General features: G+C 34.9%; 52 protein-coding genes and 14 tRNA genes (1 of these 66 running past the window's edge). 42 read left to right on the top strand and 24 right to left on the bottom strand.

Annotated elements, in window-relative coordinates; genetic code table 11:
* A protein-coding gene (locus tag JNL75_07395; protein ID MBL7789630.1) for a PorT family protein crosses the window boundary here: on the bottom strand, positions 1-391 show its 5' portion. It extends 215 nt beyond the left edge of the window; 391 of the gene's 606 nt are visible here — the first part of the coding sequence; its start codon is at positions 389-391; its stop codon lies beyond the left edge, outside the window.
* 373 nt (positions 392-764) lie between these two features.
* On the opposite strand from JNL75_07395, the gene JNL75_07390 reads away from it, so the two are divergent.
* The 4 genes from JNL75_07390 to JNL75_07375 all read left to right on the top strand — a co-directional run bounded on the left by JNL75_07390 (position 765) and on the right by JNL75_07375 (position 2,698).
* A tRNA-Ile gene (locus JNL75_07390) sits at positions 765-838 on the top strand.
* An 89-nt stretch (positions 839-927) separates the two neighbouring features.
* Complete coding sequence (locus tag JNL75_07385) at positions 928-1,173, top strand: GIY-YIG nuclease family protein (protein MBL7789629.1); 246 nt, start codon at positions 928-930, stop codon at positions 1,171-1,173.
* Between the two features lie 158 nt (positions 1,174-1,331).
* Complete coding sequence (locus tag JNL75_07380) at positions 1,332-2,153, top strand: TylF/MycF family methyltransferase (GenBank protein ID MBL7789628.1); 822 nt, start codon at positions 1,332-1,334, stop codon at positions 2,151-2,153.
* Positions 2,153-2,698, top strand: coding sequence for a DNA-3-methyladenine glycosylase I (locus tag JNL75_07375; GenBank protein MBL7789627.1), 546 nt, complete (start codon positions 2,153-2,155; stop codon positions 2,696-2,698). Before JNL75_07380 ends, JNL75_07375 begins: the two co-directional genes overlap by 1 nt.
* 45 nt (positions 2,699-2,743) lie before the next feature.
* On the opposite strand, the gene JNL75_07370 is transcribed toward JNL75_07375, so the two are convergent.
* Positions 2,744-5,128: a TonB-dependent receptor gene (locus tag JNL75_07370; protein MBL7789626.1), complete on the bottom strand. Its 2,385-nt coding sequence runs from the start codon at positions 5,126-5,128 to the stop codon at positions 2,744-2,746.
* 323 nt (positions 5,129-5,451) lie between these two features.
* Between JNL75_07370 and rplM the strand changes: the two genes are divergently transcribed.
* The 8 genes from rplM (at position 5,452) to JNL75_07330 (ending at position 11,258) form a co-directional block, all read left to right on the top strand.
* Positions 5,452-5,892 carry a 50S ribosomal protein L13 gene (rplM, locus tag JNL75_07365; protein ID MBL7789625.1) on the top strand — a complete coding sequence of 147 codons (441 nt, stop codon included), beginning with the start codon at positions 5,452-5,454 and terminating at the stop codon, positions 5,890-5,892.
* Between the two features lie 42 nt (positions 5,893-5,934).
* The gene (gene rpsI / locus JNL75_07360; protein MBL7789624.1) at positions 5,935-6,330 is read left to right on the top strand and encodes a 30S ribosomal protein S9; all 396 of its coding nucleotides are present in this window, start codon (positions 5,935-5,937) and stop codon (positions 6,328-6,330) included.
* 53 nt (positions 6,331-6,383) lie between these two features.
* A complete protein-coding gene (gene rpsB / locus JNL75_07355) occupies positions 6,384-7,166 on the top strand; it encodes a 30S ribosomal protein S2 (GenBank protein ID MBL7789623.1) in 783 nt (260 codons plus the stop codon).
* Between the two features lie 104 nt (positions 7,167-7,270).
* Positions 7,271-8,104, top strand: a complete 834-nt coding sequence (locus JNL75_07350) for an elongation factor Ts (protein ID MBL7789622.1) — start codon at positions 7,271-7,273, stop codon at positions 8,102-8,104.
* A gap of 125 nt (positions 8,105-8,229) precedes the next feature.
* Entirely contained in the window at positions 8,230-8,775 is a 546-nt protein-coding gene (locus JNL75_07345; GenBank protein MBL7789621.1) for a hypothetical protein, read from the top strand.
* 213 nt (positions 8,776-8,988) lie between these two features.
* Positions 8,989-10,554, top strand: a complete 1,566-nt coding sequence (locus tag JNL75_07340; protein ID MBL7789620.1) for a PglZ domain-containing protein — start codon at positions 8,989-8,991, stop codon at positions 10,552-10,554.
* Between the two features lie 6 nt (positions 10,555-10,560).
* Positions 10,561-10,926, top strand: coding sequence for a hypothetical protein (locus JNL75_07335; GenBank protein MBL7789619.1), 366 nt, complete (start codon positions 10,561-10,563; stop codon positions 10,924-10,926).
* Positions 10,923-11,258 carry a hypothetical protein gene (locus tag JNL75_07330; protein MBL7789618.1) on the top strand — a complete coding sequence of 112 codons (336 nt, stop codon included), beginning with the start codon at positions 10,923-10,925 and terminating at the stop codon, positions 11,256-11,258. The genes JNL75_07335 and JNL75_07330 overlap by 4 nt, the downstream gene beginning before the upstream one ends.
* Here JNL75_07330 and JNL75_07325 read toward each other — a convergent pair.
* Positions 11,255-12,022: an MBL fold metallo-hydrolase gene (locus JNL75_07325; GenBank protein ID MBL7789617.1), complete on the bottom strand. Its 768-nt coding sequence runs from the start codon at positions 12,020-12,022 to the stop codon at positions 11,255-11,257. The two genes, JNL75_07330 and JNL75_07325, sit on opposite strands and share 4 nt — an antisense overlap.
* Positions 12,012-12,311, bottom strand: a complete 300-nt coding sequence (locus JNL75_07320; protein MBL7789616.1) for a hypothetical protein — start codon at positions 12,309-12,311, stop codon at positions 12,012-12,014. The genes JNL75_07325 and JNL75_07320 overlap by 11 nt, the downstream gene beginning before the upstream one ends.
* 153 nt (positions 12,312-12,464) lie before the next feature.
* Between JNL75_07320 and JNL75_07315 the strand changes: the two genes are divergently transcribed.
* From JNL75_07315 to holA, 5 genes are all read left to right on the top strand, one after another.
* Positions 12,465-13,214, top strand: coding sequence for a succinate dehydrogenase/fumarate reductase iron-sulfur subunit (locus tag JNL75_07315; GenBank protein MBL7789615.1), 750 nt, complete (start codon positions 12,465-12,467; stop codon positions 13,212-13,214).
* A gap of 39 nt (positions 13,215-13,253) precedes the next feature.
* On the top strand, positions 13,254-14,018 hold the full coding sequence (locus tag JNL75_07310; protein MBL7789614.1) for a DUF475 domain-containing protein: 765 nt from the start codon (positions 13,254-13,256) through the stop codon (positions 14,016-14,018).
* Positions 14,015-14,998 (top strand): acyl-CoA reductase, encoded by a 984-nt coding sequence (locus tag JNL75_07305; protein ID MBL7789613.1) that lies wholly within the window; start codon positions 14,015-14,017, stop codon positions 14,996-14,998. The genes JNL75_07310 and JNL75_07305 overlap by 4 nt, the downstream gene beginning before the upstream one ends.
* The gene (locus tag JNL75_07300; protein ID MBL7789612.1) at positions 14,991-15,455 is read left to right on the top strand and encodes a shikimate kinase; all 465 of its coding nucleotides are present in this window, start codon (positions 14,991-14,993) and stop codon (positions 15,453-15,455) included. Before JNL75_07305 ends, JNL75_07300 begins: the two co-directional genes overlap by 8 nt.
* 67 nt (positions 15,456-15,522) lie before the next feature.
* A complete protein-coding gene (gene holA / locus JNL75_07295) occupies positions 15,523-16,539 on the top strand; it encodes a DNA polymerase III subunit delta (GenBank protein MBL7789611.1) in 1,017 nt (338 codons plus the stop codon).
* Positions 16,540-16,699: 160 nt separating this feature from the next.
* On the opposite strand, the gene JNL75_07290 is transcribed toward holA, so the two are convergent.
* Entirely contained in the window at positions 16,700-17,515 is an 816-nt protein-coding gene (locus JNL75_07290; GenBank protein ID MBL7789610.1) for a TonB family protein, read from the bottom strand.
* 108 nt (positions 17,516-17,623) lie between these two features.
* Between JNL75_07290 and JNL75_07285 the strand changes: the two genes are divergently transcribed.
* Both JNL75_07285 and maf read left to right on the top strand, forming a co-directional pair.
* A complete protein-coding gene (locus JNL75_07285; GenBank protein MBL7789609.1) occupies positions 17,624-18,943 on the top strand; it encodes a dihydroorotase in 1,320 nt (439 codons plus the stop codon).
* 12 nt (positions 18,944-18,955) lie between these two features.
* Positions 18,956-19,534, top strand: coding sequence for a septum formation protein Maf (maf, locus tag JNL75_07280; GenBank protein ID MBL7789608.1), 579 nt, complete (start codon positions 18,956-18,958; stop codon positions 19,532-19,534).
* Between the two features lie 49 nt (positions 19,535-19,583).
* Here the strand turns inward: maf and JNL75_07275 are convergent, their stop codons facing one another.
* The 7 genes from JNL75_07275 to JNL75_07245 all read right to left on the bottom strand — a co-directional run bounded on the left by JNL75_07275 (position 19,584) and on the right by JNL75_07245 (position 26,071).
* A complete protein-coding gene (locus JNL75_07275) occupies positions 19,584-20,270 on the bottom strand; it encodes a hypothetical protein (GenBank protein MBL7789607.1) in 687 nt (228 codons plus the stop codon).
* Positions 20,267-21,682, bottom strand: a complete 1,416-nt coding sequence (locus JNL75_07270; protein MBL7789606.1) for a B12-binding domain-containing radical SAM protein — start codon at positions 21,680-21,682, stop codon at positions 20,267-20,269. Before JNL75_07270 ends, JNL75_07275 begins: the two co-directional genes overlap by 4 nt.
* Before the next feature lie 14 nt (positions 21,683-21,696).
* Positions 21,697-22,323, bottom strand: a complete 627-nt coding sequence (locus tag JNL75_07265; protein MBL7789605.1) for a DUF1361 domain-containing protein — start codon at positions 22,321-22,323, stop codon at positions 21,697-21,699.
* A 371-nt stretch (positions 22,324-22,694) separates the two neighbouring features.
* Positions 22,695-24,233 (bottom strand): DUF4173 domain-containing protein, encoded by a 1,539-nt coding sequence (locus JNL75_07260; GenBank protein MBL7789604.1) that lies wholly within the window; start codon positions 24,231-24,233, stop codon positions 22,695-22,697.
* A gap of 19 nt (positions 24,234-24,252) precedes the next feature.
* The gene (locus tag JNL75_07255; GenBank protein ID MBL7789603.1) at positions 24,253-24,765 is read right to left on the bottom strand and encodes a hypothetical protein; all 513 of its coding nucleotides are present in this window, start codon (positions 24,763-24,765) and stop codon (positions 24,253-24,255) included.
* A gap of 279 nt (positions 24,766-25,044) precedes the next feature.
* Positions 25,045-25,338 carry a transcriptional regulator gene (locus JNL75_07250; protein MBL7789602.1) on the bottom strand — a complete coding sequence of 98 codons (294 nt, stop codon included), beginning with the start codon at positions 25,336-25,338 and terminating at the stop codon, positions 25,045-25,047.
* Between the two features lie 103 nt (positions 25,339-25,441).
* Positions 25,442-26,071, bottom strand: coding sequence for a hypothetical protein (locus tag JNL75_07245; GenBank protein ID MBL7789601.1), 630 nt, complete (start codon positions 26,069-26,071; stop codon positions 25,442-25,444).
* Positions 26,072-26,163: 92 nt separating this feature from the next.
* Here JNL75_07245 and JNL75_07240 point away from each other — a divergent pair, with 92 nt between their 5' ends.
* The 14 genes from JNL75_07240 (at position 26,164) to JNL75_07175 (ending at position 31,860) form a co-directional block, all read left to right on the top strand.
* The gene (locus tag JNL75_07240; protein ID MBL7789600.1) at positions 26,164-26,766 is read left to right on the top strand and encodes a hypothetical protein; all 603 of its coding nucleotides are present in this window, start codon (positions 26,164-26,166) and stop codon (positions 26,764-26,766) included.
* Between the two features lie 529 nt (positions 26,767-27,295).
* A complete protein-coding gene (locus tag JNL75_07235; GenBank protein MBL7789599.1) occupies positions 27,296-27,574 on the top strand; it encodes a hypothetical protein in 279 nt (92 codons plus the stop codon).
* Positions 27,560-27,632 (top strand) — tRNA-Lys (locus JNL75_07230). The genes JNL75_07235 and JNL75_07230 overlap by 15 nt, the downstream gene beginning before the upstream one ends.
* Positions 27,633-27,641: 9 nt before the next feature.
* A tRNA-Ser gene (locus JNL75_07225) sits at positions 27,642-27,727 on the top strand.
* 8 nt (positions 27,728-27,735) lie between these two features.
* A tRNA-Pro gene (locus JNL75_07220) sits at positions 27,736-27,807 on the top strand.
* An 81-nt stretch (positions 27,808-27,888) separates the two neighbouring features.
* Positions 27,889-27,963, top strand: a tRNA-Asn gene (locus JNL75_07215).
* A 49-nt stretch (positions 27,964-28,012) separates the two neighbouring features.
* A tRNA-Gln gene (locus JNL75_07210) sits at positions 28,013-28,085 on the top strand.
* 5 nt (positions 28,086-28,090) lie between these two features.
* Positions 28,091-28,165 (top strand) — tRNA-Asp (locus tag JNL75_07205).
* A 77-nt stretch (positions 28,166-28,242) separates the two neighbouring features.
* Positions 28,243-28,316: transfer RNA gene (locus JNL75_07200), tRNA-Arg, on the top strand.
* Between the two features lie 2 nt (positions 28,317-28,318).
* A tRNA-His gene (locus JNL75_07195) sits at positions 28,319-28,389 on the top strand.
* Between the two features lie 8 nt (positions 28,390-28,397).
* Positions 28,398-28,469, top strand: a tRNA-Phe gene (locus JNL75_07190).
* A 209-nt stretch (positions 28,470-28,678) separates the two neighbouring features.
* Positions 28,679-28,739, top strand: a tRNA-OTHER gene (locus tag JNL75_07185).
* Positions 28,740-29,127: 388 nt separating this feature from the next.
* Entirely contained in the window at positions 29,128-30,231 is a 1,104-nt protein-coding gene (locus tag JNL75_07180; protein MBL7789598.1) for a slipin family protein, read from the top strand.
* 213 nt (positions 30,232-30,444) lie between these two features.
* The gene (locus JNL75_07175; protein ID MBL7789597.1) at positions 30,445-31,860 is read left to right on the top strand and encodes an RtcB family protein; all 1,416 of its coding nucleotides are present in this window, start codon (positions 30,445-30,447) and stop codon (positions 31,858-31,860) included.
* 14 nt (positions 31,861-31,874) lie between these two features.
* Here the strand turns inward: JNL75_07175 and JNL75_07170 are convergent, their stop codons facing one another.
* The 6 genes from JNL75_07170 to JNL75_07145 are packed head-to-tail and all read right to left on the bottom strand — an operon-like array spanning position 31,875 to position 42,473.
* Entirely contained in the window at positions 31,875-32,228 is a 354-nt protein-coding gene (locus JNL75_07170; protein ID MBL7789596.1) for a hypothetical protein, read from the bottom strand.
* A gap of 54 nt (positions 32,229-32,282) precedes the next feature.
* Entirely contained in the window at positions 32,283-32,747 is a 465-nt protein-coding gene (locus JNL75_07165; GenBank protein ID MBL7789595.1) for a YdeI/OmpD-associated family protein, read from the bottom strand.
* Positions 32,748-32,803: 56 nt separating this feature from the next.
* Positions 32,804-40,273 (bottom strand): cell surface protein SprA, encoded by a 7,470-nt coding sequence (gene sprA / locus JNL75_07160; protein ID MBL7789594.1) that lies wholly within the window; start codon positions 40,271-40,273, stop codon positions 32,804-32,806.
* Positions 40,274-40,292: 19 nt separating this feature from the next.
* Positions 40,293-40,892: a Holliday junction branch migration protein RuvA gene (gene ruvA, locus JNL75_07155; protein ID MBL7789593.1), complete on the bottom strand. Its 600-nt coding sequence runs from the start codon at positions 40,890-40,892 to the stop codon at positions 40,293-40,295.
* Positions 40,893-40,926: 34 nt separating this feature from the next.
* Entirely contained in the window at positions 40,927-41,658 is a 732-nt protein-coding gene (locus JNL75_07150) for a phenylalanine 4-monooxygenase (GenBank protein MBL7789592.1), read from the bottom strand.
* Positions 41,659-41,708: 50 nt separating this feature from the next.
* Positions 41,709-42,473, bottom strand: coding sequence for a queuosine precursor transporter (locus JNL75_07145; GenBank protein MBL7789591.1), 765 nt, complete (start codon positions 42,471-42,473; stop codon positions 41,709-41,711).
* Positions 42,474-42,772: 299 nt separating this feature from the next.
* On the opposite strand from JNL75_07145, the gene JNL75_07140 reads away from it, so the two are divergent.
* The 6 genes from JNL75_07140 to JNL75_07115 all read left to right on the top strand — a co-directional run bounded on the left by JNL75_07140 (position 42,773) and on the right by JNL75_07115 (position 50,693).
* A complete protein-coding gene (locus JNL75_07140) occupies positions 42,773-43,561 on the top strand; it encodes a hypothetical protein (protein MBL7789590.1) in 789 nt (262 codons plus the stop codon).
* A gap of 35 nt (positions 43,562-43,596) precedes the next feature.
* The gene (locus tag JNL75_07135) at positions 43,597-44,523 is read left to right on the top strand and encodes an amidinotransferase (protein ID MBL7789589.1); all 927 of its coding nucleotides are present in this window, start codon (positions 43,597-43,599) and stop codon (positions 44,521-44,523) included.
* 5 nt (positions 44,524-44,528) lie between these two features.
* Entirely contained in the window at positions 44,529-45,764 is a 1,236-nt protein-coding gene (locus JNL75_07130) for a hypothetical protein (protein ID MBL7789588.1), read from the top strand.
* 20 nt (positions 45,765-45,784) lie between these two features.
* Positions 45,785-47,104, top strand: a complete 1,320-nt coding sequence (locus JNL75_07125) for a hypothetical protein (GenBank protein MBL7789587.1) — start codon at positions 45,785-45,787, stop codon at positions 47,102-47,104.
* A gap of 3 nt (positions 47,105-47,107) precedes the next feature.
* Complete coding sequence (gene mnmA / locus JNL75_07120; GenBank protein ID MBL7789586.1) at positions 47,108-48,280, top strand: tRNA 2-thiouridine(34) synthase MnmA; 1,173 nt, start codon at positions 47,108-47,110, stop codon at positions 48,278-48,280.
* A gap of 169 nt (positions 48,281-48,449) precedes the next feature.
* Positions 48,450-50,693 (top strand): bifunctional (p)ppGpp synthetase/guanosine-3',5'-bis(diphosphate) 3'-pyrophosphohydrolase, encoded by a 2,244-nt coding sequence (locus JNL75_07115; GenBank protein ID MBL7789585.1) that lies wholly within the window; start codon positions 48,450-48,452, stop codon positions 50,691-50,693.
* A 38-nt stretch (positions 50,694-50,731) separates the two neighbouring features.
* On the opposite strand, the gene JNL75_07110 is transcribed toward JNL75_07115, so the two are convergent.
* From JNL75_07110 to JNL75_07100, 3 genes are all read right to left on the bottom strand, one after another.
* Positions 50,732-50,817: transfer RNA gene (locus JNL75_07110), tRNA-Leu, on the bottom strand.
* 21 nt (positions 50,818-50,838) lie between these two features.
* Positions 50,839-50,911: transfer RNA gene (locus JNL75_07105), tRNA-Gly, on the bottom strand.
* A gap of 73 nt (positions 50,912-50,984) precedes the next feature.
* Positions 50,985-51,055, bottom strand: a tRNA-Cys gene (locus JNL75_07100).
* A gap of 126 nt (positions 51,056-51,181) precedes the next feature.
* Here JNL75_07100 and mrdA point away from each other — a divergent pair.
* From mrdA to JNL75_07085, 3 genes are all read left to right on the top strand, one after another.
* The gene (gene mrdA / locus JNL75_07095; GenBank protein MBL7789584.1) at positions 51,182-53,032 is read left to right on the top strand and encodes a penicillin-binding protein 2; all 1,851 of its coding nucleotides are present in this window, start codon (positions 51,182-51,184) and stop codon (positions 53,030-53,032) included.
* 2 nt (positions 53,033-53,034) lie between these two features.
* Positions 53,035-54,291 (top strand): rod shape-determining protein RodA, encoded by a 1,257-nt coding sequence (locus JNL75_07090; GenBank protein MBL7789583.1) that lies wholly within the window; start codon positions 53,035-53,037, stop codon positions 54,289-54,291.
* 98 nt (positions 54,292-54,389) lie between these two features.
* A complete protein-coding gene (locus tag JNL75_07085; GenBank protein MBL7789582.1) occupies positions 54,390-54,770 on the top strand; it encodes an SET domain-containing protein-lysine N-methyltransferase in 381 nt (126 codons plus the stop codon).
* A 99-nt stretch (positions 54,771-54,869) separates the two neighbouring features.
* Here JNL75_07085 and JNL75_07080 read toward each other — a convergent pair whose 3' ends face one another.
* From JNL75_07080 to JNL75_07070, 3 genes are all read right to left on the bottom strand, one after another.
* The gene (locus JNL75_07080; protein ID MBL7789581.1) at positions 54,870-56,219 is read right to left on the bottom strand and encodes a peptidoglycan synthetase; all 1,350 of its coding nucleotides are present in this window, start codon (positions 56,217-56,219) and stop codon (positions 54,870-54,872) included.
* A gap of 222 nt (positions 56,220-56,441) precedes the next feature.
* Positions 56,442-56,933: an SUKH-3 domain-containing protein gene (locus JNL75_07075; GenBank protein ID MBL7789580.1), complete on the bottom strand. Its 492-nt coding sequence runs from the start codon at positions 56,931-56,933 to the stop codon at positions 56,442-56,444.
* A 2-nt stretch (positions 56,934-56,935) separates the two neighbouring features.
* Positions 56,936-57,671: hypothetical protein (locus tag JNL75_07070; protein MBL7789579.1), on the bottom strand; the 736-nt coding region annotated here is incomplete at its 5' end.

Raw genomic sequence — 57,671 nt, 5'->3', positions numbered from 1 at the left:
ATTGTGTGGTGCTTATTAAATTTGATACAACCAATCCAGCTCCAAATCTCGCAATTTTATGATCATGATAGTTTATCATAATTGGTACTTCGATATAATTTGTATGAATCGTTCTGTGAACTACAAATTGATTAAACTCATTAAACTGTTCTCCAGAACCCCCTCGCATGGAGTAGTTGATTTCCATATTTGCAGAAATCTTATTGGAAATCATAAAATAAGTTCCCAATCCACCAGTATAGCCCCAATAATTAAAGCCCCCAACACTATCCCCTGAAATTTGGTTAATAGTAAAACCAGTACTTATATAACCTCGAAATGTTCCTTTTTCTTGTGAGAAAGCAGAAACCACATTGAATAAAATAACTATTAATATTGAAAATTTTCGCATTGCACAAAGTTAAAATAAAAATAAAGATTTTGAAAATAATATTATATTTGCACTCCGATTTTAGAAAATCAAGGTCTCTTAGTCCCGATAGTCAACGGGATTGGTTGGAGCGCCTGACTCTCCCGATAGCTATCGAGATAGGTGGTCGGAAGGGAAAAAATTTAAAACCAACGGTCTCTTAGTCCCGATAGACAACGGGATTGGTTGGAGTGCCTGAATCTCCCGATAGCTATCGGGACAGGTGGTCGGATGAGAAAAAAATTAAAACCAACGGTCTCTTAGTCCCGATTGCCATCGGGATTGGTTAGAGCACCTGACTCTCCCGATAGCTATCGGGACAGGTGGCTGGAAGAGAAAAAAAATTAAAACCAACGGTCTCTTAGCTCAGTTGGTTAGAGCACCTGACTCATAATCAGGTGGTCGCTGGTTCGAGCCCAGCAGGGACCACTAAAAGGACTTCATTTTGAAGTCCTTTTTTTATACAACTTATGATAGCTTGTAAAATATTTTATAGTCAAGTAATTGATAAATATTAAATTGGAGTTACTCAAGATGATTTAAATTCTAGAATAGCTAAACATAATGCAAGTGATTATGGCAACAAATACACGTCCCAAGCTAGCGACTGGACATTATTCCATTACATAGAATGGAGCTCATATGCTCAAGCTATTAATATTGAAAGACATATTAAAAGAATGAAATCTAGAAAATATATTGAAGATTTGATTAAATACCCGAATATCTCGATTAATTTAGTATTAAAATATATTAGCACCTGACTCTCCCGATCGTTATCGGGACAGGTGGTCGATGGTTTGAGCCGCATTTATCCCGATTACTATCGGGAGGACCACTAAAAGGACTTCATTTTGAAGTCCTTTTTTTATATAATTAAAATTTCTAAAGATTTAAAGTTAAAGTATTATATTGCGACTATATGCAATATCAATATCTTGAGCTATTAAAGAACACTCTTTTAGATATTCACCGTGCTGATACTGGAGAATTAAAAAGAATACAAGATAATCCTAAATCATGGAAGCTTAAGATACTGTCTTTTATTGATAAATTTTTGCTAAAGTTCGGCTATACAATCGTTAAGATAGTGCCATTCTGCGAAGATAATAGAATATTAGGTAAGGATTGGCCTGCGAATGCAGAGACGATGATTGGTTTAAAACGAATGGAAAATATTCAATATTGCATAGAAGATATTTTAAAAAATAATATTGATGGTGATTTAATTGAAACTGGCGTTTGGAGAGGAGGAGCGGCTATATGGATGAAAGGACTCTTAAAAGCTTATGGAGATAAAAATAAAGTCATTTGGGTAGCTGATTCCTTTTGTGGACTTCCTAAACCGAACTCAAATAAATATAAATATGATAAAGGTGATAAACACCACCAATATAATGAACTTTCTGTGTCAGTAGAAGTTGTTAAAAAGAATTTTGAAAAGTATGGACTATTAGATAAAAATGTTAAGTTTCTTGTAGGCTGGTTCAAAGATACTCTGCCCTGTGCACCAATTAAAAAATTATGCTTATTAAGACTCGATGGTGATATGTATGAATCTACAATAGATGCACTAAACAATCTATACTCCAAATTATCAATTGGTGGATATGTTATAATTGATGATTGGGGAGCTGTGAATGCATGTAAGCAAGCAGTATTAGATTTTAGAGAAGAGAACGGAATACTTGAGGAAATTATACCTATTGATTGGTCAGGAGTTTATTGGAAAAAACTAAAATAATGACTTACTCTTATTGTAAATATTGTCGAAATTTAAAATTAGATAATATACATCGCATTCATCATGACACCATATATGGACTGGCATTTTCAGATGACAATGAGTTATTCGGTCGATTAATCTTGGAAATAAATCAAGCGGGATTAAGCTGGGATACCATACTCAAGAAAGAATCTAATTTCAGAATAGGGTATTCCAATTTTAATATTCAGATGATTGCCAATTATACAGAAAAAGATCGGGAACGTCTGATACAGGATAGTGGAATCATTCGCAATAAACTAAAAATAAACGCAGCTATAGTCAATGCTCAGCGTATTCTAGAAATGCAAAAGGAATATGGGTCATTTTTCCAATGGATAAAAATACAAAAAGCTGCTGATTTAGCTACATGGGTAAAGCTTTTTAGAAAAGAGTTTAAATTTGTAGGTGGTGAAATAGTAAACGAATTTTTGATGTCTATAGGTCGCATCGAAGGGTCACATAGTCCTGATTGCTTTCGTTATAAAGACTTTTTAAAACATAGAAAATTATGGCTGGACTAATACTAAAAAAACTGACTTCAGACTACTGATAACTTAGCTCTATTATCACATTCCCATTTCTCCTCCACCCTCTCTAGGTTCAGGTTTTTCTATTTTAGATTTTTTACTAGAATTGTCGGATCCAAAATTATAACGGAAACTCAAGGTAAAATATCGTGTCTCTCGTTTACGTTCAAATTCGTTTAAAAAGTCAAAATCTGAATTATTCAATCTAAATTTAGTATCATTAAAAATATCAAAGACAGTTAGAATTATATTCGCCTTTTGATTGAATAATTTTTTTCTCAATGATATATCAACATTACTCATAAAATGAATAGTACCTTGTGGTGATTCGAATGGAGATTTGTAAAAACCTATAACCTGCCCTTCCATATTCCATGGTAGCTTAATGTTCAATATCCCTCTAGCCTGCCAATTTAAATAATCCCTTTCATAAACTTGATTTTGGTTTGTATAATTCAAAGTATTATAGGATAAATTAGAGTTGAAATTAAGGCTTAAAGTCTTGCTTAATTTATATGTACCGATCAATTCCCAGCCTGAAAAAGTAGCTTTACCTATATTATCTATTGTCACGAAGATAGTGCCGTCAGGATTTGTAGTAAGATATCGTGTAATGGCATTATTTGAAACTTTGAAATACAAGCTAGAAGAAAACGATAAATTTTTCAATCTGTCATTTCCGTATCCTAATTCATAAGAGTTAATAATTTCTGGTTTAAGTTGAGGGTTCCCAAGTCTTTTACTGATAGGATCTGAAACATCCTGCAATGGATTGAGCATTCCAGGTCCAGGTCTATTGATTCGCATACTATAGGTTGCACTCAAAAATTGCTTATTCGGCAAATTATAGCGAATCATACCAGATGGAAAGGCATTGAAATAATTGTACGCGTAAAGTGAAGTATCATAATTAAAACTCTCTGTATTTGTCTGTTCTAATCGCACTCCTAATTTGGTTTGAATAGCTTCTGACCATTGCGAACTCCATAGTCCATATGCACTGAATACATTTTCATTAAAATTAAAATCATTAGACCAGCGAGCAACCTCTATTCCTGATTCTTTATAACTATTAGTAAACCTAAAATCTCTATTCGCGGCGCGCAATCCTGTTTCAAATTGTTGATTGGAACTTAAATTCATTGTATAATCTGTCTGGATAGCGGTGATAGGTCGGCGCTGAATATTGTCTACAGAATAATTCGTCTGATAGTTTTTGGGTATACCTATATCGTATGCAAAATTTCTATTAAAACTATTCGATTGATCATTCATATTATCCGATCGTGAAACTTCTATTGTCCATTTATCTTTCATATTTGGCATAAAATGCTGAAATGATAAATTAATATCATAAAGTGTATTCAAGTTTCTGTTTCTATTTTCGAGTTTCCATATTGAATATAAAGCTTGAGTCTTGGTTCTAAATGTGTCATAGTCGTCGGAAAAACTAGAACCCCAGTCCCTACTAATATTTGTCATCAAGGAAATAGTGCTTCTTTTGCTAAATTCGTAGTCTAGCCCTAATCTGAACGCATGCAATCGCTTATAACTCTCCCCATCGCTTATATGACGATAACTATGTAATTCAGGGTTTAATAAATATTCTCTGCGAGACCAGCCACAATTTAGAAACTCATTATAAGTGTAATTATATGAACTAGCAATGGCCAATTTGCCAAGTGAGAAATTATATCCAATCTGTCCATTGTATTTATTATTATTACCAATGCTTCCAATCACATAACCTCCGTTATAACTTGCATTTGCATTTTTTAAAACTATATTAATTATACCAGCCGAGCCTTCGCTATTATATTTTGAATTAGGAACGGAAATAATCTCTATTTTTTCTATGGAAGTAGCAGGTATTTGACTAAGGTTCTCCCCAGTTAGAGAAGACATTTTTCCATTAATCATTACTGCTACATTTTCATCTCCTCTAAATGAAACATTTCCTCCATCATTCCCCATATTGACAGATGGCAAAGCGTTTACAAGCTCCGCTGCAGAAGCATTTTGCGAATTTAACAGTTGAGACGGACTATACTCCTTTTTATCAATAGCGGATGATTTGCTTGTCTTGTTGCCTGTTACTAAGATTTCTGAAAGTACGGTTGAGTTTTCTAATAGCACGATCGAACCAAGTTGTATATCACTATTAGATACCTTTATTTCTCTTGATAAAACTTTATAACCAATAAATCCAAACTCTAACTTATAACTACCCGAAGGAAGTTTGATTGAAAATTGACCATTTTTATCCGTTTTAGCACCCGTAATTAGTTTTTCATTTTGATATGCTTTTATGCTAGACATAAATATAGGACTAGATCTAGAGTCCGTTACCTTGCCTGTGATGGTATGCAAATCCTGTGCCTTAATAGCTGAAGTAGTAAATAAAAAGAAAATAAAAAATCTCATGTAGCGTGCGAAATTAAGACTATATAAGTTTTCTTGAGCTTTAAAAAGACACAAAAAAGGAGCTTGGTAAACCAAGCTCCAAAATACTATGAAAACAAAACTAATCCCGACTTTCATCGGGAAAACCTTACAGCAAATATACAACATTTTTTTAATTATGAAGTTTTTCTTTATTACATTTTTAACCACAACAAAAAATAATGCCATTTATACATTGAAAATCAATACATAAATGAACCCATTAAAAAAAATATGCAATTATTTAAAAAAAATAATTCTATATTTGCACTCCCAAAAAAATAACACTAAAAAATTATAGTAAAGTGGATCATTTAAGTTATAAGACAAGATTTGTAAGCAAAAAAGAGCACCAAAAGAGCTGGTATGTTATTGATGCCCAAGGTCAGACATTAGGAAGACTTTGTACAAAAATAGCTAGTATATTAAGAGGTAAACATAAGCCTTCTTTCACTCCAAATGATGATGCAGGCGATAATGTTATCGTATTGAACTGTGGTAAAATTCATTTGACAGGTAGTAAGTGGAGTCAAAAAGAATATTTAAGATATTCTGGATATCCAGGTGGCCAAAAGTCTATCATTGCGAAGGATCTAAACGTAAAAAATCCTAAGTCAATGATTGAGACAGCTGTAAAAGGTATGCTTCCAAAAAGCCCACTAGGAAAACAAATGTTTGGCAAACTACATTTATTTGAAGGAACAGACCATCCGCATGCTGCTCAGAAACCAATAGAGTTAAAATAGTCTCAACCTTATTTCATAAAATTATTATATATAATATAAAGAATGGCAACAAAGAAAAATACAATAACGGTAGGTAGAAGAAAGTCTTCTATTGCTCGCGTTTTTATCACGAAAGGTACAGGAAAAATCACCATCAATGGTAAAGATTTGAAAGAGTATTTTCCACTTCAGTTTATGCAAGATGCTCTTTTGAAACCTCTAAGAGTGCTAGAGATTTCAGAAGCATTTGATGTGAAGGTCAATGTAAGTGGTGGTGGTATCAAAGGTCAAACAGATGCTATTACCTTAGGTATAGCTAGAGCCCTCGTTCAGGATAATGCAGAAAACAAACCAGCATTGCGTGCGGAAAGATTAATGACCAGAGATGCAAGAGTAGTGGAGCGCAAGAAAACAGGTCTCAGAAAAGCTCGTAAGAGAGAGCAGTACAGCAAGCGTTAATCCCAAGCTAGAATAATTGAATAATATTTATCAAATAAAGTAAAAAGATATAGATGGCATCAATAGATCAAAAAGCAATGTTAGAAGCGGGCGTTCATTTCGGACACCTAAGAAAAAAGTGGAATCCAAAAATGCTTCCTTATATTTTCGCTGAAAAGAAAGGAATTCATGTAATAGACCTCAACAAAACGGCCTCAAAACTAGAAGAGGCAGGCAACGTTCTGAGAAATATGGCTAAGAATGATAAAATTGTTTTATTCGTAGCTACAAAAAAGCAAGCAAAAGACATAGTGAAAAAAGCGGCTATGAGCTGTGAAATGCCTTTTGTAACTGAAAGATGGTTAGGCGGTATGCTTACAAACTTTACAACCATACGTAAATCTGTAAGAAAAATGCAGAGCATCGATAAAATGTTCAAGGATGGTACCGTAAAAAATATCACTAAGAAAGAAAGATTGATGCTTTCTCGTCAAAAAGACAAATTGGAGAAAGTACTTGGAGGTATAGCTAATTTGAATAGAATTCCTCATGCAGTGTTTGTTGTAGATATTCTTCACGAAGATATTGCGATTACTGAGTGCAAAAAGCTAGGTATTACCACACTAGGTATGGTAGACACTAATTCAGATCCAAACAAAGTGAATTTTGCTATACCGTCGAATGATGATAGCTCAAAATCCATAGAGTATGTAGCTACTTATTTAGCTGCTTGTATCAATGAAGGCAAGAAAGAAAAAGCAACCTCCAAGGAAGATAATACCTCTGAGGATACTCCAGCGGAAGAGATTCAGGTCTCTACTGAAACTGCAACAGAAGATACTTCATCAGAAGATTAAAATGTAGAAATTATAATATAAGAGATATGGTTGTATAATAGCTGCCATGTCTCTTTTTTGTATTCAAATAAGATTAAATATTAAACAATAAAAAACAAATAAATATGAGTGCAATAAGCGCAGCTGATGTAAAAAAACTAAGAGACGTTACTGGAGCCGGAATGATGGACTGCAAAAAGGCTTTAGAAGAAGCAGGTGGCAATATGGATGCGGCTATCGATTATCTTCGAAAAAAAGGAGCTAAAGTAGCTGAACTCAGAGCAGGTAGAGATGCTAACGAGGGTTGTATTATTATAAAAACGACCGCAGACAATAGCTTCGGAGTTATGCTTCAAATGGGCTGTGAAACTGACTTCGTTTCAAAGAATGATGGATTCATAGAATTTACCAATTCAGTCGTAGATGTCGCTATCAGCGGAAAGATAACCACAACAGATGCACTATTAGCGGCAGACTTAGGTGGGGTGTCTGTACAAGAAAGAATAGCTGAAAAAGTAGGAGTTATAGGAGAAAATATATCTATACAGAATTTTGCTGCTATCGAAGGTCCACAAGTTTGCTTCTATAATCACAATAACCGCTCAGGAGCTATTATTGCCATGAGTAAAGCCAGTCCTGAAATTGCAGATTTAGGTAAATCTTTAGCTATGCAAATCACAGCTATGAAACCGGTAGCTGTAGACGAGTCTTCTGTTACAGAAGAACAAAAAGATAGAGAAAAAGCAATTGCTAGAGAAAAAGCAATTGAAGAAGGTAAACCAGAAAATATTTTAGATAAAATAGCAGAAGGTGCTCTTAATAAGTTTTATAAAGAATTTACGCTATTAAAACAGGAGTATATCAAAGATAGCAAGAAAACGATTGAGCAAGTAATCAAAGAAACAGACAAAGATGTAAAAGTTCTTGGCTTCTTCAGATCTGAGCTTGGAAGTAAGTAATTGATTTTCTTTTTAATATAAAAAAGTCTCTATATTTAGAGACTTTTTTTTGCTTGAGAATATTTTTTATCTTAATTAAGTTAAAAAATATTTATCTTAGCTACCTAAATCTTAAAAAAAATTGTATGAAAAAATCTATTTACATTCTTAGCTTATTAGCACTTATTATTAGTTGTGATAAATTGAAGGAGCTCGCTAAAGCAAATTTCAAATTTGATATAGATAACGTAATAATTACACTTCCATCAAGTGGGTCTACATTATCTTTTGCAACCCAAGATGCTTTTAAATTAAATCTCGATAGTTTAATTAATGCTCAAAGTGCTGATTTGAATAGCAGTAATATAAAAAAGTTTACATTAAATAGCATAGATCTTACCTTATTGAATCCAGATTCAACAAATAACTTTGCAAATTTTTCAACTCTCAATTTTAATTTGTTGACTGATAAAACTACAAGCCCTCAATTGATAGGAACTATTACGAATACTGACTCCTATGCTACAACATTAAATGTACCTGTAAATCAAACGGTAGATGTGAAAAAGATTTTAGCGGACGATAAACCTACTAATTTTTATTATGTTGTTAATGGAACACTAAGACGAGCTACTACAAAAGCGTTACAAATAAAGGTAAAAGCGAATTATACCGTAGAAGCGGGGCTATAATTTATTTTATACCGTTTGGAATTCTTTAATAGTCCAATTTTACGCTACGCTCCATTGGACTAAACACAATTCACTAAGGCATATACCACTCTAAACTTATAAAATTCATTGGACTTTTTTATAAGTAAGATTGGTATTACATACTAGAATCGTATATCCTGCGTTGATATTTCATTATCTTCGCAGGATATTTTTTATGTAAATCTCTAAATAATGGATAGAATCAAAATTTTATGGGCCGATGATGAAATAGATTTTCTAAAGTCTCATATTACCTATCTGGAGGATAGAGGGTATCAGGTGCATGCTGTGTCCAATGGTCAAGATGCCTTGGACCAAGTATTAGAAGAAAATTATGATGTAGTATTTTTAGATGAGTCTATGCCAGGCCTTTCCGGTCTTGAAACCTTACAAGAAATTAAGAAAATTAAAAATCATATTCCAATTGTACTAATTACTAAAAATGAAGAGGAAGACCTAATGGAAGAAGCGATAGGCTCGCAGATAGCGGATTACCTGATAAAACCCGTAAAACCTCAGCAAATAATCCTAACTCTAAAGAAACTCATTGACAATAAACGACTGGTAACTCAAAAAACCTCGCAAGCATATCAGCAGGAGTTTCAGAAGCTTTTTATGACCATACAATCTGTTTCTGATTATCATGAATGGGTAGAATTATATAAAAACCTCGTGTATTGGGAACTTGAGCTAGACAATGCCAAATCTGATGAAATGTTCCATATCATGGAAATGCAAAAGAAAGAAGCCAATGTAGAGTTCAATAAATTTGTAATAAAACACTATGCACAATGGATGAGTGCGCCAATGAGTGCTGATACCCCTACCCTATCTCATACCTTGTTTCGAAAAAAAGTCTATCCATTCATTCAGTCCGAAAAGCCCACTTTTTTTATTCTTATAGATAATCTGCGCTATGATCAGTGGAAAATGATTCAACCTTATTTTGATGAGTTGTTTGATAGAGTAGATGAAGATGCATTTTTTAGTATTCTACCTACAGCTACGCAATATAGCCGAAATGCTATTTTTTCAGGAATGACACCATTGGAAATATCCAAACAACTCCCACAATATTGGAAAAACGATGATGAAGAAGGGGGCAAAAATTTATTTGAAAAAGATTTGCTAGCGCATCAACTTTCTAAGAACTTTAAAAATCCTGTGAAGCATAGCTATTCCAAGGTGATACATATGGAAGATGGCAATCAATTGGTCAAAGATTTTAATAATCTCATGCACAATCAATTCAATGCAATTGTGTTTAATTTTGTAGATATGTTATCACATTCACGTACCGAAATGGATGTGATGAAAGAATTAGCCAAAGATGAAAAAGCTTTCCGTTCCTTGACTCTATCTTGGTTCGAACACTCCAGTTTACTATCCCTCATAAAAAAATTACAGACAAAAGATATCAATATTATTGTCACTACGGATCATGGCACGACTCAGGTTATGAAACCCTCTAAGTGCATTGGTGATCGATTGACTAGCTCGAATATTCGATATAAAGCAGGCAAGAATCTGCAATTTGTAGAGAAAGATGTCTATGCAGTGCGTAAACCAGAAGAAATTGGGCTACCTCAAGCCAATATGAGCACATCTTATATTTTTGCTAAGGAAGACGTATATCTTATATATCAAAACAATTACAATCAGTTTGTCAATTTCTTCAAAGACAGCTTTCAGCATGGCGGTATTTCACTTGAAGAAATGATAATACCAATAACAGCATATACAAACAAAAAACGTTAAGCTGCAGTGTTAAAAGATATCATAGCACAGAGTTTCCGCAATCTGAATAGCCCCGAAAGAATTGAATCGGAGGAGATAGATATAGTAATCAAAGAAATAAAAAATATCGCTAAGAAGCTATTTTTTGATGGTAAAATCAATGAGCTAAAGGACTATATATTTGATAATCCTAATCCCAATTCTAATAATATTCATGCCGTTTTTTGCCAGCATTTAACGATGATTCACGAACAGGATTTATTTTTACAAGATATTAAAAATCAAATTCGAATTAAGCTTGATAGTCAAGGACTAAATAAAGATTTAGATGGTCTATTAGCAGTCTTAGATTATAGTCATTTAAAGGGTTTTCTTTCTATGTTTAAACTATGATTCTAATCACCCCTCGTTTCTTAAAATTTTTCGCTGGTAAATATGTGAGTGCTATGGCACTTTGGCCTTTTATATTAGTGAAAAATATAGAAACAAAGGAAAGCAAAGTGACGATTCATCATGAAAAAATTCATATTCGACAACAAATTGAAATGTTGGTTCTGCCATTCTATATTGCTTATCTAGGTTTCTATTTCTATTATCGCCTCAAAGGATTCAATCATTTTACATCCTATATGAATATTCCTTTTGAAAAAGAAGCCTATTATGAAGAATCTAATTTCGAATACTTATTGAAAAGAAAATTTTGGGCATGGCGATTTTTTGTCTAAAATATTACCTGTAAACCATCATAGGCTAAAAATACATTCTCTGGTAATTCCAATTCAACTTCATCATGTTTACCCATATGGTGACTGAGGTGAATAAAATAGGTCTGCTTAGGTTTCAAAATTGAAACAATTTCTAAGGATTCTTCCAATGTAAAATGACTTGGATGATGATATTTTCTCAATGAATTGAGAACTAAAACATCTAAATTTTTTAGTTTATCCAGCTCCGTATCTTCTATAGCATTGGCATCAGTAATATAGGCTAAATTTCCTATGCGATAACCTAGGCAAGGCATGCTACCGTGCATTACCTTAATTGGTTGTATAAGGATATCTTGATATTGAAATAGAGCATTATCTATTTCAGTATAGTCAACTTTAGGGATTGAGGTATAATCGGTCTCCATAAAGGCATAGTAAAACTGCTTTTTCAAACTATCCCAGGTAAAAGAATTAGCATACAAGTCCACCTTCGTTTCATAAAGAAAATTCAGTGCTCTTATCTCATCAAAACCCGCAATATGGTCGCGATGAGGATGAGTCAGCAATATGGCATCAATCTTGGAAACATGATTCATGAGCATTTGGGTACGAAAGTCTGGACCAATATCGATGAGAAAATTGAAGTTTTGATAATGAATTAAAGCACTAGTTCGTAAACGTTTATCCTTGAAATTCTCACTATGACAAACCTCACATGGACATCCGACCATAGGAATTCCGACGGAGGTACCTGTTCCTAAAAAAAGAATTTTATTCTCCATCGAGAAAAGGAATCAGATTTTCTTCCATTTTTACAGGAAATAATTTCTCCCAAATCTTGTAAGAAGCCTCTGTTAAGCCTTGGCCTCCATGAAAGTCGATAGTTTGCATTATATCCAGTAGTTTTTGAAACTTGACATCTTCTGTAAAGTATTTATTGATAATAACTATCTTTTTATCCTTTAAGAGACAATAACCTGAATTGAAATTTCCCTTTTCATAACGGAGTGTATATCCAGCCTCTTTTATAAGTAATTCTAGCTTTTTTAAATTTCCTGTCGAAAAATTCATTATGTAAAAGTAGCAAAAAAATGCTAAGAAAACCTTCTACTTTTCCACATTTACTAAAGCAAAATTAGATAAAAATTAAGAGTATTTATGATTACAATGATAGGAAATTTCTTGTACATTTGTACAAAATTCAAATATCCACTCATGTCAGGAATGAACCTAAAATTGAAAATTTGGAGACAAGCAGATAAGAATGCTAAAGGCGAAATGAAAGATTACTCAATATCTGGAATAGAGCCCGATATGTCTTTTCTTGAAATGATGGATGTTCTCAATGAAAAATTAATCAATGAAGGACATGAGCCAGTGGCATTTGACCACGACTGTAGAGAGGGAATTTGTGGTATGTGCAGCTTGCATATCAATGGTCGCCCTCATGGTCCGGATGATAGAGTTACCACCTGTCAGCTTCATATGAGAAAGTTTAAAGACGGTGATACTATATACATCGAACCATGGAGAGCCAAAGCTTTTCCTGTAGTAAAAGACCTCGTGGTAGATAGAAGTGCATTTGATAGAATTATTCAAGCTGGTGGATACGTGAATGTCAATACTAGTGGTAGAACTATAGATGCGAATGCTATTCCTATCCCTAAGAAAGATGCTGATCTTTCTTTTGAAGCGGCTATGTGCATAGGTTGTGGAGCATGTGTAGCGGCATGTAAGAATGCCTCTGCTATGTTATTTACTTCTGCTAAAATATCGCAACTAGATTTATTGCCGCAGGGTAAGGTAGAATCAGGCGAGCGAGCGCTCAAAATGATAGCCCAAATGGATGCCGAAGGCTTTGGAAATTGTACCAATACAGGCGCATGTGAAGCAGAATGTCCCAAAGGCATATCACTTAGCAATATAGCTCGTATGAATCGTATTTATGCTGGTGCAGCTATTGCTGAAGCGTAATCTAATTAAATCATTTTATAGTCTCACAGAGAATCAACTATGTTCGTAGACGAGTTCAATCAAATATTAGCACAACCTATACCAGCATTGATGGTGGTATTAAATCTCATCGTTATAGAAAGCCTCTTATCTCTAGATAATGCTACCGTATTAGCAATCATGGTAAGACCTCTTCGCGAGGACCAACGAGATAAGGCTCTTAAATATGGAATTATTGGAGCTTATGTATTTAGAGGCTTGGCCTTAGTTTTTGCATCCTTTATCATTAAAATATGGTGGCTAAAGCCTCTAGGTGGTCTTTATCTTTTATATATGGTTTTCGATTGGTGGAAAGGGAAACAAGATAAATATGAAGATGAAGTGCACGAGGTTGAGAAAAGCGCATTTCATCATTTTTTGGAGAAATATCTAGGCGTTTTCTGGACGACCGTGCTTATGGTAGAACTCATGGACATCGCCTTTTCTATCGATAATGTATTTGCTGCGGTAGCATTTACACCCAATATTCTTTTGGTCATAGTTGGAGTATTCATAGGTATATTATCTATGCGTTTTGTCGCTCAGTATTTCAATAAAATGATAAACCATTTCCCATTTCTAGAGACCTCTGCTTTTATTGTTATTTTTATTTTAGGTCTTAAACTCACGTTTTCTATTTACGAACATTTTTATAAGGACAGCGCACTCACGAAAGCTATGACAAGTCATACTGCCGAGACCGTATTATCTTTACTTACGGTTTTAATCTTCGTGGTGCCTATTATTACTTCCAAATTGTTTAATTTTCCGATGCGAGGTAAATGAATACCAAAATTCAACATCTGGTGGCACTCGGCACCGAATTGAAGAAATTATCGATTGACCAAGATTTTCTATGGAGTGTAGAATCTCAAAACCCTTGGTTTATTCCGGACTTCACGAAATTGAGTTTAGAGAGTATCACCAATAATTTTCTACAAACAGATAAACTGGATGCTTGGCTAGGGCATTATGCGGTTAAAGAAAAAGGTTCGTTGGGTATTATTCTTGCGGGTAATATACCTATTGTAGGATTTCACGATATACTCTGTAGTTATTTTTGTTCGGAAAAAATAGAAATCAAATTATCATCTAAAGACTTAAAACTTACCCCTCACATTTTAAAGTTATGGACAGATATAGACCCTCTCTGGAAAGAACGATTATCTATAGTAGATCGGTTAGGTAGTTGCGAAAAAATAATAGCTACAGGCTCAAATTCTGCCTACAACTATTTCGAACAATATTTCGGTAAATATAAAAATATACTCCGTAGAAATCGTACTTCGGTAGCTATTGTGCCTAAGGATATATCAAATGAAGAACTCAATTTTTTAATTGATGATATTTTCATTTATTTCGGTCTTGGATGTAGAAATGTATCCAAGTTGTGGATTGAAAAAGGTTTTGAATTATCCAGAATTTTTGAGGCGAGCGAGCGCTATAATAGCTTTTTTAATCATGTAAAATACATGAATAACTATGATTATCAGCGTACCCTACTATTGCTCAACAAGGTGCCGCATTTAAGCAATAATTTTCTAATGCTCAAAGAGGATAAGAGCCTCTTCTCACCTATTTCGGTATTGAATTATGAAAGCTTCGAAGATATAAAAGAAGTAAAGTCTTTATTAGCAGCTAATCAGCAAGATATTCAGTGCATAGTCGGACGTGATTTTGTCCCATTCGGCCAGACTCAGCAACCTGCATTATCAGACTATGCTGATGGCGTCGATACTATGAATTTCCTCCTAAGCAATGAATAGACCAATTTTCATCATAGGGTTTATGGGTGCTGGCAAGACTACACTAGCTAAAGAATTGGCGAAAATATACAAGGTAGACCATAGGGATAGTGATGAGGAAATTGCAAGGAATGAAGGAATTTCAATTCAAGATATTTTTCATACCTATGGCGAAAGTTATTTTAGAAATCTAGAAAAAAACTGGCTAGAAACAATAGATAAAGTTCCCGCTGTAATTAGTTGCGGTGGTGGCATGCCATGTTTTCATGACAACATTTTGAAAATGAAGCGTATTGGGGAGGTAATTTACCTTAATGTATCGAATGAGGAGTTAATTAATAGGGTAAAAATGGATAATTCTAGACCATTATTAATTGATAAAAGTGTAGATGACATTATTGAGTTAAAAAAACGAAGAGAAAAACTATACTATAGCATGTCTGATAGAATTATTTATTCACTTGAAGATCTGATTTAGTGTTTTCAATAACTCATAAAATTGTTTTAACAACAAAACATTCTTTCATCCTAAATTTGCTTCATCAATGGCAGCACTCGAAGATTTAGTTAAAAGTTTTAAGAAAAAAGAAATTAAAGGCACCTATATATTTTATGGGGAAGAGCCTTTTTTTATCGATTACTTAGCTGAATTACTCATTGAAAATGCGCTTGAAGAAAGTGAGCGGAGCTTTTGCCAAAACATTTTCTATGGTCGCGATGTGCAGATGGGTTCATTGCGAGACCTCTGCATGACCACTCCCATGTCATTTACAGCCAATCCACGACAGCTCGTGGTGGTGCGCGAGGCACAAGATTGTGCTAAGAAAATGGATATATTATATAAATATCTAGAAAAACCCATCGAATCGACCATACTAGTTTTAGTATTTAAAAATACGAAAACGCTTGACAAAAAAATGCCTACCAAACAAGCCACGGTTTTCAAATCGGAGCTGTTGAAAGAAAAAGATATGCCTAAGTGGATACAGAGCGAATTTAAAGCTGCTGGTTATACTATTCAGGCAGATGCTGTGCAGACTATAATAGAATACTCTGGTACTAATCTCGAACGTATTCATAATGAAGTTCAGAAACTTATCATCTCCCATAATCCTGAAAAACCAATAACATCCCAGGATATTCAGCAGAGTTTTGGCATTATGAAAGACTATGCCATTTATGATTTCACCACCGCTGTTGGCGAAAAAAATGCTAAAAATGTTTTCAAGATATTAGACTATTATGTCAAGAATGAAAAGACATGGCCTTTTGAACTGCTCGTTGGAATTCTTTTTCCATTTTTCAAAACACTATATCAGATCAAACTTAGCCAGCGAGTAAAAATGAGTGTGCAGGATTTGGCAGCAGAAATTGGTATATCTTCGAATGCAATATGGCAATTAGATAAGCAACAAAAATTTGCAGGTAAATATACTATAGCTCAGCTTGAAAATGCATTGACTACCCTTGCGGAATATGATATGCGCAGAAAGGGTATGACTGGATCTACCTTGACTTACAGGGAAATTTTATTTGAAATGGTGCTGAAGATAATTAGTTAGTTGTTTTTATTCCCAATTGGTTTATAAAACACAATCACAGGTTAAAACTCGGTAAAAAGGTTATGACTATTACCAAGTAGGTCTATTTTTTTATAAGTAAAAAATGGGAAGAAGCCTTTCAACTCCTTCCCACAACCTAAAACATAAAACCTAGAAAAAATTAATCTGGGATGGTAAAATTCACAGGGAGTTCTACATTCACTTTTACTTTATGCCCATTATTGCTACCTGCTTTCCATCTAGGCATTGCATTGATAGCCTTCAAGACTTGTTGATTAAAAGATTCTCTATCCTTAACTTTCAAATGAATATTTGATATGCTCCCATCTTCGTTCACCACAAATCCTACTACAACCTTGCCAGAAGTGATACCTAAGTCTTTCTCAAATGCAGGGAATTCGCAGCGGCTACCCATATATTTACCTAAATCTCCTGGAAATTCTGGATCATCAGTTACAATATCATAAATCGTATTTGGATCAAAGTCACTTGTTCCAAGATTAGAACCTGCTACGACAGGGTCAGGGCTGGGTTGTCCTATAACACTTCCAGTATGATCAGTAACATCAGACTGTAAGTCGCTATCTATTATATCTTTCATTGTTTTATCATCCGTTGCTGGAGGATTATCGACTATGGTAGGAGCTACATTCATAATCGTAGAAATATCTTGCTGGGCTTGAGGTAGGTCTATTTTGGGTTTATCTATCACTACGTTTGTCATTTCGGTAGGATCATAAATTCTACCATCGATTGGCGGATCCGTATTTACTATAATATAATTGCCTATCCATCTTTCATAGGACTGTGCTATTATTATAATACTTAACACCGAACCAAAAAACAAAATCAATGCCCTCCTTAGTCTATGCTCATAAGCTTGACGAAGCTCATAAGCTCCATAATTTTTATTTTTACCTCTGAATAGGAGATCATCTAGACTCCCGTATTGCGCAATTTGCATGGTTGTGGTCATATTATATGGATTTAAATTCAAACTTATAACGGAAAACACTTTTTAAAAAGTATCCAATTTTGTTGCAAGAAATTTCTATATTTTTACAAAAAAGAAAATAATCACTTTATGAACTATATTCTCAGAAATGTAACTCTAGTAAATGAATACAAAAAAACACAAGGCGATATAGTTATCAAAAACGGACGTATTGAAAAAATTGATAGCCATATAACTATACCCTATACCGCAACAGAAGTCAATGCCGAAGGATTATTATTATTGCCCGGTGTTATAGATGATCAAGTGCATTTCCGTGAACCAGGATTGACGCATAAGGCTAATATAGAAACAGAATCGAGAGCAGCAGTGCTAGGTGGTGTAACCTCTTATATGGAAATGCCCAATACTAATCCTGCTACCTTGACTAAGGAAAAATTAGAAGAAAAATTCGCTATAGCTTCTAAAACCTCTTATGCGAATCATTCCTTCTTCTTCGGAGCAAGTAATGATAATATTGAAGATATAAAGCGATTGAATCCATTGGATGCCTGCGGAGTCAAGATTTTTATGGGTAGCTCTACAGGCAACATGCTCGTAGATGATGAAAAAGCACTCTCTGATATTTTTGAATTTTCGCCGACTATTATTGCCACACATTGTGAAGATGAAGCCATGGTGGTAGCTAATAAAGAAAAATATAAGAACGAGCATCATGCAGCTTTTCATCCCATAATTCGGGATAGAGAGGCATGTATAGCCTCTTCTAAAAAGGCGATAGAACTTGCGAAAAGGTATAATTCCAGATTACATATTCTGCATATTTCCACCAAGGAAGAGGTGGAGCTTTTTGAAAAAATACCAATGAAGGACAAAAGGATAACCGCTGAGGCTTGTGTACATCATTTATGGTTTTCGGATAGTGATTATGAAAAATATGGGAATCAAATCGTGTGCAATCCTGCTATCAAATCAGCCGAAGACCGAGAAGAAGTCTGGAATGGATTGATTAATGGCAATATCGATGTCATAGCAACTGATCATGCACCTCACACGTGGGAAGAGAAATCTGGAGTCTATCCCAACTGTCCATCGGGTGTTCCTCTCATTCAGCATACTCTCCTCATGATGCTAGAACAAGTAGGTCATGGTAAAATGAGTATCGAAATGATGGTAGATAAGATGAGTCATAAAGTAGCTGAACTCTTTGACATAAAGGATAGAGGTTATATTCGAGAAGGCTATTTTGCGGATTTAGTATTGGTGAACCCAAACAAGAACTATACCGTAACTAAGGATAATATTGCTTATAAATGTGGCTGGAGTCCCTTCGAAGGTTATAGTTTTTCAAATAGTATTGATTATACGTTTGTGAATGGCATCTTGATGCAAAAATTTGGAGAAATACAAAATGACATAAGAGGAAAGCGGTTGGAATTTAACAGATAATTAATTATTGAATTGAGACATAAGAAAATCATATTAGGTTCGGGGTCTCCTCGCAGAAAAGAACTATTGGCTGCTATATGGCATGGAGAAATAGAAGTAATCAAATCGGATATTGAAGAGATATATCCAAACGATATTGCTCTGGAGAAAATCCCTATTTATCTTGCGAAATTAAAAGGCGATGATTTAAAATCTAAAGTAAATCTCAAGGAACATATTCTCATCACAGCCGATACCATAGTTCTATGTGAAGGCAAGGTGCTAGGGAAACCGCATGATATAATGGAAGCTAAATTAATGCTACAATTTCTCTCAGGGAAAGTTCACCAAGTGCATACAGGTATCGCTATCTATGATAACAATGAATGTAGGGAAATAGAAGAAAAAACAGATGTCCATTTTGGAAAGTTGAATGAAGGAGATATTGATTTCTATCTCGAAAACTACCAACCTCTTGATAAGGCAGGCTCTTATGGCATACAAGAATTTATAGGCATGATAGGTATTGAAAAAATAGTTGGCTGCTATTATAATGTCATGGGGTTGCCAACTAGTAGAGTGTGGGGGGAGTTAGGAGTAATTTTGGATTAACTTTGCTATATTATACACGTTAAGGAAGAAATTTAACGAATCTTAAAGTCTAATCTTTGTAAAACCTCCTATTGCCTAACATAAACACCATTCCGCAAATTATCAAAACAACCCCTATAGCAAAGTCCATATAGGAATAATCCAAAGGGATAAAGTCTTGCGAATGCTCGATAACTAGAATGTCAAATGGTTTGTTACTACTTCGAGGAAGCATCCTCACAAAGTCTCCCATGAATGTCCATAAGACAACCACGCAGCCTAGTCCCATCAGAATACTAGAAACTAACTTACCTTGAATAATTTCATTGCTATCATCTCGATATAAAAGAAACCAACCAAGTATAATCATTAATATCGAAATAATACAAGGCGCTATGACTGGGCCATACCATGGTAATGGAATAAGAAAGAGAATATCCCATTCAAATAAACTGGCCGGCCATTGGATAAAGACATAAAGAAATATATAATAGAAGATATCCCAGATACCAAAGCCAATAAGAAACCATGCAAAGCGTGTAGAAAAATTACGCCCTGCGATATAACCTACCGTCCATAGCATAATAATAGTAGCGGCTTCTCTAGCTAGCTCTGTAGCAATGACAATAGGCTTCATACCTACTAATGGAAAATGAAAGCCATCAGGGTATAATAGCTCTCGAAGATAAATAACAACAGCTGATTCGAGCATAGCCATAGAGATAAAGAAAACGATGAGGTGAAGGGATTTTTTCATGATAATTGGATTGATGGGTTATTTAGTATTTCATTAGTGTCCGCGTTTTCTTGATACTTACTTTGCGTTTTCACTTTAGACAAGATAGATTCAAGTAATGGTAGCATATTATTTAAGCTTTGAGTCTTGATAATTATATTCCATAATGGCTCAAACTTTTTCCAACCTCCACTATAAAATAAATGTTTCAATTTATGCTTGACAGAATCATGATGCAAACTAGCCTTCAAAATATTCTCCCAAGAATAAAATTCGTTATATGCCCAATCATACCCATTTTTTAATTCCTCTGCTGTTAAGAAATTTGTCTTATATACTACATGACGCGTATCATATAAATCCCAATTCCTAGTTAGAATGCGACTTTCCACTTCCATTTTCTTAAATAGTCTAGTGCCAGGATATGGAGTTTGTATATGGTAGGTAGATGTGGTAATAGCATTTTTTACACCCCAGTCCACCGTGCGCTTAAATACATCCTTATCATCATCATCCATACCAAAAACAAAGCTGCCGTTAATCATCACTCCGAGAGAATGTAGCCTATTAACAGCTTTTACATAGTCTTTTTCCATATTTTGTTTTTTATTACTTTGCTTTAAATTCTGCGGAGAAAAAGTTTCAAAACCGACAAACAAACTTCGCAACCCAGAATTGGCAGCCTTTTCTATTAAATTGCCATGTAAAATAGAATCAATAGTAGCCGCAGCTTGAAATACCCTATTCATTCCTTTCATGCCTTCAAAAAGCTCTGTTGCAAATTTTCCATTTCCCAGCAAATGATCATCCAAAAAGTAAAGATGCTTACCAGGCAATCTGTCAATTTCGGCAAGTGCCTTATCTACCTGTAGTGTATAGAAAGATTTTCCTCCTTCAAAAAAAGCATCTTTATAGCAAAAATCGCAATGATGCGGGCACCCCCGTGTCACTACAATAGAATTAGGGACTAAATATAAATTTCTTTTTATTAAATCACGACGAATAGGTGGTGCATGTTCTAAAGTTCTTTTTTTAGATTGATATAATTTTTTAGGACATCCGTTTTTAAAATCTCGAAGAAACTCCGGAAAGGTTTCTTCCCCTGGTCCTATGAAAATAGAATCTGCATGCGGCGATGCTTCATCAGGAAGGGATGTTACATGAAGCCCGCCTAGTATTACATAAGACCCTTTAGCTCTATAATCATCCGCTATTTTATAAGCACGATAAGCATTGGTAATATAGACTTGTATGACGACCAGATCTGGTTGATCATTTAGATTTAATACTTCAACATGCTGATCTTGAATTTCAACCTCATCATCAGGACTTAGATAAGCAGCTAAAGTAGCTAAACCAAGAGGAGGAAAAAGTGAGTACTTAATTGGTCTCCAAAAGGGACTTTCTGCTTCCGCTAAAGCGGGTAATATCATTTTTACCTTCATTTTTAGCTATTTTTTTGTAGTGAAATATTTCTAAACACATACCAAAACAAAAACTGTATAGCCCCATAGATTAAGGTAAAACCGTAAGCTGCGGGATAATTCATAGGATGGATAAGTTTATGTCCACAATCTAGAATGACAGCCATAGGATGGATAATGGCATCCCAGCTATTCCAGCGCAATTCCCGTCCCATATATACTCCAAACCCAGAAACGAAGGCAAGGAATATGAAGCTTGGAAGTATCCAGCGACTGGAAACTAGTTTGGATAAAATCTTCTCTAACTGAATTAAACTCATGGTAGAATAGATGAGTCCCATGACGCTATAACTAAATAGTATGACGACATCAAACCAAAAAGGCACTATTGCGCGAGGCTTGAGGTGTATTAAGTCTGTCACAAGGTAAATAGCATTTGGTAGAAATAAGACACAAATTGCCATTAGACCATAAAACTTTAATTTATCTTGAATATTGACCCTAGTCAATTTACTAGAAGTAATATAGGGAATCCAAGCCAAGAAAAGATTCCATATTAGGAATATGAGTTTAATGTTTTGCGCATAGAGCATACGAGCTAGAACGAGTGAAATACAAAAGAGGGCGAGGAGATTGAGTTTATTCTTCATATGTTATTATTTTTACTAGTTTAAAAAATTACTTGATGCTTAAATTGATTTCATACTAAATGAATGTGAAAGCATTCAGCAAAGAGAAATCCTGATATGAAATATAAAGGGATCATACATATAAAAGAGAATATAGCATATAAGATCTCATGCACACAGTTTTCATTTCTTGTTTTGAGGAAACTATAAAGAATAGTACAATGTGCTAGAATACCCATGATAGAAAAACCTAAAAGAAGTATCGACATAAGTTGCATATAATCATTTCCAGCCATACTAATTCTGAATATTATAAATCCGATCATAGTCAAGGGTAAGCAAAGCGTGGCTAAATATAAATACCACTTATTTATTGAATATTTCATAATGAGTTATTTCATTAAGTTATTATTTACTTTGGATTTGGTTATGCAAAAAGATTGCCACTCTTGGTTCCACATATCTCCATCAAATTTCTTCACTTTATTTATAAATAATTCTCTAGGGGTATTATGAAAATCATAGCTATAGATAGCACTCGTTCGTTCGTCATGCGTGCTATCTAAATAATTATTATACTCTAATTTATCTTTAAAGAAATGTTTCTGCAATAGTGGCAATCCAGTATGATCTAGAGATAATAAATAAGCATAATCAATATGATTATCTTTATTATATCTCAAATTGTTATCTGTAATAATATAATCCCAGTCAATACAACCTAACAAAACTAAAACTACATAAGCAATCCATGTATTTTCGCGAAAAAGAAAAAAGTTTGTCTTGTTCATATGTATTTTATAGAATGTTAAACATAGACCTAGCGCAGCTAAGAATAGAAATGTAAAAACACCTAGCCGCTTATAGGTAAGCCCGAATTGATCGACATATTGAATACTTTTGTAAAGACATAACATAGCTAGTACAAAGTTTTGTACCACCCACATATAAGCCACAATTTTTATGTACTTCGCATTCTCTACAAAATTTAAGCGAGAACTAAAAAAATACATAATCAGCGCTATAGCTAAAAAGATAGAAAATACAAGTGCATTGACACTTTGATGCAAAAAGCTAGTGTAGCTAAGCCCTTTTGGAAGTATTTGCTCTATAAATAGATAGCGAATATCAATGCTATTATTGAGACCTATGACTACATTTAGAAGTAGGAATACTGCAACAGCTACATAGATTTCACTCCTTATACTAAGGAAACCAAAAAATGATGAATGACTATAGTTTTCAGATTTTGTAAGATTATCGGATATAGTTTCATCCATCATTATCAACTTGTCGATAGCACGTGGCTTTATGATACCCATACTTATGAAAAATGAATACATAAGAAAAAGTGCAAATCCAACGGATACAAAATTTAAATTAAAATGAGATACGTAATCAGCTAGGATAGGATTAGACATAGAGTATATACCGAAAAATATAGCAGCTATAATGATTGGAATTATTGTAAGTAGAATATATTTTACAACTTTACCATAGCCACTCAATGAGAAAAATTGAAATGTAATTACATAAATAAACATTTTCAAAGGCAAAACTAGATAGGAGTAAATACCATTCAAGAATGCAATGAGCAAGGATGATTTGATTGAAGCTGCCAAGCTTATCAATATGATAATTGAAACTTTATTCATCATTACATGATACCATGATCCATAATAGAAACTTGTAAATCCTGTAATGACAGTGCCTAGAGCAACGGTAGCAAATTTCAAATTCCTGGTTAATGACTTATCTCTGAATAGAAATATTCCTATCACGACTAGACTAAATATAAAATAATTTATGCCATAGTCTTGATGGTAAAATAAATAAGAGTAAATAATAGCTAATGATACTACGATGATATCATCTGCATAATTCTGTTTTACATTGTTTTCTTCTTCTGGCATAGAAATAGTGTTGTACATTGTTTATAAATTTATTGGGTTAGAAAAATTTGAGAATTCTTGCTTCTTCTTGCTCTTCTTGTTCTAGCAAGACAATTCTGCGGTGAATCATGATAAGCGGTATCATGCTCACTACGCCGAAACTACAATCTATCAATTGCCACCAAAAAGGAATACCGCGTATGGCACCCATAGTGAAGGCTAAAGGAAAAATTAATAAACTCACAAGCATCGCCCATTCGATAACCCATATATTCTTCACAGGATCTACCCACACACCATAGAAGCTGAGGGCTATGACATAATGAGCAAAGGCAAGCCAGTCATATCCATATAGGAGAAATTGGGGTGAAGCTTTAATTTGTAAATGTACATGATGAATCCAACCATGAATGGTGTGCCAAGATAATGGCACTACCTCATTTAACCATGCGATGCCCTCAGGTACTATCATTGCCGTAGCTCCACTAATGATTAAAGCTATGACATATACTGCTATCAATGCTTTAATTTCAAACCTATTTGTGAACGATTGTTTTTTTTCTTTTTTCATTGTTTTAATTTTAAATTTTTAATATAAAGTACTTTGTATTTCAAAGTTTATTTTCAAAAATAAAACCCCGAAGGGTTGTTGCCACGAATTCACGAATTTTATCTAAATCTCTATATACATTATCATCAGAGAGTTGCAGAGTAGGCTAAATAAAATATTTTTATACTTAAACTTTGTCTCTTTATCTCTCTCCAAAATATTATCATTTATTACTTTACAATCATTTTCAAATTTTCAAATTGTTGCATTTTCAAATTGATTCATCTTCACATTTTCACATCAACCTTTTATCAAATCCTCCAGCGCTTTCAAGTGAAATAAAAACTCTTTAGTACCTGTTTTAGTCGCCTTGTAGGTTGTTTTCGTCTTTTTGCCTACAAACTCTTTCGTCACCTCGATATAACCTATCTTCTCCAATGCCGCAGCATGACTGGCAAGATTGCCATCAGTCACTTCTAGAATATCTTTCAAGGTCAAAAAATCCATACTATCATTGACCATAAGACTCGACATGATTCCTAAGCGGATTCGATTCTCAAAGTTCTTATTCAAATTTTCTATGGGATTCTTCACTTTTTAATGTTGAATTTTTAATTCTTAATTTTAAATAGTTGGTCTGATCTGTTTATTATCCTCTTATTATTCAAAATTTAAAATTCTTAATTACTAATTAATGTTATCCATGTTTCTTATACATATACCATCCATAGACAATATGCAATATTCCAAATCCAATCACCCAAAATATAATTCCATATCCGATAAAATACATCGATATCAAGCCAAGAATGATTTCAGAAATTCCTAGGTAGCGAACTTCTTCCAATGTATATTTAGAACCATTCAATAAGGCCAGACCATAAAAGATCAAAGTACACGGACCTATTAAGGCGAAAAGTCCATATTTCAGTAATAGTAAACAAAACAAACCGCCTGTAGCTAATGGAATAGCTAAATTTACCAATAATCTCCAAGTAGTGTGATGCCATACTTGTAACCCTTTTCGTTTAGCCTTGCGTGTAGTAAAAAATATTCCACATCCTATAGAGAGTATTAAAATAGTGCCAGCTATTAATATACCATATATGACCGTGTTCCAATCTAGAATTATCAGTCGAGTATGATTCGAAGTCAAAATATCAACGCCCAATTCATTGAGACAATAGTAGTAAAACACTCCAGCCCCAGTCAAAGCAAAAAAACCTGCAAATACTCCTGATAATCCACTTAGCGATATAAATCTCGAAGACTTTTCCATGATATCTCGTATATCGGTCAATTGTTTCAAATGCTCATTCTGTGTCATATTTTTAATTTTTTAAAGTGCTTTGCAATGCAAAGTTAATGTATTATTTTTAATTGTCAAGAGTTTTTTTTGAAAAAAATTATTTTTATCATGTGAATTTAGATATCATTATTAACACAATCAATAGCTTATCATCACTTTTAGACTTTGCCTTTTTTGCAATACCCATTTATTTTGTGCTTTCAAAATGGAATAAATTTTATAAAGCTAGTTTTTTAAGTCTTCAATTTATAAGATGGGCATTGATTGTAATCGCCAGTATTAATCTAATTTTTTGGTTGAAAGAATTTGCACACTATTGGTTCAATGGTATAGATCAGTATGCTCTTTATGACGAGCAAGTCGCATTTTACAATCGTGCCTTAGGGGAATACTGGTATCTCTATTGGATTATGCAGATTGGCAATACCATTTTTCCTCTCCTACTTTTAATAAACTATTTTGGGAAAAGATATTTTTGGGTTTTTGCTTTTTTATTCTTTTTCAAATTTGGAATATTTATGGAACGTTCTATAATAATACTGACTTCTTTTCACAGGGATTTTCTTCAGTCTAATTGGACTTATAATCATTTTGAACTTGAATTAATCTGGATATTTAAAGCCATAATTTTTACAATGAACCTTCTACTGATTGCAATATTTATTAATTATGTTAATCAGAAATTTAGGTTAAACAAAAAAAATCTGCATTGAAATTCCATGCTTAATTCAAATTACTATATCTTTGCTTTTCAATAAATAAAGACCTCGTGACTCTGAATAAAAGTTTTAGATTCCCCACAAATCGCCAAAGTGAAAGCATAGCTTCGCATAAGGACGGATATCTATTTCTATTTAGAGTTAGAATAAAGGTGTAATTTCAAACTCAATTTCATAATACAAATAGATAAGCGTCCACCAAAATCGGACGCTTTTTTATTGCCAATAATTAAAATAAATGTTAAAAATTAAAATGCAAAACCAAAAATAAATGGATAATAACCTTGAAACAAAAAAATAAGATTGAAAGTTAAACTAGCGTTTTTCAATCTGTTATCTAAAATGCAGAACTATTCCGCGAATAGAATGGATGAGTCTATGCCATATTTTTATCACAATTAATTGATTTTCTTCTATTTATAAAATTTTTTCTCTTGACAATTCAAAAAATAGTTTCATATTTGCACTCGAATTTTTTAAAAAGTAAAAAGATAAAATAAACACCAATAAAATAATCCAAGTCATGAATCTAATATTTAACCCTAGTACTAACTCTCATATGAGCTATCGCTTAGAGCAGGATGTGCTATGGGCTAGAAATATGAGTAGAGGAAAACCGCACGATGTCTTTTGGACTAAAACTTACTTCTTGAAGAAAGTAAATTATATAAAGAAAGACACCTCCGATAAGGTGTCTTTTTTTTGTCCAATATCAAATAATAGCAAAGTCAAAACGAAAACAAAACTCGCTGCGGAGAGGAGTAATCCGACTCCTCTCTTTATAAAATCTTCTATAGCTTAAAAGGTAGAGCATCCCACTTTTAATGGGAAGGTTGATGGTTCAAACCCATCTAGAAGAACAAAAGGAAGGAAGATTGACAGAGAGGATTATTGTGCATCACTGCTAACGATGTGAGTTCAAAAAGCTCCGTAGGTTCGAATCCTACATCTTCCGCATGAAGCCCAGAAAGATAACGGAGGTTGTTTAGATGCTTTGGGAGCATAAGGTCGCAGGTTCGAATCCTGCTTTCTGGACATATAGGTAAATAGAATAATGAGAATCCATTGGTCTCCAAAACCAAAAATGATTGTTCAAATCCATCTTTACCTGCAAATGGAAATATAGCTCAGAGGAAGAGCGATAGATTGTTAATCTATTGGTCGGTGGTTCGAGTCCATCTGTTTCCGCCAAATAGATCTGACTGAAATCAGGGAAGAAAAATGTATAGAAATTTGATCTTGTCTTGTAATGCAATTGGTTAGCATACTAGATTTTGACTCTAGAAATATTGGTTCGAATCCAGTCAAGATAACAAATGGTCTATTGGGGAAGAGGTTATCCTATCTGACTGTCTATCAGGTGTCGTCGGTTCGAATCCGTCATAGACCGCCATGCCTCGTTAGAATATAGGTAGTTCATTCGGTTTTCTACCGAAAGAAAAGGGTTCGAGTCCCTTACGAAGTGCAAAAGGAAATGTAGTTCAATTGGATAGAATAACAATCTTCTAAATTGTTTGGTGATGGTTCGAATCCATCCATTTCCACTGTGAAGCTAGCTTAAAAGGAAAAGCACCAGACAGTGAATCTGGAAGATAGAGTTCGAATCTCTGCTTCACCCATGAAAAGGAATAGTAGTGTACGGGTGTGCATGCTAGTTTGAAAAGCTAGAGGTAAAAGTTCAACTCTTTTCTATTCCACAAAGTGTTCTTTGGCATAGTTATTTTACAAAAAACACTCAAGATATCAAACAAGTCTTGTTGGGTGATTTCTATATCACTATTGTAGTCATTTTGCAGAGATGTATGATCTAAGACTATTCAACTTGATTTGAAGGGTTCGTCTTTGTCCCAAAACAAAGATACCACGCTGTGAGTCATGGGTTCGAATCCCATCTAGGTCTTGCGCTTAGTAGTTCAGTAGGTAAGAACAATAGCATCAAATGTCGCGGGTTCGAATCCCGTCAATTTCCTTATTAGGAAGTTGTAGTTCAGTGGTAGAACGCTACGCTCTTAACGTAGTAAAATCAGGTTCAAAAAACCTAAAGGAAGAGCCGCTTACTCTATAAATCAAGCACCTTCTTGGGCATTCAATGGGTTTTGTCAGTCTATAGTGTGGATGAATTGTAGTGACTTAATAGTTAGTTTAACTGACTTGTAAATGCTACTACATTTCATTCGCTTTATTGACAATCGTGAATTGGTTTAGCAAAATTAGCTTAAGTAGTCCACATTTGAGTAAGCGATTATTTTACAATTTCTAATTCAAATTCAAGATTACCACTACTATTTTTCCACCCATCATGATGATAAAACTTCATTGAATTCCCTTTTTTTTTCACTCATTAAATTTAATTATATGTTACACTTTACACAAGTTAAGGCTTATGAAGTAGCCTTACAATTTAAAAACAACCGATTAGTCAATGTATTGACAGAAGGTAAATATTGGAATTTCGGATTCAATATGGAGACATACATTTACAACACCTTAGATTTTGCATTTACTCCCACCTTACCGATTTTAATTATGATAGAAAATTTGAGCTTAAAAAGTTTATTAAACATTTTTGAAGTCAAAGAAAATGAAATCATGGTGGTGAAAATCAATGGGAATATTTTTAAGGTTTATAAAACTGGTATCTATGCTTTCTGGAAAATCAATAATAAAGCAGAATTTATCATTTTAAACACTTCTGATACTAATCCGATTAAGTTATTAGATAGAGCCACCTTGGAAAATCCTCAATTGAATTATTTCATCAGAAAAAAAACAATCGAAAATTATCAAATAGGACTATTATATGTTGATGGCAAATTGACGACTAATTTAGAATCTGGAACCTATTACTGGTTTATGAATCCTACATCTATTGAAGTCAAATCTATCGATACCAGATTTATACCATTAGATATCGTAGGACAGGAAGTCTTATCTAAAGATAAGGCTACCTTGAGAATCAACTTTTATGCACGATACAGGGTGAATGATCCTGTTAAAGCAGTATCCAATTCGAAAGAATTTGAGAAGCAAATTTATGCTACTGCTCAAATTGTTTTGCGGGAAGCTATTAGTAATTTGACAATAGATGAATTAATGGTTCAAAAAACTACCATAGGAAACGATATTTTATCTGAATTACAAACTCGTACCGAAAAATTCTCCATTGAGTTTAGTGAAGCTGCTATTCGTGACGTCATCTTACCTGGTGAGATGCGTGAAATTATGAACCAGGTTTTGATAGCTGAGAAAAAGGCTCAAGCCAACATCATCATGCGAAGAGAAGAAACCGCTTCAGTACGAAGTATGTTGAATACCGCTAAGTTGATGGAAGAAAATCCTACCTTATGGAAATTGAAAGAGATGGAATATGTCGAAAAAATTGCAGACAAAGTAGGAGAAATTACCATCTCTGGTAAGGATAATGTCTTAAATCAATTGCGCGAAATATTTGTAAAGTAATACCATAAGCGTATTAGTAATAGTCCAATGTCGCATGGCTCATTGCACTAAACAAATACAGCTACGGCATTTACCATAGCAAGGTTTTAAAATGGATTGGACCATTTTAAAACCGCTATTGGTATAACAATGTCTACAGAACACGTGCTGACTAGATGCCAAAAAATAATCATGGTATCTAGTCAGTTTTATTTATTTTTAGATATTACACACATGAAAAAATTAACAGGTCAAGACTTAATTGATCTTGGATTTAAAGAAGGAAAAGAGATTGGTATAGCCTTGGCGATTATCGAGTCAAATTTTTTAGATATCAAATCTAAAACGCTAATCGTCATATTGAAAAGAATTTTGAACAAGCCCATTAATTTCATGAAAGATGAGATTTGGAATCCACTTGCGCAGGCATTGCTTTCTCAGGAAAAAGAAAATAATCCGAATTGTATCGCTCTGAATGAAATTTCCAAAAGCTATCCAGTCTATGGTGCAAATTATATCGAAGACGGTGCTCTAAAGCAGATGGATATTGCTATGCGACTTCCGATTGCAGTAGGTGGAGCATTAATGCCTGATGCACATCAGGGTTATGGACTACCCATAGGAGGTGTATTAGCCACGAGAAATGCTATCATTCCTTATGGTGTAGGTGTAGATATTGGTTGCAGAATGGCACTTTCCATTTATGACATATCAGAAGGATTTTTTCAAAGCAATTTATCTCAATTCAAAAGAGAACTAATAGCAAATACTCAATTTGGTGCTGGTGCTGGTTTTGTTTCAAAATTTAGATCTGAACATAAAATACTTGATTCAAAAATCTTTGAAGAGTTAGATTTTGTGAAAAGTTTAAAAGATAAGGCATGGTCTCAATTAGGTAGTTCTGGAGGAGGCAACCATTTTGTGGAATTTGGTATTATAGAATTTGAACACGATGATTTAGATATTCATAAAGGAAAATATTTAGCTCTATTAACGCACTCGGGTTCCAGAGGAACAGGTGCTATGATTGCAAATCATTATACTAAACTAGCTCGAGAAGTTTGTAAGCTCCCTGATGAAGCGAAACATCTTGCCTATTTTGATTTGGATTCAGATTTAGGAAAAGAATATTGGCTAGCGATGAATTTTGCTGGAGACTATGCTTCTGCCTGTCATGAAGTGATTCATGAAAAAATAGCCAAAGCGATAGGCGCAAATGTTTTAGCAATGGTTGAAAATCATCATAATTTTGCATGGAAAGAAATCTGGAATAGCGAAAAAGTGATAGTTCACAGAAAAGGAGCTACTCCTGCAGGTAAAGGTACTCTTGGAATTATTCCTGGATCTATGACTGCACCTGGCTTTTTAGTGAGAGGGAAAGGTGAAACAAACTCCATCAACTCAGCCTCGCACGGAGCAGGTAGACAAATGAGTCGTACTAAAGCTAAACAAGCATTTACAAAAAAAGACATGAAACAGGTTTTAGGTAAACATGACATCATATTGATAGGAGGAGGATTGGACGAAGCTCCAATGGCTTATAAAGATATTTTTCAGGTGATGAAAGCACAAGAAGAACTTGTAGATATCGTAGCAAAATTCACTCCAAAAATGGTTCGTATGGCAGAAGATGGCAGTAGGGAGGACTAGAGATAGTCCTCTTTCTACTTTAATATAATCGTCAATCCACCAATCTTTCTTACAGAATTGTCATCACCTATGACCTTTACATTTTCTATAATGAGGATGTCTTTTGGATTTCCTTCTTTGATATGCTGCACCAGAGCATCTGGATATTTTGAGCCTTGAGAAGTACCTAAATAGGCATCACCTCTACCCTTGTATATCCAGTCATAGCTTATCACTTTATATTTAAAATCAAAATCAAAGTCTGGAGGCATCACTGCGTATACGCCTTGCTTAGCTAATAGCTCTGACTTAGTCATTCGGGTAGAGCACTCAAAAGATTCCAAACCAATAATAATGGCTGTACAGAGAAATAATTTTAACCAATTCATAATTCTAATTTTTATTAGAACTTTGAATTTTGAATTCTAGTATAAAATTTAACACTACATCCCTTCTTTAAAATTTATTTGGAGGATTTTAAAATCTAAATTTCCACCTCGAAGACAGAGATGACGCATAAGAATGATACTGCGATCGAGACGGAGTTGTGGGTTTTTATATTTATTGATGACATGAATCAAGCTACGTTGAGCACCTATGGTGAGTTTATGAAAATAATCAGAACCTTCAGCATCCTCATCTAGCACTGCCTGCAATTCTTCGCAAATCGGTATACCATATTTTAAGTCCGCTTTTTCTATTTGAACTTCAATGCTATCTCCTAAATTCCAGTTCATTTTTTTCACTATGTCCTTATTCAATAAGATATAATGATAGGAGTTTTTACTAGGAGACATGGCCGCATAATGCACAAAACCATTTGTAAATGTACATTTGACTCGCTTGTCAGGAGCTATTTTTACTAGAGCTGCAAATACCCCCATCTGGAATAGGAATATGATGCTCATACATCAATGCATTGGAATCAAAAGCAGCAATAGAACTTTTAAAAAACATAAAATTTTTATGGTGCCAATGAAAAAGACATCCGCATACCCACTGCCCCATTGCTCATAGGAAATGAATTAGATATGCGTGGCTCATTATAAACATAGTTATAAAATAATTGCATATTAAACTTCTCATTGACCTGTACATCTACCTTTGGATTAATCATCAATCGTATAGCTCCTCCTACAGGAACCCTAATATCTTGACCTACTCTATGATTCACAATAAAATTATCTGTATAACTAACATCACAAGATATTCGAGCTCCATTCTTTAAGACCACATTTTTACCTTCAAAATTTGAAAAAGGCAATGTAATTGGTTTTGTTTGAAAACCATAGCCAAAGGTAAATCCAGAACTTACGTTTTCCGTTAGCTGATAATCAATCAAACTCATTGATACCATGCGACTACGTTTAAATTCGAAACGAAAATTCATTTTATTTTTCAAGGTAAAATCAATACCAAGCAATGGACTAAAGTTTTCATTAAATCCAATATTTGGCATGACATACAATGGAATGAAATTATTACTTAAACTGTCAATTTTTATTGGATTTTTAATTTCACCTCCACCTTCATATCTAAAATCAGAGTTGAAATTTGCAATAGTAGTTCTCGAACTATAACCGTGTTTAATAGTAAATGCTTCGAACATTTTTTTGAATACTGGGAATTTGGTCAAGCCATTGTACTGAATATTCCAATTAGGCAGTGGAAGTCTAGAAAATGGACTTAGATTGCGTTCTCCTCCAGAGGCTCGCTCTCCACGATAGGTTGTTAAAAATGAATTGACGAGCACATCTTGTTGCAGAGGTCCATAACCTATCCAAAAGTCTTGATTTATCTGCCCTGTCATTGGATCGATATATTGTTGATTGATTCTATTCGGATTATTCTGTTGAAAAATCTGAGCATACACTTGTCTATTTCTATCTAGCTCTGTGATATTCTGACTGCGACCATCATTCTGAATTCTTTTGAATGATGAAAACAAATTAATGTCTGAATAAGTGTAGGAACCGGATTCTAAAGGATTTCTATGTTCAAACTGATCTATTTGAGGGTTATAGATAAAAAACTCTGTAAAATTTTGAGAGTAATCAGATTCCCAATTCAAGCTAATACGAATATCTCTCCATGGCTCTAAACTTACTCTAGCTTTAAATCGCTTAGTATTCGTTTGTGTAAATGGCTGATTAAAAGTTGTATCCTTGGTCATAAAGCCTCTATCTGCAAAATCATCTAACCATCTCCATCGCGAATATTTATCAGGAGGAGAAAAAAGTGGTATACCCGGTTGCATACCTAGGACAAAAGCAGGATCTAAATGCTCTGATTCACTGAAATCAATACCAAAATAACGAGGTTTTTGAGTATATCCTGCGATGCTTGTCGTATTTTCAATATTATAAGAAGCATCAATATCTCTCACGGCCATCAATGGCTGCGCTATGGCTTTAAAAACGGAAGGGGTGACCATAGTATTGGAAAGTTTTTTACTTAGTTCCCTTTTCTGCTTTCGCATCTCCTTAATACGCTTTCTCACATTTTTTAGCAATGGTTTTTTAGCTTCTCGTGTCAAGCTATCATCCATTTTAATATTCTTCCGCTCTTTTTTCAGTTTATCTATATCCTCTTTAATTTTATCATATTGTTTTTCCAAATTATCTCGCTCCGTTCGAATCGCATCATTGCGAGCCTCTTTTTGTTCTTTGGACATATTGGCTGTGCTAGCAGATTTATCAATATCTGCATTTTTAAATACAGGTATTTTATTGTAAATTTTAGCCATCTTTATATTTACATTCGTACCTATACTTTGATTATTCGTTATAATATTACCTTGTGGACTCTGTATGAGTTCTCCTTGCATATTGAATATCTGAGGTCCTGTTGTCCATTGAAATCCTGAACCATAATTGATACTTGCGGTCATAAATTCTAAAGCTGGAACTTTATTCAGTGGTAAATTATATTTTGCATTTAAAGTATGATTATAGGCTGTCGTCCTTCCGAACTGTCGAATACTTCTCCACAAAGAATCTTCTTTAGCTTTGGTATCAATTCTACCTTGAGGTTCATCTATTCTCGCCTGATTTGCAGCAGTGAAATTTATATTTAATGGTCTGAATGGATTGTAGTCAAAGCCATAATTTCTATTCCAAGTAAAATTCTTTATAAACTGCTCTGGCATATTAAATGCTTCTCCTGGCAACTGGCGTTGCTGGAAAACACCGAAACTTCGATCAATTTGATTTGTAAAACTAATGCTATTGGGTATAAGATTAAAATTGACTGCTTTTACCCAGTCCCACGCTCTTTTTTTACTTTTAATCAGTTTTTTAAATGGCTCGATGTACTTGGGCTGTGCCGCATAATTATAACTTAGATTTCCCATATAATTTCTCATCCAATCATCTTTAACGAAAGGACTGGATCGTCGAATAGAATTGAAGGAATACGATGCAGAGAAAAAGCGCAATGCCAATGGAAATGCACTGTTACTTGGCTTAGCAGGCATATAACGCACATTCGTAAAATTAAAACCAAAACGTCTGTCGATAGTCTGTATAGCTTCTTGATATTTAGCTGCACTATCGCTACCATATGCTGCTCTTATAGCATCTACCCCTTGTTCGGATAAAACATCAGTAGAATATGGGTCAAACTGTGGCTGACTAGTTCCCCTGCCTGTTTGCAAATAAAATGGCAATTGCAGACCAATAAACTTTGGCAGCAATCTTCCTAATTGTAGAGAAGTTGTAAAATTATATTGAAAATAATCATCTCGTTTTCTTTCATTGACACGCTCATATATCTGACCATATCCAGCAGTATGGAATGAGGAAGAAAACTGGGCTGTACCTAAATCAGCCAATTTGACATCTAAATTGCCTATGGCAGCAGATCCACCTTGCTCATTGAGTCCTTCTAATCGTAGCTCATTCACCCATACTTCACCGCATTTCGATAATCCATCATCATTCTTGATAAAATTAAAAGGATCGTTAACCGCTCTATTCCTCACTCCCACCATAGCTACTTTTACCATGCCTAAATCAGGATTACCTAGAATAGTGATATTTTTATTATCAGGCGTTTTAAATACGAACGGAACATTCGTTGGAAATTTTTGTTTGTTTCTTTCCAACTTAGCTTTGACCATATCCGCAATTTGCATAACCATTTCATTGGAGTCTGGCCATACTATTTTCTTATCAGATTCATTGTTATCATTATAATTTCCTGGCGGGGTCACTTTTAATGGTATTTCATATTCATAGTAGTTATCTTTAAAATCATTTCCTAAACGGACGAAATATGATACTTCTCCATCTTTCATATCGTTCAGAGCTAAGGCATCATTATTCTCTGCATGCGCGAACATTCTGATTTTCTTATACTGTCTGAAATCAAAATTGATATTCTTAAAACAAGCCTTAGCATCGCCATCTTTCAAATTACAAAAACTCAATCTCAAAGATTGTTCATTGAGCTGAATAGGGTTGGAGGACGCATTTAATCCTACCTCTCGTACCATGCCAGGAGGCGTGACATAGCTCACAGGTGTCTTTCTAGAATTTTCTTCCAAACTTACTGCACCTAGGTCGAAAAATTCGGTCTCACCATTATCTCTCGGGATAAAGTCTGTAGGAGTCTGTATAGAACCCGTGTATTTTCTCCATTGATTTCTCACAAAAGATAAATCAACCATTCTGATTGTTACCTTATCTTCAAAATTAGTTAAAAACATTCTGACGAACTGGATATTTCTAAAATCTCCAATCTCCCCTTCTCTATGGCTATATTCCTTTATAGGGATTCTCATTTGATACCACACTGCTGGTATTCCATTAATATCGATAGCATTGGAAACTGTTTTAGAAACAATATATGGGTGATTACCCACATCCATTCCAGGATATAAATTTAATCTATACTGAAAATAAGCCTCATTTTCATTAAGAGTATTATCTCTATTGATATCTTCGTTATCTGGAGTGGCATAATTACTCTGCGGAACACCAGATGTAGTTATAACAGGTGTATTGTTCTCCACACCGCCGAAAAACTCATATAATCCTACGATATCAATGGTAGGTAATGATGAGTTTAAATAATGTTTAAAGTCGTCCGACGAAGGATCATTTTCTACCTCACTATATGCAGCTGGTGTCAAACTATTTCTGACTTTCTGCAAATAATCTGCAAACTTTATTCTTTCGTTTTCATTTGACACCCCATCTAATCCTACATCTTGGTATTGACGCGTGTTTGGTTCATTGCTAAATCCATTTATTAACGGTTGAGTCTTAGGTACCCAACTCCATCTAGAATCCGATATAAGACTAGAACTTGGACCATTTCTATCTACCAAACCTTGTTCAAAGGCCAAACGTGAATCCTTCAAGACGTCTTCTGAGACAAACCCTAGATTGAAGTACATATCCCCACGATTATTTCTATCATAAATAAATGGGTCTAACATCCAAAACTGTATAAATTCAATGTTATTCACTTCGAAATTTGTATTTTCGATTGACCTCTGTATTCCAGCCCATCTAGATTTCGGATCTTTCAAAGTACCATCGCTATTGATACCAGAAGATATTCCAGGAGTAGGACTATTGCTAAATTCATAATTATATGGACCACGTTTTTCTGGATAAAAACTAAGATCCAAGGTTTGAATTTGATTATTAATTCCTTGAGTAAATCGCCCTGGATACACGTCCTGAATTTCATAATTTCTATTGTATAAATCTTTCTTAACACTTTCTGGTGGATCCCAGCCTACCCCTGAATTAAAAAAGAAAGTATTAGCTATATTGTACCAAGACAGCTTTGCCCTATTAAACCCATAAGGTAAAGAGTCTATCATGGCAGACTCAGGAAATAATGTTCTACCAGAGGCATCTTTGGCTCCTTTTGGTGTGCTAGCTAGTCTCCATACTATTGCCGGATTCCCGAATCCATAATTGATACTCGCAGCTTCGAAATCATCTATAAATATGGTTCCTTCTTCACCAATAGAAGAATAATGTCCTGGGATAAGGCGCGCATATTCCGCATAGGCATTTACCGTACTCATTTCACTGGTTTTATAGAACGGCAATTTATCTAATAGTCTAGTAAGAAATGGCAAATTACCTGCATAAGAAATGTCTCCACCTATAATTTGATTGCTAATAGGATCATCCCCATAACTAATTTTATTATTAAATGGTCGTTCGGAAAGTTTTTCGTAAGTCGTTCCTATTTTAAAACGATCATTAAATCGATATTCTGCCCGTGCACCTAAAAAATTCCTGACTTGCAACCCAAAGGCCATATTGTTTTCATACTCTATACGAATTTGTCCACCAGAATTCATTACATGATCCATCAATTCTACATAGCCTAAGCTACCGTCTTCTATGATATAGTCAACTCCTTCTGTTAAACGCTGACCATTCATAGTCACATATACGGAGCCCTTGGGCGTATTTAGACCCAGAGGGATACGTTTATTTGTCGATGATTGAAATGTACCTTTAATAAGAAATCTATTCAACTCGGGGTATTGTTGAGCGATAAATTGTGTGGAATCATAAAGGTACTGATATACATATTCCCTTACCAAGCTGCCATTGCCTGAATTCTCCAATCTTTTTTTGAGATGTGACCCAAATGGTTCTAATACCGGAAAATAAATTTTCCCATTAGCAGGGAGTATGGTTATATTAGGCACAAAATCATAAACCCCATCGGGATAGGGTTCATTGTTTAGATTTAATCTATCTACATTTAAAGTTCTAATCAAGGGTTCATTTTGTAGGCTCCCTTTAGGTAAATAACGTTTGACTCCAGCACCAGGATCATTGTAGAAAATATCCAATCTAAAATTCTCTGGACTGATTTGAAAGGCATTGAGAGAATATACGTTTTTCATCATCAAATGCCACATTGGAAAACTAGGGTTGATATTGGTTCCTTTTAATGTTTTCAAAAACAACAATCGAGATGGGTCAGGACTACTAGTGTCTGGCAAGGTTACATCCCTCGTCAAATCTCCCACCTGATACAATTGCCCTTTATAAACATATTGGAAAGATACCGCTAGAATATCATTGGGCTGAAGTGAGGAATTCAAGGAAATATAACCCAATTGGGTGTTTAGAGTAAATTCATTTGGATTCAACTTTCTAAGAAACCCTTTTTCAAAATCTCTATAAGCAACTAAATTGTATGGCGAACTAATAAGAGTTTGTAAAGCCGTATTAACATTCCTAGCATTGGGGTCTCTTTTCATCTTACCATATAAATCATTGGCATCATTACTAGCTATGGTAGTTCCAGTGCCAATTATTTGAGAAGAAAAAGGCTTTGGTTCACCTAAATCCTGAAAAGTGGCTACATCGCGTACACTTTGAGTCAGATTGCTCCTATTCGAAACCCATACTTCCACATTCGTCACTTGAAATGGTGAGGTTATCATAGGATAATTTTCTAATGACTTTTCATAGTGATCTCTAAACATATGACATAAAAAGAAATGTCTAAACTGATCGTACTGGTCTACTGTAATTTCAAAATTCTGAATTTCTTTTCCATTTTCTATTGTTCTTGATTGCGGGGTAGAGCGCTGCTGAGACAAAGCGGTTTTTATATTCAACTTACCGAATTGTAATTCTGATTTGACGCCCCATAGAGAATTAGCACTTTTAATTAACTGGGTAGGAACCTCAAATGAAATATCTCCAGCTTCCAAGTTTCGAATAATTTCATCCTCTTTTCCATTATATGCTAATCTGATTCGCTGACCTTCAAAACCGAAAGCATTCTGATTATTGTATCGAAGTGTGTTTTGAAACTTATCTCCGATTTTACCCATAACACTGACATTGATACCCATATCGAAATCAATGAGACTTTGCGTCTGTTGAATAGGAGTCAAGGCCGGATTTCTTATCGTATTACTTTGATAACCCATAAGGATATCTAGGTTTCCTTGGGGCTTTATTTCTACTCCACCTTCGCCAAAGACACCATTGGCTGGTAATGGAAAATTAAGTCCAAGTGGATTTTTTTTCTTGGCAATATCCTCTGGTTTTTGATTTGCATTTTTACTTTCTACAAAATCTGCAAACTCTTTTTTTTCTGTAGAGGCTAGATATTCTTCATAGGTCATATACATAGGTGGCTTTATATTCACACCATTCACCTTTTCGGTGACCATATATAGATTAGTCTTATAGTCATAGGTTACTTCTCGTTTGATGTTCTTTGGAGTTGGTAAAATCTCCGTTTGTCGCTCAGTCTCTTCTTTTTGAACATGTGATTCGTTTCCTTCTTTCTTCTTAGGCTTACTAGAATCTCCAGGAGGAGTAGGAATTTCTATATAAGCTTTCTTCCACATACCCAGCAAATGGGAGGAAGCTTCGGTATTCCACCATAGGAATACTACCAATAAAAAGCTTAAATACTTGAAACCTTTCACAGCTATTCTTAAACTAAATTTACAAAGACTTCAGTGCCAATTTAATAAAGTCTTCTACTGATTTAGCATCAGCTTTTGATTCTATAGTATTGAGTACCTTCATCACATTATTTCTTTGATAACCAAGGGTTACTAAAGCTATTAACGCATCATCCTTGATTTTATTTTCTGCCTTGAGCATAGGTACATCTGCATCGGTCACTTTTAACACTTTATCTTTTAGTTCTAAAATCAATCTTTTAGCAGTCTTGGGACCTATACCTTTGATTCCAGAAAGTGTTCGCTCATCTTCAGAGATAATAGCTCTTTTAATTTCGCTGTGTGATAAAGCATTGAGCATAAGGCGAGCAGTATTGGCACCTATACCCGATACATCAAGCAGTAAGACAAATAAATTTTTGTCCTCGTATTCACTAAATCCAAAGATATCATAGCCAGAAAATGTCTGACCATCCTTCTTGATATGCAAATAGGTATAAAGAAGTGCATCAGACTTTTCCTTCAGAAAATTATATGTAGTAAGGGTTATTTGAACTTCAAAACCCATACCACTACCTACCTCCATAATAACAGAGGTAGGGGTGGTAGATATGATCTTACCTTTTAAATATGCAAGCAAATTAATTAATCAAATTTGGTGGGGTAGAATTCGATCAAATGGCAGCGGATTTTAGTTCTTGTGCTAATACGGATTTGATTTCAGGAATACTTTTGTAAAGTTGCTCATATGAGTCAATAACGAAATATTGCTCCTGAAATTTATCCTTGATATAAGGGGTTTGAAATATTTTTTTCACATCATAAGGCATGCGTTGTGGAATATCCGAATCAATGGAATACTGAGTCTCACCGCTTGATGATAGTATACCTGCGCCATAAACCTTCAGACCATTACCTTCCTTAATTAATCCAAATTCGACCGTGTACCAATACAATCTAGACAATATCTCCACAGCCCATTCATTCTCGATATGTTCTAACGCTATTCCTGCTAACTCTGATAGGAAATTGGCAAAATGTAAATTAGCCAATAGCGGTACATGACCGAAGATATCATGAAACATATCTGGTTCCTCGAGATATTCAAGTTGTGATTTTTTTCTCAACCAAGTGCTCGATGGAAATTCCCGATTGCTCAAATGCTCAAAAAACGGTTTATTATCTATCAAACCTGGTACTACATATATTTTCCAGCCGGTTTTCTTCGATAATTTCACATTACACTCGTCAAAATTGGGAATGCGATCGCCTTCTAGTCCTACATCCTGAATACCCTCTAAATATGCCTGCGAAGAATATCGAGGCAATATTTCCATCATTCTGCTATATAAAATAGACCACACTTCGTGGTCTTCGTCTACATATTTATCATACTCTTGAATCATCGTAAACTAAAGTTTAACTCAAATTTAACGACCAAAAATAAGCATAATTTCTAAAATTCCAGTTTATTTTTCAATGCACTCGCTCGCATATGCTCTGCCAGTGAATTTCCGAGATATTTCTCTATAGCTAAATGTATAAAATGTAAGACCGGAATCATGAGAATGGCCACCAATCCTTTATAAATATAGTTATTGGTAGATACAGATAAAACCTGACTCAAAGGCCATCCCTGCCCTAGATAAAAGGCAATAAATATCACGACAAAACTATCGATAAACTGCGACACCAAGGTAGACACAGTAGCCCGCACCCATAGCTGACTTCCTTTTTGGGTTTGTTTTAGTTTTTGAAACACCATGACATCGATAAACTGACCTAAAACGAATGCCATGAGCGAACCAATAATAATATTATTCCCCTGCCCAAAAATCTGTTTGTAAGCTAAGTTTAAGTCAGGTATACCCTGATCTTGATTGACCATCTTCCACCACATAGCGGGTTCTAAATTTATGGCTAGATTGACTACAAAGAATGCGTAGAGCGAAATACCCACTGCAAGAAAGGTAAGAAAGCGAACCCCTTTCCTACCATAATAGTCATTGATAATATCCGTCAAGACGAAAACCACTGGCCAAATCAAGACCCCAGCCGTGTATTGCAGCGACATGGGCTGACCGAATAGAGTATAATTCCAATCTGGTAATCCCATACTGGCCGTCAATGAAAATATCTTAACACCTATAAACTCAGCCAGAATGACGTTGGCGACAAAAACACAACCGAGTAGGATAAAAACTTTGACTTCTTTGCGCATAGGATATTGATTAAAGGCAAAGGTATAAAGAGCTATGAAATAGAGATAAATTAAAAATTCCACTAGGAGTGTACTTAGATACTGGTTAACTCAATAGTCTTGGTAATTAATTTAAAGTTTTTAATTAAATAAAGCTTACTGAAAAACTCTGAAACCTAATAAAGTATATGGTCTTAAGTAATCCAGCACTCAATGATAGAAGCGTTAAAAAATGTATGAATATTCCTATTAAAAACCTAGTCATAGTCTCTAAATGAAATTTTTAGTGTACATTTGCCATTCTCAAAATTGACATTTACATGATAAAATCTAATCTATTAGCGAGCTTATTAATTCTAAGTTTAGTAGCGAAGGCTCAGACCACTCCTACTCCATCTAGCTCAGCCTCTAGCTCGTCACACACCGCCATGAAAGCACCTGAATCCAAAAAAATCAAACTTTCAGACGAAGGACATGACCACTTTATGTTTAATATTACCTTTGACAATGTCATCAATGGTAGTCCAGATTCATTTTATAAATCCAATGTATTCAATCCTAACCTAGGATTCTATTTTCTCTACGATCTACCTATCGATAAAACTGGCTTTAGTGTAGCACCAGGTATTGGATTTACATTTAGTAAAGTTAATTTAGATGGTTCTGTTTTGACTCAAAATGCACAAGGAACTACATTTATCAGTGCACAAAAAGACCCTAGCTTCGCACCAGGATCTAATTTTAACTATGACGGCTCTAGTTTTTATTCATCTTGGCTAGAAGTACCTTTTGAAATCAGATATCGCTCTAAGCCTATCAATGGTAGAAGCCGAATAAAGGTAGCCGCAGGCATCAGAGCTGGGTTAAACTTGACTACAAATTCGAAAGTAAGCTATTACGATAAAATTATTCAAAGGGAGCAAACTATGAAGGTGGGGCCTTTTGATGAATTAGCATCATTTCGTTATGGAGCTACCTTTAGAGTCGGTTATGGAGCTATCAATCTCTTTGGCTACTACGGCATGAATCAACTCATAAAAGACAATAGAAATTATAACAATTTAGATTTAAGACAATATTCTATAGGTGTTTCGCTTACAGGATTCTAGATTGCTATCTCTTAGAAAATTTTGACCGTGATATCATGAAGCAGTCCACATCGAATATTCTGATGATTAGACCAGCCTCGTTTCAATTTAACTATGAAACAGCTCAATCGAATGAGTTTCAAACCAATATTGAAGATTTAGGCAAAGAGGAAATTCTCAGGACTGCTCAGCAGGAGTTTGATAAAATGGTCACCGAACTGACCGCTGAAAAAATAAATGTTCATGTTATCGAAGATACCCCTCAACCTGAAAAACCAGACGCTATTTTTCCCAATAACTGGATCAGCATGTCTCAAGATGGAACTGTAACCATCTTTCCTATGAAGAATTATAATAGACAGCTTGAAAAAAGGCAAGACATAATCGATACCATCCAAGCTAAATATCATGTGACCAGAGTATTAGACCTTAGTGAAAATGAGCAGAAAGATATAGCGCTAGAAGGTACGGGTAGCATAGTCTTTGACCATACCAATCGGGTAGCTTATGCTTGCCTATCTCCTCGAACAGAACTAGCTTTATATCAAGACTATTGTCGTCAAATAAACTATGAGGCTGTAAGTTTTCATTCATTCGATAATAGTGGTACACTTATTTATCATACCAATGTAGTTATGTGTATTGGAAGTGGCTATGTAGTTATAGGTTTAGATACCGTAACAAATGAAGCTGAAAGAGCAATGCTCGAGGCCAAATTTAAATCTACGAATTTAGAAGTTGTGTATCTTTCTAATGAACAATTACTCGAAAGTTTTGCAGGTAATATGCTACAAGTAGAGAATAAAGACGGCGAATTATTTCTCGTCATGAGTCGCAGGGCTTTTAGGGCTCTGACAGAATCTCAAAAAATGCAGATCGAAAAATATGCAGCCATTTTACCGGTATCTATTGACCTCATAGAGACAATAGGCGGTGGCAGCGCACGCTGCATGATGGCAGAAATTTTCCTAGAAAAAAAATAAACAATATGGATACGGTATTTTGTAAAAGCGAAGTTGATACGCTGAAAAAGGTAATTGTGCATTACCCAGATGATGGTATAGAGGTAGTTACCCCAAGTAACGCCTTAGAATATCTCTATGATGATATCGTACATCTGCAAACTATGAGAGAAGAGCACCAAAAATTCATCGATATACTCTCTGCATTTATAGGTGAGGAAAATGTACTAGATACGGAAGATCTGCTTCTAGAAGTTTTTGAAACTATTGATGAAAAAAATCGAGAAAAATTCTTTAAATACCTTTTTGCTCAGGAGAGATTGACAGATGAGGTAAGAGAAAAAATTAAATCGCTATCGAATAAAGATCTAGTCTATACCCTCTTCACAGGATTATTAGAGGAAACCGATGAATCATTATTAACCCCATTACCTAATTATGTATTTACGAGAGATATAGCAGTTATGGTAAAGGATCATTTACTCATTTGTAATCCATCCAAAAAGGCTCGAAACAGAGAAGGAGTTCTCACCCGTGTGATATGTTATTTTCATCCATTATTTAAATCTTGTCAAGAAAATAACGATGCTAAAATAATCGATATGACTGAAGCCGGGGAAGATTGCACCATTGAAGGAGGAGACGTCATGGTCTTTCAGGATAATTATCTCTTAGTAGGTTGCAGTGAGCGAACTACACCAGAGGCTATTGAATATTTAAAAAATTTCTTATTTCAAAAAGGAGTAATTGATCATGTTGTAAGAATAGTAATTCCTAAAGACAGGGCTTGCATGCATATTGACACTTTATTTACTCAAATTAGCAAGGAAGAATTTGTAATTTATGAAAACACATTGAAATCTAATTTAATTAAAGTTACTCAATTCAATAAAGATGGAAGCAACAAAGAGTTTTCTACGCTGGAATCCTTCTTTCTATCGGCCAATCCTAATATGAAATTTATTCTTTGTGGCAATGGTAAATACCCTTATGACGAGCGAGAACAATGGACAGATGGCTGCAATTTAGTTGCCATCAGAGATGGAGTGGCTATTGCCTACGATAGAAATGTAAAAACTGCGGAAGCTCTTTATGAGCAGGGCTACGAAATCGTAAGTGGAAGAGACATTGCTAAACAATGGAATTATGGTGATTTCAACCCTGATAAATATGAGAAGACCATAATCACTATTCCATCAACAGAGCTTTCCAGAGCCAGAGGTGGACCGCATTGTATGACGTTTCCCATTTTGAGAGGATAAGATTTCATTAATACTATACGGTGTTTATTTTACACATTCTTTTGGGTATAATCTACATTGGTCTGCCACTTTTTTTCGTATTATATTATAGAACATACAGAATAACAGATGCAGACGATAAATTCTTTTTTAGCTCAGGGTTTTTACTAAAATTGTTTGGGGCTACCTGCGCTGTAGTCATATATGAGTTTTATTACGGAGGTGGAGATACTACGGAGTATTGTCGCAGTGGGGCATTACTTCTGGATTATGTGTTAGGTAATATTGATCAATTACCCAGTATCTTAGTTCAGGAAAATTTAAGAAAATATAATGAATTGAGCTTTATTCAATATAATATCCAGCATGAATATTGGTATTCAAAAGCTACCTTCACTATGACTAAGATTGCGCTTCTTTTAAATACCTTTACACTTAACTCATTCTACCTTACGTCTATTATATGTAGTTTCTTTTCATTTTTTTGCTCTTGGAAGTTCTATCGTTTTTTTGTAGACAATTCCAGTATAAGCAAAAAAAAAGTAGGTTATGCCATTTTCTTTATGCCTTCTGTCATTTTTTGGGGCTCAGGATTATTCAAAGACACTTTTACCTTAGGTGGACTTTATTTATTCATTATAGGTCTAGTCAATTTTTTTGGTCATGGTAAATATAAAATAGGTTATCTGGTTTACCTTCTTATAGGCTCTTATCTATTATTCTCTATACGCAGTTTCTTTCTAATGGCTTCATTCCCATTTATATTACTTTGGATTATTAATTTGAGGTTCAATAGCATCCCTTCACTTTCCATTCGTATTCTTATAGCACCTTTTTTCATAGCTATAGCCGCTATTTCGATAACTGCTAGTTTGCAGTACTTGACTCAATTCTTTCAAGAATTATCTGTTGAAAAATTGATGGATACCTCTAAAGGATTTCAAAGCTGGCATGCAACTTTGCAGGGTAGTGCCTATTCACTAGGAGACATAGACTATACGACCTCTGGTCTTGTCGATAAAATTCCAGTGTCCATAGCTGTTACTTTTTTTCGACCATTTTTGTGGGAGGCTGGTAAGCCAATAGTTTTTCTAAGTGCTTTGCAGAGCTTGTTCTTTTTATTAATTACGGTCTATTCTATTTTTAAAATGCGAATTATTTATTTCTTTACGGCGTTTTTTAGTTCACCACAAGCCATAGCGCTTATGGGATTTAGTTTATTCTATGGAATGGTTGTAGGATTTACGAGTTATAATTTCGGAGCTTTAGATCGATATAAGATACCATGTCTTAGTACTTATGTACTAGCTTTAATTTTTACGTGGGAAAAATACAAATCAAGACATAATTTAATAGCATAAACCATGACAAAAGTACGAGTAGTAGTGGGTCTTTCTGGTGGCGTAGACAGTAGCGTAACCGCAGCAATTCTCGTAGAGCAAGGCTATGATGTCATAGGTGTCTTTATGAGAAACTGGAATGATAATTCAGTAGTCATCAATAATGAATGTCCATGGATAGACGATAGCAACGATGCTCTCTTAGTAGCAAACAAACTAGGGATACCCTTTCAAGTTCTTGACCTGTCAGAAATATATAAAAAACGTATCGTTGATTATATGCACGCAGAGTACGAAAGAGGAAGAACGCCAAATCCAGATGTACTATGCAATAGAGAAATTAAATTTGATGTATTTCTCGATGCCGCATTAAAACTAGGTGCACAATATGTAGCCACAGGCCATTACTGCAGAAAAGAATCTATAGATAAAAATGGAAGGACGATACATAGACTGCTAGCAGGAGTAGATTTGAATAAAGACCAAAGTTATTTTCTATGTCAAATCAATCAATACCAGCTATCAAAAGCCCTCTTCCCCATTGGACATCTGCAAAAACATGAGGTACGAGAACTGGCAAAAAAATACGACCTTATCACAGCTGAAAAAAAGGATTCCCAAGGTCTTTGCTTTATAGGAAAGGTAAAACTCCCTGTTTTTCTGCAAGAACAGCTAAAGCCAAAACTTGGCGATGTTATAGAAATTGACACTCAACATCATTGTTTCAATTATCCCGACCAAGAAATAGAAACGATTTGCCGCCCATACCAACTCATAGCAAGTTATGGGAAAGTAATAGGTAGGCATCAAGGCGTGCAATTTTATACCGTGGGGCAAAGAAAAGGACTAGGTATAGGTGGCACAGAGCTACCGATTTTTGTTATCGCCAAAGATTCGACAAATAATATCATTTATGTAGGGAAAGGGGATAGTCATGCTGGACTATTGAGAAAAGGTTTATTTATACCTAACAAAGATCTCCATTGGATACGAGAAGATATGGCCTTATCGATTGGCGAAATGGAAGAATTTCACGTTCGTATTCGCTATCGTCAGAAATTAGCAAAAGCTAATTTAATTATGAAGGATTCCGGACTTTTTATTATATTTGAGGAATGGATGTCAAGTATTGCAGCTGGTCAGTTTGCAGCTTGGTATCATGGAGAGGAATTAATAGGAAGTGGTGTTATAGATTGATTTGTAGATGAGTAGATATGTCTAAAAGATTATAAGAATTTAGATATTTGCATTATAATTAGGTAAATTGTATTAGAATTTTTTCTTAGTCAATTCACTCATAACTTATAATTCCTACGTAGAATAAAAACATAAGTCAAAAAACTGACCACTAATTTTACTTAATTTAATGGAGCGCATCAATTTTGAGCTTTACGATATTGAAAATGAGAAAAAACTTATCTCCAAAGAGTATAGAAAGCTTTTGCGCACCCTTAAAAATAGACTAAATCCAAGCTCTAAGAAAAGTCTTCGCCATGCATTCGAAATGGCTGTAGATGCGCATAGTAAAACTAGACGAAAGTCTGGTGAATTATACATATTCCACCCGATAGCTGTAGCACAGATTGTCGCGGAAGAAATTGGTTTGGGTGTAACCTCCGCAATTTGCGCTTTGCTTCACGATACCGTAGAAGATACCGATTTGACCTTAGAAGAAATTCAGATCTCATTGGGAAATGAAGTAGCAAAAATTATAGAGGGGCTTACGAAGATTTCGCACATGATAGATACCAGCTCTTCTCTGCAGGTTGAGAATTATAAAAAATTAATCATAACTCTAGCAGAGGATGTACGAGTCATACTGATAAAAATAGCAGATAGACTGCACAATATGCGAACTATGGATGCTATGGCACCTGATAAGCAGAAAAAAATAGCTTCCGAAACCTTATTCCTCTATGCACCACTAGCTAATAGAATAGGATTGCATGCTATTAAAACGGAATTGGAAGATTTATCATTAAAATACTTAGAGCCAAAAGAGTTTCGAGAAATTGCACTCAAACTTAAGGAGACTAAGCGACAACGAACTAAACAAATTAATGAATTTATTCAACCAATAGAAGAACGGTTGAATAAAATGGGGTATAAGTTTAAAATCTATGGAAGGCCAAAATCAATATATTCCATTTGGAACAAAATTCATAAGAAAGGAGTGCCTTTTGAAGAAGTGTTTGACTTATTAGCTATCAGAATCATATTAGATGTACCATTCGAAAAAGAAAAACAAGAATGCTGGAATGTTTATTCTATAATTACAGAAAACTATATCCCATCCTCGGAAAGATTGCGCGATTGGATTTCGAAACCAAAATCAAATGGATATGAAGCCTTGCATACAACGGTGATGGGGCCGAATGGTAAATTTATAGAAGTTCAGATTAGAACATCCCGTATGGATGAAATAGCAGAAAAGGGAGTAGCGGCTCATTTATTCTATAAAGAAGGAAGAACAGGAAGTGAAAAAAATCCGGTAGATGAGTGGTTGAAAAAAATGTCTGAAAAACTCAGAGCCTCCAATGATAATGCCCTCGATTTAGTCGATGATTTCAAGCTGGATTTGTATAATGAAGAAATCTATGTATTCACGCCTAAGGGTGATTTAAAGATGATGCCTCAAGGAAGTACTATACTAGACTTTGCTTTTGAGATACATTCTGGCGTAGGCAGAAAATGTATCGGAGCAAAAGTCAACCATAAACTGGTGCCCATTTCGCACAAGATTGAAAACGGTACACAGATAGAAATATTGACGAGTTCTAAACAAAAACCTAACGAGGATTGGCTCAATATAGTAACTACATCTAAAGCCAAATCAGCGATAAAAAATTCCCTTAAATCAGAGATAAGGTCAGAAGCGGCATTTGGTAAGGAAATTCTTCAGCGAAAGCTATCTGCTATTCATGCAGATTATAATCAAGAAAATCTTCAGATCTTAGTAAATCATTACAAGCATGTCAATCACTTAAGTCTTCTTTGCGATATTAAAAATGATAAGGTCAATCTGCAAGACTTAAAAAAATTCAAAGTTGTAGGGGGTAATATAAAACTAGATAAACCAAAGAAACTTAAAGAAGATAACTCCAAGATATCGGACCAAGAGGTCATTCAAAAAGTTAAGGAGACGCTAAAACAAAATTCCGATCTTCTCATTATGGGAGAAGATGGTTCAAAAATTCAGTATAGCTATGCCCCCTGCTGCAATCCTATACCTGGAGACGATGTCTTTGGATTCATTACTATCAATGAAGGGGTAAAAATACATCGGGTCAACTGTCCTAATGCAGTGCAGCTGATGAGCAAATACAATTATCGTATCGTAAAAACGAAGTGGAGTCAATCTAAAGAAATAGCCTTTCTAACTGGATTTAAATTAAATGGTATCGACGGACTGGGGTTAATTAATAAAATGACTAAGATCATATCAGAGGATTATAACGTCAACATCCGATCTATATCTATAGAAAGTGAAGAAGGTATATTTGAAGGTACGGTAAAGCTGTATGTCAATGACATAGAGCAATTAGAGACGCTTATTAAAAACCTAAAAGCACTAGAAGGGGTTATAGAAATTAAAAGAATTGAAGAATAATCTGGGCACAAACCTTAGATGCTTATGCCCAAATTGAGTACCTCGGGCGGGACTTGAACCCGCACGGACATTACTGCCCACAGGATTTTAAGTCCTGCGTGTCTACCAATTCCACCACCAAGGTATGTTCTAAAATTGGAAAGAGAGCGAAAGACGAGACTCGAACTCGCGACCCCAACCTTGGCAAGGTTGTGCTCTACCAACTGAGCTACTTTCGCATTTATCGATTTACTGATAAAAATGGATTGCAAATATAAAAACAATTTCTATAAATGCAAGACCTAAAAAAAGAGGTCGAGAGCGGATTCGAACCGCTGTACGAGGTTTTGCAGACCTCTGCCTAGCCGCTCGGCCACCCGACCATACCTAAAAGAACACTACCGTTTTAAAAACGGGAATGCAAATATAAAACTTTTGGATAATTCAGATTTGTTTTTTTACTTTTGCTTCCCTTTCAAATTATAATAGCAATTTAGCCCAAAGAATTTATGCAAGATATATTTCCTCAGCGAATTAAAATGATTCAAGGAGTGATAATATTCTTTTCATTTCTCTTCCTTATCAATTTGTTTTATATACAAGTCATTGATAATAAATATCAATTTAAAGCTAAGGATAATGCTATTAAGGAGCTCATAGACTACCCTTCCAGAGGATTGATTTATGACCGAAATAATGTGCTTATAGTTCATAATACGAATCAGTTTGAAATCATGGTAACCTATGCTGAGGTAGATGCAGGATTAGATACTAATCTACTATGTAAAGATCTCAATTTAACAAAGGAATACTTTCTAGAGACTATGAAAAAGGCTAAAAAAAATTCCCAATTTAGACCCTATGTTTTTCTAAAGTATGTAGAAGACTCGCAGTATCAGAGATTTCAAGAACATATATTTAAATATAAAGGATTTTTCGGTCAAACTCGATTTGTACGAGAATATCCGTATGCAAATGGAGCCTTGCTTTTCGGAGATGTAGGAGAAATAGACTCTTCTCAGATAAAGGAATATGCTGAAAAATACACCTATCTTAGTGGAGATTATATCGGTAAAAATGGAATAGAAGTCTATTATGAAGATATTTTGAGAGGTCAAAGAGGTATTCGCACGGTAGTAGTTGACGCACTCAATAGAGTAAAAGGTAGCTACGCTGATGGTTCGCAAGACAAGGATCCTGAAGCAGGTACGAACCTACAAGCCTCTATTGACATCGAATTACAAAAATTTGGAGAGGAATTACTTACGAATAAAAAAGGAAGTATAGTAGCCATAGAGCCTAGTTCTGGAGAAATACTAGCCCTTTGTAACGGACCAACCTATGACCCTAATCTATTAACTGGAGGTAGCAGAAATAAATACTATCCAAAACTTCTGCTCAACAAGCATAAACCACTATACAATAGAGCTATTCAGGGTTTATACCCTCCAGGATCTACTTTCAAAGCTCCTTCAGCCTTAGTATCCTTGCAAATGAGGGCTATCAATCCTAATTTTGCATATTATTGCCCTGGCTATTATCCAATAGGCGCCAAAAGTCTCAAGTGCTCTCATAGACACGCCCCATGCAGAAATATTGAAGAAGGATTAACGCAATCTTGTAATCCATACTTTTGTCAAGTATTCAGAGAAGCTGTCGAGGTTACAAATTCTAAAAACTTCCAAAACGATTACCATCGCTGGTATACTAATATTTGTCGATTTGGATTCAGACGCAAATTAGGTATCGATTTAAAAAATGAAAAGAGAGGCAATGTTCCCGATACTGGATATTATAACAGGATGTATAGAAGTTCATGGAAAGCGACCACAGTCATTTCACTAGGCATTGGTCAGGGAGAAATCTTAGCTACTCCACTACAAATGGCTAACTCCTATTGTGTCATAGCGAATAAAGGTTATTATATTACACCACATGTTATTAAAGGTATAGAGGTAAAAGGGAAATTTGTGCCAAACAAAGATAAAAAAATAAAAGTGACAGTACCTATAGACAAATACTATTTCGACAGAGTAACCGATGGCCTAGAAATGGTCGTAGAAAGGGGAACAGCGAGATCCTCCAAAATAAATGGTATAGCTCTATGCGGTAAAACGGGAACAGCACAAAATCCTCATGGTGAGGACCATTCCATCTTTGTCGGCTTTGCTCCAAAGGTAAATCCTAAAATAGTAATAGCATGTATAGTAGAAAATGGCGGTGGCGGTGGTGGACTAGCGGCACCCATTGTCTCTCTTATGGCAGAGCGGTATATAAAAGACAGTCTCCCGCCTGCAAGTCAAAATAAATTTTCAAGTATCAAAAATAGGCATCTTATCAATTTCCAGTTAGACGAATAATTATGGCTAAAAGTACTTCTATTTTTAATAAATTGGATTGGCCCTTAGTATTTACTTACCTTATGTTGATGTTCATAGGGCTTATAACAGTATATGCCGCTGGATATAATCCTGAGCATCCTAATATCTATGACCTATCTCAAACGTATGGAAAACAGTTGATCTGGATTACAACTTGTCTTCTATTGGGTTTTATTATCATCAATATGAGTTCCAAGGTGTTTAGTGTTTTTGCCTACGGATATTATGCACTGATTCTTCTGTTGCTTATTCTAGTTCTCTTTATTGCAAAAGAAGTAGGCGGAGCGAAAGCATGGATAGACTTAGGTTTTTTTCGACTACAGCCTTCAGAATTTGCCAAATTTACAACTTGCTTAGCATTGGCATATTACATCAGTGAATTAGAAACCAACCTCGCCTATACTAAAAAATTATTGATAGCACTAGCGATAATCATCGTCCCCTTCGTTCTCATTTTAGCGCAGCATGATATGGGATCAGCTTTGGTGTTTTTATCTTTTGCTTTCTTGCTCAATCGATTTGGCATGTCCAGCTACATAATCTTCACGGGTTTTTTTATCGTTATTATCTCGATACTTTCCCTGCTCATGTCGCCTATTTATCTCATATTGAGCATGATTATTTTAGTCATAATCGTAGCTTTTTTTAATCGTAAAAGTAAAGATTTAAATAAGTATATCATAGCTGGAGTAACCATTACGGCATTTGTGGCTATCTATAGTATTTCTATAGATCTAGTTATGAGCAAACTAGACAAACACCAGAGAGATCGGATCAATGTATTGGTGGGCAAGGGTGGAAATGACTGGAATGTGCGACAAAGTAAAATAGCATTAGGTGCAGGACAATTTACAGGAAAGGGATTTCTAAAAGGCACTCAGTCAAAGATGAATTTCCTTCCTGCTAAAGAAACAGATTTTATTTTTTGTACAATAGGTGAAGAATGGGGATTTTTGGGTTGCGGTCTCGTCATAGGGCTTTATGTTTTTTTAATGCTTAGAATATTATACTTAAGCGAAAAACATAGCTCTAAATTCTCGAAGGTTTATGGCTATGCTATCGTATGCGTATTTATGCTTCACTTTATTATTAATATAGGTATGACATTAGGATTGGTGCCTGTTATTGGTATTCCTCTGCCAGCCCTGAGCTATGGAGGGTCTTCCCTGCTTTCATTTTCAGTGATGATATTTGCCTTTATCCGTATGGATAGTGAGCGATGGATCTATACCGCTTAATATTTTAATTTTAAATTTTTAGTTTTGAATTTTGAATAGTCAATTTACTTAAAAAAAGAATCATAATATTAAACTTAAAACTTTCAACTTATAATAAAATGTTATACATAAAAGACGTCAAAGGCAAAGGAAGAGGAGTATTCACCGATGAATTGATAAAGAAAGGTACTCTAATAGAGGTCTGCCCTATGATCGTTCTTCCTGCCAAGGATAGAAAATACATAGACCAAACAAAGATTTTTAACTACTACTTTTTATGGGGAGATAAGCATAAGCAAAGTGCTCTGGCACTGGGCTATGGTTCACTATACAACCATAGTCGCTCAGCGAATGCTGACTATGAAAGCTATTACGAAGAAGAAGAAATTCATATCATAGCTTATAAGGATATAAAACCAGGAGAAGAAATTACTATTAATTATAACAATGACCCCAATAGCCAAGTCCCTATGTGGTTCGAACCTGATTTCGGGAAATAAATATTCAAAGTCTTATAGAAAGTAATTAGCCACAAAGACACCAAGTTGCTAAACTAGGAATTTGCTAAATATATTTATTAGATTAGGCTAAAAAGACAACTATAATTGTGAGAGACCTATATTTTTCAACTCCAATCCTCCAAAGGTACCGCTGCTCATCATCAGATAAACAGATTCCCCATCACCTATTGTTTTCAAAAATTTTTCCAATTCTACCTGTTCCGTAAAGAAGTGAATATCATCTCTATTAAAATGCCCTCTAATCATTTCTTCTGTGAATAGCAGATTGCCTTTCTTTTCTAATACCTTTTTATCGATAAATACCACTGCTGTGTCCGCCTCATTCATACTATCCTTATACTGAGGCAGAAACTCCTCTGTCAAGGTACTAAAGGTATGCATTTCAAAGCAAGCGACCAAATTCTTGGTAGGATAATTCTCTTTGACACCTTTTATGGTCGCTCGCAGTTTACTAGGCGAATGGGCAAAATCTTTGAATACAATTCGCTTTTTTTCTTCTACGATTTTCTCCAATCTCCTACCAGCGCCACCGAAGCTAGATATAGCTTTCCAGAAGTTTCCCTCTGTCATTCCTAGCTCTATGCAGACGTGCTTCGCTGCTTGGATATTTTCCATATTATGACGACCTATCACATTGAGAGGGATATTTATTCCTGAAACTTTCGCATAAAATACTTCATCGATGACTTCATAATCGATCGCTTCGTAAGACGTTAAGGCTATATCATCTCTCAATCCAGTGATTATTTTCCTTATCTTTTCGTCTTCATAGAAGAATAGTTTAGAGCTGGTCCCCATGCTTTGCACCAATTTAGCAAACTGCGCATTGTAGATTTCTTCTGTCTTGAATACATTGATATGATCCCACTCTATACCGCTGATAGTGGCTATATGAGCATGGTAATAAATAAATTTAGGTTCCTTATTGATAGGACTAGCCAGATATTCATCCCCTTCTATGACTATGATAGGAGCATCGCTCAATCGGACACTATAATCAAAACCAGCCACCGAGCTGCCGACTAGATAATCGAAGTCCATATTCTGGTGTTTCAGACAATGCATAACCATAGAGGTGATACTCGTCTTGCCATGACTACCAGCTATCACAGCACGTTTTTTATCCTTGCTATTTTCGTAAATATACTCAGGAAAAGAAAGCACCTTAATACCCAGCTCGATAGCTCTCGCCAATTCTGGATTGTCATACTTCGCATGCATTCCCAGAATGACCATATCAATATCTGGGGTGATATTCTCTGCAAAAAAACCTTCCTTTTCTGGCAAAATACCAGCTTCTAAAAGTCTAGATCTCGATGGTTCTTGAATGACATCATCCGAACCTGACACCTGATGACCTTTCCGAACCGATGTAATGGCTATCTGATGCATAATAGCACCGCCTATAGCTATGAGATGTATGCGCATGAAGTTGTTTTAAGGCAAAGGTAAGGGAAAAATATTTATTTAGGGATTGCCGAAAAACGCTCATGTATTTCATATCTATTTACTCTATTCCCCCTTTGTTGGTGTTATTCACCAACAATCAGCAGAAAATTCTATCGTGTTTGTTGGTGACGCTGCGCTCTAACACCAACAAAGGGATGGATGCCGAGCAAAAATACTCGGCATTTTAATTAGAAAAATCACTTATGGAAGTGGGACATACTCTCCTTTCATATTCCACCACTTTCCTGTATCTTCATCCAACTGTAAAGATTGAAGGGTATTCATTAATAATATGTTCTCAATTCCTTCGTATAAGTTCTTACCTACATAAAAGCAATACTCTCCTATCTTATACACTCTGCCGTCTACATCGCAGCAGATATCATAGCTGTCAGGCAGATACAGCCCAATAGGAAAAAAAGTTCTCTTAATGATTGATTGATAGTATGGGATATAATGATCTCCCTCTAATTTTTCCTTTGGAATACTAGCATCAAGATATAATTCATTCGCTACATCTGAATAGTCTTGTTTCTCGCAATCAATCTTTAGATTTCCATATTCTTGTAAGAATTCAATTATAAAGTTTGGGTAATTATCTAGTGGCAGTTCTAATTCTTTTAGAGATACCTTCCTACCTTCTTTCCAACCAGCTTTTTTAAGCAATTCAGTTACGTCCTTATTAAATTCCATGTTTAATTAACTTTAAATTCTTTTATGTTAAAATGTTTCAGCTGAGGATTACAACTATTACAAGCCTTTTTATATTCTCCATGTTTTAATACAATTTCCCCCTTTCTAATATCATCTGTAATCTGCTTCGCATGACTTACAAATCCTTCTAGGGCTTTTCTAGCTTCTTCTATCGTCATTTTTCCTTTCGGATCTATCTTTTTGAGATATTGAGAAATATTCATGACTTCCGCACATTTTCCATGATGTTCGGGAAGTCTTAACTTCCCTTTGATATGAAGCTCCCACATCTCTCTAACCCACTTATCTACCAAAGGATGCAAATCATCAGGAAATACTCCAGCAGGTAGTTTTTTCTTATAACTATAATTAAATACCGTTTCGATACCCTCTAATACTCCACAGGCTTTAGGTCTTTCTTTGGTTGGCAATTTCAAGGCATCGTCTGCCATCGTCTTTAAAAAGTGTAAGGATTCATCGCTGATTTTTAACACCTCATCCACCAACCCCAGCTTCTTCTTCACGGCTACAATCAACTCATCCAACCACTGCTTAAAATCTTCAAAGAACTGTTTCGCGTTTTTAGTAATATTTCTGTAGGCTGTGCGCAGAAAGGTGATAAATTTTTCTAGTGCCTCTTCTCCCATCTCTCCTACACGCTTTACACCACGTAGCATTCTACTACCCAGCGAGCCTATATTGGCTACGATATTCTCTACTGCTGCTATACCGCCTGTA

Source organism: Chitinophagales bacterium (genome assembly GCA_016787225.1).
Lineage (GTDB): Bacteria > Bacteroidota > Bacteroidia > Chitinophagales > JADJOU01 > CHPMRC01.
The sequence above is the reverse complement of the archived record's forward strand: the minus strand, read 5'-3'. Positions and strand labels throughout refer to the sequence as shown.

Bases quoted from the DNA above. Each gene is read 5' to 3' on its own strand.
- JNL75_07270 (MBL7789606.1), bottom strand. From the start codon at position 21,682: ATGATATTACCCGCTTTAGCGGAAGCAGAAAGTCCCTTTTGGAGACCA.
- JNL75_07075 (MBL7789580.1), bottom strand. From the start codon at position 56,933: ATGGAATTTAATAAGGACGTAACTGAATTGCTTAAAAAAGCTGGTTGG.
- JNL75_07165 (MBL7789595.1), bottom strand. From the start codon at position 32,747: ATGAGCATCATATTCCTATTCCAGATGGGGGTATTTGCAGCTCTAGTA.
- JNL75_07290 (MBL7789610.1), bottom strand. From the start codon at position 17,515: ATGACCACAACCATGCAAATTGCGCAATACGGGAGTCTAGATGATCTC.
- JNL75_07305 (MBL7789613.1), top strand. From the start codon at position 14,015: ATGAATACCAAAATTCAACATCTGGTGGCACTCGGCACCGAATTGAAG.
- JNL75_07175 (MBL7789597.1), top strand. From the start codon at position 30,445: ATGAAAAAATTAACAGGTCAAGACTTAATTGATCTTGGATTTAAAGAA.
- JNL75_07275 (MBL7789607.1), bottom strand. From the start codon at position 20,270: ATGAAAAAATCCCTTCACCTCATCGTTTTCTTTATCTCTATGGCTATG.
- mnmA (MBL7789586.1), top strand. From the start codon at position 47,108: ATGACAAAAGTACGAGTAGTAGTGGGTCTTTCTGGTGGCGTAGACAGT.
- holA (MBL7789611.1), top strand. From the start codon at position 15,523: ATGGCAGCACTCGAAGATTTAGTTAAAAGTTTTAAGAAAAAAGAAATT.
- JNL75_07255 (MBL7789603.1), bottom strand. From the start codon at position 24,765: ATGAAAAAAGAAAAAAAACAATCGTTCACAAATAGGTTTGAAATTAAA.
- JNL75_07085 (MBL7789582.1), top strand. From the start codon at position 54,390: ATGTTATACATAAAAGACGTCAAAGGCAAAGGAAGAGGAGTATTCACC.
- JNL75_07135 (MBL7789589.1), top strand. From the start codon at position 43,597: ATGAAGCAGTCCACATCGAATATTCTGATGATTAGACCAGCCTCGTTT.
- JNL75_07145 (MBL7789591.1), bottom strand. From the start codon at position 42,473: ATGCGCAAAGAAGTCAAAGTTTTTATCCTACTCGGTTGTGTTTTTGTC.
- JNL75_07350 (MBL7789622.1), top strand. From the start codon at position 7,271: ATGAGTGCAATAAGCGCAGCTGATGTAAAAAAACTAAGAGACGTTACT.
- JNL75_07310 (MBL7789614.1), top strand. From the start codon at position 13,254: ATGTTCGTAGACGAGTTCAATCAAATATTAGCACAACCTATACCAGCA.
- JNL75_07130 (MBL7789588.1), top strand. From the start codon at position 44,529: ATGGATACGGTATTTTGTAAAAGCGAAGTTGATACGCTGAAAAAGGTA.
- JNL75_07265 (MBL7789605.1), bottom strand. From the start codon at position 22,323: ATGAAGAATAAACTCAATCTCCTCGCCCTCTTTTGTATTTCACTCGTT.
- JNL75_07090 (MBL7789583.1), top strand. From the start codon at position 53,035: ATGGCTAAAAGTACTTCTATTTTTAATAAATTGGATTGGCCCTTAGTA.
- JNL75_07315 (MBL7789615.1), top strand. From the start codon at position 12,465: ATGAACCTAAAATTGAAAATTTGGAGACAAGCAGATAAGAATGCTAAA.
- JNL75_07115 (MBL7789585.1), top strand. From the start codon at position 48,450: ATGGAGCGCATCAATTTTGAGCTTTACGATATTGAAAATGAGAAAAAA.
- JNL75_07345 (MBL7789621.1), top strand. From the start codon at position 8,230: ATGAAAAAATCTATTTACATTCTTAGCTTATTAGCACTTATTATTAGT.
- JNL75_07375 (MBL7789627.1), top strand. From the start codon at position 2,153: ATGACTTACTCTTATTGTAAATATTGTCGAAATTTAAAATTAGATAAT.
- JNL75_07180 (MBL7789598.1), top strand. From the start codon at position 29,128: ATGTTACACTTTACACAAGTTAAGGCTTATGAAGTAGCCTTACAATTT.
- JNL75_07080 (MBL7789581.1), bottom strand. From the start codon at position 56,219: ATGCGCATACATCTCATAGCTATAGGCGGTGCTATTATGCATCAGATA.
- JNL75_07300 (MBL7789612.1), top strand. From the start codon at position 14,991: ATGAATAGACCAATTTTCATCATAGGGTTTATGGGTGCTGGCAAGACT.
- JNL75_07245 (MBL7789601.1), bottom strand. From the start codon at position 26,071: ATGACACAGAATGAGCATTTGAAACAATTGACCGATATACGAGATATC.
- JNL75_07330 (MBL7789618.1), top strand. From the start codon at position 10,923: ATGATTCTAATCACCCCTCGTTTCTTAAAATTTTTCGCTGGTAAATAT.
- JNL75_07260 (MBL7789604.1), bottom strand. From the start codon at position 24,233: ATGTACAACACTATTTCTATGCCAGAAGAAGAAAACAATGTAAAACAG.
- JNL75_07370 (MBL7789626.1), bottom strand. From the start codon at position 5,128: ATGAGATTTTTTATTTTCTTTTTATTTACTACTTCAGCTATTAAGGCA.
- JNL75_07150 (MBL7789592.1), bottom strand. From the start codon at position 41,658: ATGATTCAAGAGTATGATAAATATGTAGACGAAGACCACGAAGTGTGG.
- JNL75_07380 (MBL7789628.1), top strand. From the start codon at position 1,332: ATGCAATATCAATATCTTGAGCTATTAAAGAACACTCTTTTAGATATT.
- rpsI (MBL7789624.1), top strand. From the start codon at position 5,935: ATGGCAACAAAGAAAAATACAATAACGGTAGGTAGAAGAAAGTCTTCT.
- JNL75_07235 (MBL7789599.1), top strand. From the start codon at position 27,296: ATGAATCTAATATTTAACCCTAGTACTAACTCTCATATGAGCTATCGC.
- mrdA (MBL7789584.1), top strand. From the start codon at position 51,182: ATGCAAGATATATTTCCTCAGCGAATTAAAATGATTCAAGGAGTGATA.
- rpsB (MBL7789623.1), top strand. From the start codon at position 6,384: ATGGCATCAATAGATCAAAAAGCAATGTTAGAAGCGGGCGTTCATTTC.
- JNL75_07325 (MBL7789617.1), bottom strand. From the start codon at position 12,022: ATGGAGAATAAAATTCTTTTTTTAGGAACAGGTACCTCCGTCGGAATT.
- JNL75_07170 (MBL7789596.1), bottom strand. From the start codon at position 32,228: ATGAATTGGTTAAAATTATTTCTCTGTACAGCCATTATTATTGGTTTG.
- JNL75_07320 (MBL7789616.1), bottom strand. From the start codon at position 12,311: ATGAATTTTTCGACAGGAAATTTAAAAAAGCTAGAATTACTTATAAAA.
- JNL75_07140 (MBL7789590.1), top strand. From the start codon at position 42,773: ATGATAAAATCTAATCTATTAGCGAGCTTATTAATTCTAAGTTTAGTA.
- JNL75_07340 (MBL7789620.1), top strand. From the start codon at position 8,989: ATGGATAGAATCAAAATTTTATGGGCCGATGATGAAATAGATTTTCTA.
- JNL75_07285 (MBL7789609.1), top strand. From the start codon at position 17,624: ATGAACTATATTCTCAGAAATGTAACTCTAGTAAATGAATACAAAAAA.